This window comes from Streptomyces sp. NPDC033270 (genome assembly GCF_055576575.1).
In genome coordinates this window covers 21,174-75,432 of record NZ_JBVIRA010000015.1, presented here as the reverse complement: position 1 = coordinate 75,432, position 54,259 = coordinate 21,174, and the positions used below count along the sequence as shown (strand labels likewise).

Annotated in this window: 38 protein-coding genes; 11 read left to right on the top strand and 27 right to left on the bottom strand. The window is 73.5% G+C overall.

The window, feature by feature from the left end; translation table 11 throughout:
• Positions 1-131 precede the first annotated feature (131 nt).
• Complete coding sequence (locus ACZ5XZ_RS21455; RefSeq protein WP_468980303.1) at positions 132-2,156, bottom strand: FAD-dependent oxidoreductase; 2,025 nt, start codon at positions 2,154-2,156, stop codon at positions 132-134.
• A 250-nt stretch (positions 2,157-2,406) separates the two neighbouring features.
• Here ACZ5XZ_RS21455 and ACZ5XZ_RS21450 point away from each other — a divergent pair, with 250 nt between their 5' ends.
• Positions 2,407-4,590 (top strand): ATP-binding protein, encoded by a 2,184-nt coding sequence (locus ACZ5XZ_RS21450; protein WP_468980300.1) that lies wholly within the window; start codon positions 2,407-2,409, stop codon positions 4,588-4,590.
• Here the strand turns inward: ACZ5XZ_RS21450 and ACZ5XZ_RS21445 are convergent.
• Positions 4,509-5,141 carry a transcriptional regulator gene (locus ACZ5XZ_RS21445; RefSeq protein WP_468980298.1) on the bottom strand — a complete coding sequence of 211 codons (633 nt, stop codon included), beginning with the start codon at positions 5,139-5,141 and terminating at the stop codon, positions 4,509-4,511. The genes ACZ5XZ_RS21450 and ACZ5XZ_RS21445 overlap by 82 nt on opposite strands.
• Positions 5,138-6,409 (bottom strand): hypothetical protein, encoded by a 1,272-nt coding sequence (locus ACZ5XZ_RS21440; protein ID WP_468980296.1) that lies wholly within the window; start codon positions 6,407-6,409, stop codon positions 5,138-5,140. The genes ACZ5XZ_RS21445 and ACZ5XZ_RS21440 overlap by 4 nt, the downstream gene beginning before the upstream one ends.
• Positions 6,410-6,679: 270 nt before the next feature.
• Between ACZ5XZ_RS21440 and ACZ5XZ_RS21435 the strand changes: the two genes are divergently transcribed.
• Complete coding sequence (locus ACZ5XZ_RS21435) at positions 6,680-9,889, top strand: AfsR/SARP family transcriptional regulator (protein WP_468980294.1); 3,210 nt, start codon at positions 6,680-6,682, stop codon at positions 9,887-9,889.
• Positions 9,890-9,911: 22 nt separating this feature from the next.
• On the opposite strand, the gene ACZ5XZ_RS21430 is transcribed toward ACZ5XZ_RS21435, so the two are convergent.
• On the bottom strand, positions 9,912-10,061 hold the full coding sequence (locus ACZ5XZ_RS21430; RefSeq protein ID WP_468980291.1) for a hypothetical protein: 150 nt from the start codon (positions 10,059-10,061) through the stop codon (positions 9,912-9,914).
• Positions 10,062-10,481: 420 nt separating this feature from the next.
• Here ACZ5XZ_RS21430 and ACZ5XZ_RS21425 point away from each other — a divergent pair, with 420 nt between their 5' ends.
• Positions 10,482-11,357 carry a HalD/BesD family halogenase gene (locus ACZ5XZ_RS21425; protein WP_468980289.1) on the top strand — a complete coding sequence of 292 codons (876 nt, stop codon included), beginning with the start codon at positions 10,482-10,484 and terminating at the stop codon, positions 11,355-11,357.
• A gap of 316 nt (positions 11,358-11,673) precedes the next feature.
• Positions 11,674-13,476: a choline/carnitine O-acyltransferase gene (locus ACZ5XZ_RS21420; protein ID WP_468980542.1), complete on the top strand. Its 1,803-nt coding sequence runs from the start codon at positions 11,674-11,676 to the stop codon at positions 13,474-13,476.
• Positions 13,477-13,557: 81 nt separating this feature from the next.
• Here ACZ5XZ_RS21420 and ACZ5XZ_RS21415 read toward each other — a convergent pair whose 3' ends face one another.
• Positions 13,558-14,424: an Fpg/Nei family DNA glycosylase gene (locus ACZ5XZ_RS21415; RefSeq protein ID WP_468980287.1), complete on the bottom strand. Its 867-nt coding sequence runs from the start codon at positions 14,422-14,424 to the stop codon at positions 13,558-13,560.
• A 238-nt stretch (positions 14,425-14,662) separates the two neighbouring features.
• On the opposite strand from ACZ5XZ_RS21415, the gene ACZ5XZ_RS21410 reads away from it, so the two are divergent.
• Positions 14,663-16,105, top strand: coding sequence for an oxygenase MpaB family protein (locus ACZ5XZ_RS21410; RefSeq protein ID WP_468980284.1), 1,443 nt, complete (start codon positions 14,663-14,665; stop codon positions 16,103-16,105).
• A gap of 119 nt (positions 16,106-16,224) precedes the next feature.
• Here ACZ5XZ_RS21410 and glnA read toward each other — a convergent pair whose 3' ends face one another.
• Positions 16,225-17,634, bottom strand: coding sequence for a type I glutamate--ammonia ligase (gene glnA, locus ACZ5XZ_RS21405; RefSeq protein WP_384436590.1), 1,410 nt, complete (start codon positions 17,632-17,634; stop codon positions 16,225-16,227).
• 293 nt (positions 17,635-17,927) lie between these two features.
• Here glnA and ACZ5XZ_RS21400 point away from each other — a divergent pair, with 293 nt between their 5' ends.
• Positions 17,928-18,395 (top strand): RDD family protein, encoded by a 468-nt coding sequence (locus tag ACZ5XZ_RS21400; RefSeq protein WP_468980283.1) that lies wholly within the window; start codon positions 17,928-17,930, stop codon positions 18,393-18,395.
• 176 nt (positions 18,396-18,571) lie between these two features.
• On the opposite strand, the gene ACZ5XZ_RS21395 is transcribed toward ACZ5XZ_RS21400, so the two are convergent.
• The 4 genes from ACZ5XZ_RS21395 to lipB all read right to left on the bottom strand — a co-directional run bounded on the left by ACZ5XZ_RS21395 (position 18,572) and on the right by lipB (position 21,646).
• Positions 18,572-19,282 (bottom strand): DUF4191 domain-containing protein, encoded by a 711-nt coding sequence (locus ACZ5XZ_RS21395; RefSeq protein WP_468980281.1) that lies wholly within the window; start codon positions 19,280-19,282, stop codon positions 18,572-18,574.
• 10 nt (positions 19,283-19,292) lie between these two features.
• On the bottom strand, positions 19,293-19,511 hold the full coding sequence (locus tag ACZ5XZ_RS21390; protein ID WP_384436599.1) for an SCO2195 family GlnR-regulated protein: 219 nt from the start codon (positions 19,509-19,511) through the stop codon (positions 19,293-19,295).
• Between the two features lie 212 nt (positions 19,512-19,723).
• The gene (locus ACZ5XZ_RS21385; protein ID WP_468980279.1) at positions 19,724-20,689 is read right to left on the bottom strand and encodes a lipoyl synthase; all 966 of its coding nucleotides are present in this window, start codon (positions 20,687-20,689) and stop codon (positions 19,724-19,726) included.
• 141 nt (positions 20,690-20,830) lie between these two features.
• The gene (lipB, locus tag ACZ5XZ_RS21380; RefSeq protein ID WP_468980278.1) at positions 20,831-21,646 is read right to left on the bottom strand and encodes a lipoyl(octanoyl) transferase LipB; all 816 of its coding nucleotides are present in this window, start codon (positions 21,644-21,646) and stop codon (positions 20,831-20,833) included.
• 298 nt (positions 21,647-21,944) lie between these two features.
• Between lipB and ACZ5XZ_RS21375 the strand changes: the two genes are divergently transcribed.
• Positions 21,945-23,402 carry a regulator gene (locus ACZ5XZ_RS21375; RefSeq protein WP_468980276.1) on the top strand — a complete coding sequence of 486 codons (1,458 nt, stop codon included), beginning with the start codon at positions 21,945-21,947 and terminating at the stop codon, positions 23,400-23,402.
• Between the two features lie 33 nt (positions 23,403-23,435).
• On the opposite strand, the gene ACZ5XZ_RS21370 is transcribed toward ACZ5XZ_RS21375, so the two are convergent.
• From ACZ5XZ_RS21370 to ACZ5XZ_RS21360, 3 genes are all read right to left on the bottom strand, one after another.
• Positions 23,436-24,737 carry an NAD(P)/FAD-dependent oxidoreductase gene (locus ACZ5XZ_RS21370; RefSeq protein ID WP_468980274.1) on the bottom strand — a complete coding sequence of 434 codons (1,302 nt, stop codon included), beginning with the start codon at positions 24,735-24,737 and terminating at the stop codon, positions 23,436-23,438.
• Between the two features lie 230 nt (positions 24,738-24,967).
• The gene (locus tag ACZ5XZ_RS21365; RefSeq protein ID WP_468980273.1) at positions 24,968-25,852 is read right to left on the bottom strand and encodes a TIGR01777 family oxidoreductase; all 885 of its coding nucleotides are present in this window, start codon (positions 25,850-25,852) and stop codon (positions 24,968-24,970) included.
• Positions 25,853-25,937: 85 nt separating this feature from the next.
• Positions 25,938-26,456, bottom strand: a complete 519-nt coding sequence (locus ACZ5XZ_RS21360; RefSeq protein WP_468980272.1) for a DUF4240 domain-containing protein — start codon at positions 26,454-26,456, stop codon at positions 25,938-25,940.
• 263 nt (positions 26,457-26,719) lie between these two features.
• Between ACZ5XZ_RS21360 and ACZ5XZ_RS21355 the strand changes: the two genes are divergently transcribed.
• Complete coding sequence (locus ACZ5XZ_RS21355) at positions 26,720-28,633, top strand: hypothetical protein (protein ID WP_468980270.1); 1,914 nt, start codon at positions 26,720-26,722, stop codon at positions 28,631-28,633.
• A gap of 145 nt (positions 28,634-28,778) precedes the next feature.
• Complete coding sequence (locus tag ACZ5XZ_RS21350) at positions 28,779-29,735, top strand: SDR family oxidoreductase (RefSeq protein WP_468980269.1); 957 nt, start codon at positions 28,779-28,781, stop codon at positions 29,733-29,735.
• Positions 29,736-29,764: 29 nt separating this feature from the next.
• Here ACZ5XZ_RS21350 and ACZ5XZ_RS21345 read toward each other — a convergent pair whose 3' ends face one another.
• From ACZ5XZ_RS21345 to ACZ5XZ_RS21305, 9 genes are all read right to left on the bottom strand, one after another.
• Complete coding sequence (locus tag ACZ5XZ_RS21345) at positions 29,765-30,832, bottom strand: helix-turn-helix transcriptional regulator (RefSeq protein WP_468980268.1); 1,068 nt, start codon at positions 30,830-30,832, stop codon at positions 29,765-29,767.
• A gap of 201 nt (positions 30,833-31,033) precedes the next feature.
• Complete coding sequence (aceE, locus tag ACZ5XZ_RS21340) at positions 31,034-33,721, bottom strand: pyruvate dehydrogenase (acetyl-transferring), homodimeric type (RefSeq protein ID WP_468980265.1); 2,688 nt, start codon at positions 33,719-33,721, stop codon at positions 31,034-31,036.
• 275 nt (positions 33,722-33,996) lie between these two features.
• Positions 33,997-34,620: a GntR family transcriptional regulator gene (locus tag ACZ5XZ_RS21335; RefSeq protein ID WP_468980260.1), complete on the bottom strand. Its 624-nt coding sequence runs from the start codon at positions 34,618-34,620 to the stop codon at positions 33,997-33,999.
• Positions 34,621-34,631: 11 nt separating this feature from the next.
• The gene (locus tag ACZ5XZ_RS21330; protein ID WP_468980258.1) at positions 34,632-39,554 is read right to left on the bottom strand and encodes a tetratricopeptide repeat protein; all 4,923 of its coding nucleotides are present in this window, start codon (positions 39,552-39,554) and stop codon (positions 34,632-34,634) included.
• Positions 39,547-40,959, bottom strand: coding sequence for an esterase/lipase family protein (locus ACZ5XZ_RS21325; RefSeq protein WP_468980256.1), 1,413 nt, complete (start codon positions 40,957-40,959; stop codon positions 39,547-39,549). The genes ACZ5XZ_RS21330 and ACZ5XZ_RS21325 overlap by 8 nt, the downstream gene beginning before the upstream one ends.
• A 155-nt stretch (positions 40,960-41,114) precedes the next feature.
• Positions 41,115-42,845: a 2-oxoglutarate dehydrogenase, E2 component, dihydrolipoamide succinyltransferase gene (gene sucB, locus ACZ5XZ_RS21320; protein ID WP_468980254.1), complete on the bottom strand. Its 1,731-nt coding sequence runs from the start codon at positions 42,843-42,845 to the stop codon at positions 41,115-41,117.
• Positions 42,846-42,898: 53 nt separating this feature from the next.
• Positions 42,899-44,287 carry a dihydrolipoyl dehydrogenase gene (gene lpdA / locus ACZ5XZ_RS21315; RefSeq protein WP_384436643.1) on the bottom strand — a complete coding sequence of 463 codons (1,389 nt, stop codon included), beginning with the start codon at positions 44,285-44,287 and terminating at the stop codon, positions 42,899-42,901.
• 315 nt (positions 44,288-44,602) lie between these two features.
• Entirely contained in the window at positions 44,603-46,141 is a 1,539-nt protein-coding gene (locus ACZ5XZ_RS21310; protein WP_468980252.1) for a leucyl aminopeptidase, read from the bottom strand.
• Positions 46,142-46,350: 209 nt separating this feature from the next.
• Positions 46,351-47,145 (bottom strand): adenosylcobinamide-GDP ribazoletransferase, encoded by a 795-nt coding sequence (locus tag ACZ5XZ_RS21305; RefSeq protein WP_468980250.1) that lies wholly within the window; start codon positions 47,143-47,145, stop codon positions 46,351-46,353.
• Positions 47,146-47,233: 88 nt separating this feature from the next.
• Here ACZ5XZ_RS21305 and ACZ5XZ_RS21300 point away from each other — a divergent pair, with 88 nt between their 5' ends.
• A complete protein-coding gene (locus ACZ5XZ_RS21300; RefSeq protein ID WP_468980247.1) occupies positions 47,234-47,971 on the top strand; it encodes a hypothetical protein in 738 nt (245 codons plus the stop codon).
• On the opposite strand, the gene ACZ5XZ_RS21295 is transcribed toward ACZ5XZ_RS21300, so the two are convergent.
• The 5 genes from ACZ5XZ_RS21295 to ACZ5XZ_RS21275 form a co-directional block, all read right to left on the bottom strand.
• Entirely contained in the window at positions 47,946-48,674 is a 729-nt protein-coding gene (locus ACZ5XZ_RS21295) for a hypothetical protein (RefSeq protein ID WP_468980245.1), read from the bottom strand. The two genes, ACZ5XZ_RS21300 and ACZ5XZ_RS21295, sit on opposite strands and share 26 nt — an antisense overlap.
• A complete protein-coding gene (locus ACZ5XZ_RS21290; protein ID WP_468980243.1) occupies positions 48,671-50,437 on the bottom strand; it encodes a phosphatidylglycerol lysyltransferase domain-containing protein in 1,767 nt (588 codons plus the stop codon). Before ACZ5XZ_RS21290 ends, ACZ5XZ_RS21295 begins: the two co-directional genes overlap by 4 nt.
• 148 nt (positions 50,438-50,585) lie before the next feature.
• Complete coding sequence (cobT, locus tag ACZ5XZ_RS21285) at positions 50,586-51,632, bottom strand: nicotinate-nucleotide--dimethylbenzimidazole phosphoribosyltransferase (RefSeq protein WP_468980240.1); 1,047 nt, start codon at positions 51,630-51,632, stop codon at positions 50,586-50,588.
• A gap of 128 nt (positions 51,633-51,760) precedes the next feature.
• A complete protein-coding gene (locus ACZ5XZ_RS21280; RefSeq protein WP_468980239.1) occupies positions 51,761-52,285 on the bottom strand; it encodes a class I SAM-dependent methyltransferase in 525 nt (174 codons plus the stop codon).
• Between the two features lie 62 nt (positions 52,286-52,347).
• The gene (locus ACZ5XZ_RS21275) at positions 52,348-53,643 is read right to left on the bottom strand and encodes a bifunctional adenosylcobinamide kinase/adenosylcobinamide-phosphate guanylyltransferase (RefSeq protein ID WP_468980236.1); all 1,296 of its coding nucleotides are present in this window, start codon (positions 53,641-53,643) and stop codon (positions 52,348-52,350) included.
• Between the two features lie 291 nt (positions 53,644-53,934).
• Here ACZ5XZ_RS21275 and ACZ5XZ_RS21270 point away from each other — a divergent pair, with 291 nt between their 5' ends.
• Complete coding sequence (locus ACZ5XZ_RS21270; protein WP_468980235.1) at positions 53,935-54,153, top strand: hypothetical protein; 219 nt, start codon at positions 53,935-53,937, stop codon at positions 54,151-54,153.
• Positions 54,154-54,259 lie beyond the last annotated feature (106 nt).

Genomic DNA, 54,259 nt, shown 5'->3' with positions numbered 1-54,259 from the left:
TAACGGCTCGGAAAGGGGGAGGGGGAGGCTCGGGGGGGGGGGGGACGGGGGGGACTCCGGGGGTCTGGCCGATCGTCCCGGCCGGGGGGCGGCCCCGGTCCCCCCGCCCCCCCCCAGGACGCGGCGACAGCTCACAGCGCCGCCGCCAGCTCCGTCCCCTGCTTGATCGCGCGCTTGGCGTCCAGCTCGGCGGCGACGTCCGCCCCGCCGATCAGATGCACCGCCCGGCCCTGTGCCCGCAGCTCCTCGTACAGCTCCCGGCACGGCTCCTGCCCGGTGCACAGCACGACCGTGTCCACGGCGAGCGTGGCGGCCGCCCCGTCGACCGTGAGGTGCAGCCCCTCGTCGTCGATCCGCTCATACGTCGCCCCGGCGGTCATCGTCACGCCCCGGTGCCGCAGCTCCGTACGGTGGATCCAGCCCGTGGTCTTGCCCAGACCGGCGCCGACCTTGGAGGCCTTGCGCTGGAGCAGATGCACCTGGCGGGGCGCCTTGGTCCGCTCGGGCGCCCGCAGCCCGCCGCGCTCGCCGTACGCCGTGTCCACACCCCAGGCGCGGAAGTACGTCTCCGGGTCCTGGCTGGCCCCGTCCCCGGCGTCGGTCAGGAACTCCGCGACGTCGAAGCCGATGCCGCCCGCGCCGATGATCGCGACCCGCTCGCCCACCGGGGCGCCGTCGCGCAGCACGTCGAGGTAGCTGACGACGCTCGGGTGGTCGATCCCCTCGATCTCCGGGACGCGCGGGGCGACACCCGTGGCGACCACCACCTCGTCGTAGGCGTCGAGGTCGCCGGCCGCGACGGGGGAGTTCAGCCGCACCTGTACGCCCCGCAGCGCGAGCTGCGTACGGAAGTAGCGCAGCGTCTCGTCGAACTCCTCCTTGCCCGGCACCCGCTTGGCGATGTTCAGCTGCCCGCCGATCTCCGGCGCGGCGTCGAACAGCGTGACGTCATGGCCGCGTTCGGCGGCGGACACGGCGCAGGCCAGCCCCGCCGGGCCGGCGCCGACCACCGCGAGCCGCTTGCTCCGCCGGGTCGGCGCGAGCACCAGCTCGGTCTCGTGGCAGGCCCGCGGATTGACCAGGCAGGACGTGATCTTCCCGCTGAAGGTGTGGTCGAGGCAGGCCTGGTTGCAGCCGATGCAGGTGTTGATCTCCTCGGCCCGGCCCTCCTTCGCCTTGCCGACGAAGTCCGGATCGGCGAGGAACGGCCGGGCCAGCGAGACCATGTCGGCCCGCCCGTCGGCGAGCAGCTCCTCGGCCACCTCGGGGGTGTTGATCCGGTTGCTGGTCACCAGCGGAACCGAGACCGACCCCATCAGCCGCTTGGTCACCCAGGTGTAGGCCCCGCGCGGCACCGACGTCGCGATGGTCGGAATGCGGGCCTCGTGCCACCCGATCCCGGTGTTGATGATCGTCGCGCCCGCGGCCTCGATCTCCTTGGCGAGCGCGACCACCTCTTCCAGCGTCGAGCCGCCCGGGACCAGGTCCAGCATCGACAGCCGGTAGATCAGGATGAAGTCGGTCCCGACGCGCTCGCGGATGCGGCGCACGATCTCCAGCGGGAAGCGCACCCGGTTCTCGTACGAGCCGCCCCACCGGTCCGTGCGGTGGTTGGTGGCCCCGGCGATGAACTCGTTGATCAAATAGCCTTCCGAGCCCATGACCTCGACGCCGTCGTACCCGGCGGACTGGGCCAGCTCCGCCGCCCGGACGTAGTCCTCGACGGTCTGCTCGACCTCGTCGTCGGTGAGCGCGTGCGGGGTGAAGGGGCTGATCGGCGCCTGGATGGCGCTCGGGGCGACCAGGTCGGCGTGGTAGGCGTACCGCCCGAAGTGCAGGATCTGCATCGCGATCCGCCCGCCCGCGGCGTGCACCGCCTCGGTCACGGTCCGATGCTGTGCCGCCTCCTCCGGCGTGGTCAGCTTGGCCCCGCCCTCGTACGGCCGCCCCGCGTCGTTCGGTGCGATGCCGCCGGTCACCATCAGGCCGACGCCGCCCCGGGCGCGCGCGGCGTAGAAGGCGGCCATCCGCGCGAACCCGTTCTCGGCCTCCTCCAGGCCGATGTGCATCGATCCCATCAGCACCCGGTTGGGGAGCGTGGTGAACCCGAGGTCGAGCGGGCTCATCAGGTGCGGATACGGGGTCGTGGGGCTCATGGAGGGTCTCCTTGCGCGGTGGACGGTACGCACCGTTGTAGACCAGCCGTCCGCTGTTATGCAACAAGTTGCAAAAACTGTGAGCGAGGCGACTGGGCGCCGGCCCCCCGCCGTGTCCGGCTGCACAAAGCTGCATAAAGGGGCGGCGCCCGCCGTCCGGCGCCCTGGTTGCCCCCAGCCGGTGCGGAAATACTGCTCCTGGGGGAACCGGCCGGTCGCCGGCCGGCGGGGTGACGGCGGAGGGGGACGCGTGCGCGGGCATGACCGGGAGAGCCACAACGAGGTGAGCGGGGTCGTCCACGGCCCCAGCGTGCAGGCCGGAACCGTCCACGGCGGCATCCATATCCGCGCCGCGGCGCCGGCCGTACCGCAGGTGCTCTGGCAGCTTCCGCCGGCCGTCGCGCTCACCGACCGCACGGCCGAACTGACGCTCCTGGAGCGCCACCGCGCACAGGCCGCGCGGGAAGGGCACTCCTGTCTGGCCGCGGTCAGCGGACTGGGCGGGGTCGGCAAGACCGCCCTGGCGCTCGCCTGGCTGCACACCCTGCGCGCGGACTTCCCCGGCGGCCAGCTCCACGCCGACCTCGGTGCGCAGTCGCCGCACGGCCCGGCCGAGCCGGCGGAGGTGCTCAGCCGCTTTCTGCGCGCGCTGGGCGTGCCCCCGCAGGCGGTGCCGTCCGGCATCGCGGAACGCGCCGCGCTCTACCGCTCGTTGACCGCCGAGCTGCGAATAGTGGTGCTCCTCGACGACGCCGCGACCGCCGCCCAGGTGCGCCCGCTGCTGCCGGGCGGGCCGAGCGTCACCCTGGTCACCAGCCGGCAGCGGCTGTCCGGGCTGACCCTCGAAGGCTGCCACCAGGTCCATCTGCAGCCGCTCGGCCTGGAGGCGGCGGTCGAGCTGCTGGCGGACACCCTGGCCGACGACCGGGTGGCCGACCAGCCGGACGACGCCCGCACCCTGGCGGGCCTGTGCGCCGGTCTGCCGCTGGCGGTACGGGTCGTCGGCGCCCGGCTCGCGGCCCGGCCGCACCGGCCGATCACCACGATGGTCCGGGCGCTGACCGAGGAGCGGCGGCGCCTGGACGAGCTGGCCATCGACGGCGATCTCAGCGTGCGCGGTGTGCTGGACCTGTCGTACCGGGCCCTGCCGAGCGCGGCGGCCCGGCTCTACCGGCTGCTCGGCCTGCACCCGGGAAGGGAGTTCGGCGGCGCCGTGGCACAGGCGTTACTGGCCGGATCGGGCGGCCCGGAACCGGCTCCCGGCCCGGAGCCCGCCCCGGGCCCGGAGCCGGCCGACGCCCCGGAGCTGCTGGATGTGCTGCACGACGGGAATCTGCTGATCGACGTCGGCGAGGACCGCTACCGCTTCCACGACCTCGTGCGCCTACACGCCGCCGCGCAGGCCGCCGAGGAGGAGACCCCGGCGGAGCGCACCGCGGCGTTACGGCGCCTCGCGGACCACTACCTGGCCACCGCCGCACGCGTCGAGCAGATCACCGACCCGCGGCGGGACGGACTGCCGCGCACCTTCGGCCCGGACCCCGTGGTCACCGAGGAGCTGGGAGAGGGCGCCGAGGCGGCGCTGGACTGGCTGGAGCGGGAACTGGACAACCTGACGGCCGTGATCCGCCGCGCGCGGACCGCGGGCCTGGGGTCGGTCAGCTGGCAGCTCGCCGACGCCATGTGGCCGCTCTTCCCCCGGCGCAAGCACTACGACCACTGGCGCGCCGTCCACGCCGAAGGGCTCGCCGCGGCACGGGAGGCGGGGGACTTGGCGGCCGAGTGCCGGATGCTCACCTCCGGAGGCCTGGGGGAGCTGGGCAGCGGCGGCTTCGACCGCGCGCTGGAGATGTTCGAGCAGGCGGCGCGGACCTTCGCCGCCCGCGGTGACGCACTGGGCGGGGCCCGGACGCTGAACTACCGCGGGCTGGCCCATCAGCGGGCCGGCCGGCTCGCGCAGGCGGCCGACCTGTTCGCCCGGGCCGCCGTCGAGCTGCCCGCCTGCGGAGACGTCCGCGCCGGCGGGCTGGCCCGGCTGAACGCGGCCGATGTCGCCCTCGCCACCGGCCTGCTCGACCGGGCGGCCGCCGACGCCGACGCGGCGCGTACGACGCTGCTGGCAGCGGACGATCCGTACAACGCCGCGCGGGCGACCCTGCTGCTCGGCAGGGTCCTGCTCCGGCGCCGCGCGCCCGAGCAGGCGGAGCGTCGGCTGGCCGAGGCGCTGGCCGTGCTGCGCGGTGTCGCCGCCGGCTACGAGACGGCCCGCGCCCTGGAGTCCCTGGCCGAGGCCGCCGAGCAGCTCCGACGAGTGGACCTGGCCCGAAGGCGCTACCAAGAGGCGCTGGACCTCTACGTGTCCGTCGACCGCCCCGGGCCCGCCGCCGCGGTGCGCGAGCGGCTGGCGCTGCTGGGCGACACCGCCCCGGACTGAACCCACGGCACCGGGCGCCGGATCACGCGCACCGCGGCCGAGGCCAGGCCCGCCACCGAGAGCCCCGCCACCAGCCAGGCGTGCGCCAGCGAGGCCCAGGTCTCCCAGCAGATCCCGGCCGAGTGCCCGGCTCCCAGCGACAGCAGCGCACCGCCGGAGCCGTACGGCCCGCCGAGCCGCAGTCCGCACCGCTCGCCGTCGCGGTAGACGGCCACCACCGCGGCGCCCGGATGGCGCCCCGCCACGTCCCCGGCCGCCGCGGCGTCCGCGCCCGGCACGGCCAGTACGTCGGCCAGCCGCGGCCAGGGCCGTGGCGCCGGGGTGCGTACGCGCAGATGACGGTCCACGACCGGCCGCCCGGAGCCCGGCAGCAGCAGGCCGACCCGCACACGGTGCACGGCTCCGTGGGCCGCGCGGACGCACACCGCGTCGGCGGCGGGCGCGGAAACGGAGACGTCGACGGCGACGGTGTCGGCACCGGTGCCGGTGGCGGTGCATGCCCGGGAGCCCGCAAGCCCCGGCCCGGTCAGCGCCAGCCGCAGCGTGCTCATGACGCCACCATCCCGCCCGGCGTGCCGCCGTACCGCACCGTGACCGGCAGCGCCGCCGGCTCCTGCCACAGCCGGGCGGCCGGTGCCCGCAGCCGGAGCTTGCGGTAGATCAGCGCCCGCATCCGCCGTGCGAAGCGCCCCGGCTCCGAGGTGATCCGGGCCGCGAGGCGCGCATAGCGGTCGGCGCGGTGGGTGGCCGCGCCCCGGCGCAGCTGCCTGCGCAGCGGCCGGTCGGCGCGGAGCCGGGGGGCGAGGGAGTGCAGCTCCGCCATCGGCGAGCCGGGCGCCAGCTCCACCGCCGCGGCGCCGGCCGTGAGGATCCGCGCGCCGGTCATCGTCCCGTACAGCGACACCGAACCGTGGTCGCCGACGATGCAGTCGGCGGCGACGAGCGGACCGCACCAGTCGGCGTACTGGCTGATCAGGCTGACGCCGCGGCGCCCCAGCCCGGCGAACCAGCTGCGGATCTGCCACTCGCCATGGGCGTTCCAGACGTTCGGGTGCAGCAGGACCGCGATCCGGAACTCGTCCCCGGGAAGCTCGGTGACCAGCCGCTCCAGCAGCTCCCACTCCTGCCCCAGCAGGGAGTCGGGCCCCCAGGTGGAGCAGATGAGCACCAGCTCCTGGCGGGCGCCGGTGCCGAGCGCCTCCCGGTACAGGGCGCGGGAGGGCAGGCTCGCGGTGATGCGGTCGAAGCAGGGGTCCCCGACGACCTCCGCGGCGGGCAGCGCCTCCGGGCACTCCCGTCCCAGCCGGCCGAGCTCCTCCTCGTGGGCGAGCACGATCGCCGCGGGCACCACCACACCGTCCCTGACCAGGCGCTGACGGCTGAGCCCGTACACCCCGCGGTCGGCCGCGACCGCCGGGAGCCCGCGCCGGCCGGCGGGCGCGGAGACCAGCTTGTTGTACCCGGCGCCGTGCGGGAGCACGATCACCGGGGCGTGCAGCTCGTGCAGACCGCCGTGGCTGGCGGCCAGCGCGAGGTCGAACCGGGTCTGGACGGCCTGGCCCCAGGGCAGCACCAGGGCCCTGGTGTCCTCCAGGAAGGCGTCCACACCATGGCTGAAGACATCGGGCGCCGCGGTGAAGACCACCTGCACCCGGGGGTCGCCGTCGAAGAGCTGCACCGCCTCCAGCAGCCGCTGCCCGGCGGTGACCGTGTGCACCACCGCCAGCACGCTCCTGCGCACCCGGCGGGTGGCCCAGCGGTCGACATCCAGGCGCAGCGGCACATGCCGTCGGTCGATGTCCCCCCACGTCACACTCACGTGAACTCCCCCGTTCCCTGCCTGAGTTGATCGGATCCTGGTGAGGTGACTGCCCGCGGTTCCTTGCAGCCGGGGTTGCAAAAACCTTGCAGGCGCACTGCAAGCCGCCGCTGACAGCTGCACGGGGCATGTGCGCCCCTCGCGCGACAGTGCGCCCCGGCCCGCACCCTCCGGCCGATCCGGCCCTGCCGCAACAGTGAATCGGGTGCACCGTGCACCTGCGCGGGAACTGCCGGGGCGGCAGGAAGCAGGAGAACCATCCGGGGGGCGATGGTGGAACTTCTGACGCTGGGACCTCTGGAGCTGTGGCACCAGGGCCGTCAGCACACACTCGGTTCACCCAAGGAGCGCTGTGTGCTGGCCACCCTGCTGTACGCGCAGGGGGACCCGGTCGCCGTCGACACCCTCGTCGCCCACGTCTGGGAGGACGACGCCCTCCCGGGCACCCCCGTGGAGACACTGCACAGCTATCTGTCGCGACTGCGCTCCCGGTTGCGCCGCGCCGTCGGCGACCTGGCGCGGGTGGAGCGCCCCTCCCCGCGCCGCTACCGGCTGCGCGTCCACCACGCCGACGACGTGGACCTCACCCGGCTCAAGCGGCTCCGTACGGACGCCCGTGCCGCGGCCCGGCGCGGCGAGCGGGAACTCGCCGTCGGGCTGCTGCACACCGCCGAGGCCCTGTGGCGCGGGGAGCCCTTCGCGGAGTTCGGCGGCGACTGGGCGCTCGCCGCCCGCACCCGGCTGACCGAGGACCACCGGCGGGTGCGCGAGGAACGCATCCGGCTGGAACTGGAGTTGGGCCGGCACGCCGACCTCATCGGCGAGCTGCACGAACTGGTCTCCCGCAGCCCGCTCGCCCAGCAGGCCGTCGCGGCCCTGATGCTGGCCCTGTACCGCTCCGGCCGGGAGGGCGAGGCGCTGGCCCTCTACCGCGGCACCAGCCGGCGGCTGCGCGAGGAGCTGGGCATCGATCCCGGAGCGGAACTGCGGGAGCTGCAGCGCCGGATCCTCGCGCAGGACCCCACCCTCCTCTTGGCCGGCCCTGCCGCGCCCCCCGGGCTCGCCCCGGCACCCGCCGAGGGGCCGGACGGCCCGGGCAGTCCCGCGGCCGCCAGGGGAGGGGGGAGCACCCTCCCGCGCGACACCAGGGACTTCACCGGCCGCGGCAGCGAGCTGCGCCTGCTGCTCGGCGGCCCGTCCCAGGACGCCCACGACACGGCCCTGCCCCTGACCGTCGTCCACGGCATGCCGGGTGTCGGCAAGTCGACACTGATCGTCCATGCCGCGCACCGGATGCGCCCGGACTACCCCGACGGGGGGTTCTATCTGGACCTGCGTGCCTACAGCGACCAGCCGCCGTACGAACCGGCCGAGGCGCTGGCGTCCCTGCTGCGCAGCGCCGGCGTGGCCGAGCCGCTGCCCGCCACCCTCGACGAGCGGACCGCCCGCTGGCGGGAGTGGACCGCGCACCGCCGGGTGCTCGTCGTCCTCGACAACGCCCGGGACGCGGAGCAGGTGCTCCCGCTCCTCCCGGGGGCCGCGACCTGCCGCGCGATCGTGGCCAGCCGCAACCGCCTCACCGAGCTGGACGGCGCGATCCCCCTGCACCTGGACGTGCTGCCGGTCTCGGAGGCCTGCGCGCTCTTCGCCCGGATCGTGGGCGGCACCCGCGCCTCCGACACCGCCGCGCTGCGCCGCGTCGTCCAACTGTGCGGCTGCCACCCGCTGACGGTCCAGCTCCTCGCCAGCCGCTTCCGGCACCGGGACACCTGGGACCTGGAGTACGTCGCCCACCGCCTGGCCCACGCGACCGACCGCCTGGAGGAGTTCGACGAGCGGGTGGCGGCCGTCTTCCGGCTCAGCTACGCCGATCTCGACGCCCCCGCACAGCGGCTCTTCCGGCACCTGGCGCTGCACCCCGGCCCCGACCTCACCCTCGCGGCGGCGACCGCGCTGTGCGCCGCGCACCCGGCCGAGGTCCGCCAGGCGGCCGACCGGCTGCTGGACCGCCATCTGCTCGACGAACCCGTCCGGGACCGCTATCAACTGCACGACCTGGCACGGGCGTTCGGCCGCCGGCTGGCCTGCCGCGAGGACTCCGGGCCGGCCCGCCGCGACGCGCTGCGCCGCCTCATGGCGTACTACCTGACCACCGCCGACCGCGCCGACCGCCTCGCCCACCCGCGCCGCCGCCGGCGCCCCATCGGCCCCGAACAGGTCTCGCCGTACGCCTCGGACTTCACCGACACCGGCGCCGGCGCCCCGGCCGACGCGGCGTCGGTGTGGCTCAGCGTGGAGTGCGCCAACCTCCTGGCCGTGGCCCGCACGGCGGCCGGCGAGTTCCCGGACTTCGCCGTCCTCTTCCCCCATGTGCTGGCCTACTCCCTGCGGCTGTGGGGGGCACGGGACACCACCGCCGAACTCGCCGCCGCCGCGGAGCGCGCCCTGCGCAGCGGGGGCGACCGCCTGGCGCTCGCCCAGACCCTGGTGGAACGCGCGGGCGTACTGGCCCAGGAGAACCACGGCGAGGCACTGCGCTGCGCGTCCGAGGCCCGGCGGCTCTTCGAGGAACTGCACGACACCCACGGCCGCGCCGACGCCCTCTTCGAAACCGCCCGCGCCCATCTCGCCGCGGGCCGGGGCGAGAGGTGCTTACGGGAGATGGACCGGGCCCTGGACCTCTACCGCCGGGCGGGCGACCGCTACGGCGTGGCCGAGAGCCTCAACGTGCAGGGCGCCGCGCTCATCTTCGGCGCCGAGTACACCGAGGCGATGCGGCGCTTCGAGGAGATGCTGGCCATCCACCGGGGCCTCGACGACGCCCACGGCCAGGCGAAGGCGCTCAACAACATCGGCGAGATCTACTTCGCGGAGGGCATGTACGACGAGGCCCGCCGCCATTACGAGCAGTCCCTCGTCCAGGTGCGCCGCTTCGGCGGGCGACAGGAGTTCGCCATCCTCGACACCAACCTGGGCACGGTCTACCGCGTCACCGGACAGCCGGGCCCGGCCCGGGTCTGCTTCCGGCGCGCCCTGGCCAGCCACCGGGCCCGGGGCGACGCGGTCGGCGAGGTGAACGCCCTGACCAGCCTGGGCGCCGCCTTCGTGGAGTCCGGTCGCACGGACGAGGCCCTGGCGCACTTCCGCGCCGCCGAGGAGGTCTCGCGCCGTATCGACAGCCCCTACGAGCGGCACCGCGCCCTGATCGGCATCGCCGACACCCTGCGCTCCGCCGGGCAGCCCGGCCCCGCCCTGGAGACCTACCGCAGCGGCCTGCACATCGCCCAGACCTTCGGCTTTCCCCTCGGCTCCGCCCACGCCCTGGCGGGCATCGCCCGCACCCTCCTGCGCGTACAGGACATCAACGCGGCCCGCCCGTACGCCGAACGCGCGCTGGCCCTCTACCGCAGGCTCGGCGCGACCACGGAGGCCGCGGACCTCGACCGGCTGCTGACCCTCCCGACCGCCATCGGGTCCTGACCGGGAACCGCCGTCCCCCGCCTCACCACATCACCTGCTTGCCGGTGACCGCGCCGCCCGCCAACTGCTGACGGGGGGCCGGTGTCGTCTGCGCGCCGGCGGCCGCCGTGATGATCGCGGCCAGGAGGGACAGCGCCGCGAGGGTGGTGAAGGTGAAGCGCAGCTTGCTCAATGTCTTTATGCAACTTCCGCTGTGTCGCTGACAATTGCAGTGCCCGCTGCTAAGCGGGTGCGCCTGAAGTTACACGTGGGACGCCCACATGGCGGAACCCTTCACTCGAAAGTGGAGGTGTGGATCTTGTGGAGATGCCCGACCGAAGGTCGTTGAAGGCTCCGCGAGGCGGCGGCGAAGGACTCTCGCGGCCTTCGAAGGCGCCTCACGGCCCTTCGTCAGGCCCCCCGCGCGGCGCGCCGTCATCCCACCACGGCTATGCGGCACCCGATCGTGTGACTTGTCACAGACAACACCGCAGGTGATATGGCAGCTTCAACTGCGCTCAACTCAGCTTCTTGGCACGGCAGTTACCGCACGAGCCGACCGAACGGCCGGATATCCGACCGAGGTTGGCCGGTGAGCACGTGAGAGGAACCCATGAGCACCTTGCACGCCATGACCCTGACGCTGGACCAGGTGGTCGACACCGCGCGCTACCCGCTGTCGGAACCGGAGAGCGACGAGGGGCGGGCCCTGGTGTCCCGTGCCCGGCGCGACCTGGAGACCCTCGGCTGCACCGTGCTGCCGGACTTCATCCACCCGGCGCTGCGCGAGGTGCTGCGCGAGGAGTGCTCCGCCCTCGCCCCCCGGGCGCACTTCGACGTGGAAACGGTCAACGTCTACAACATCGCCGTCGACACCGAGCTGCCGGCCGACCACCCGGGCCGGATGGCCTTCGAGCGGGGCAACGCCTTCGTGGCCCGGGACCGCATCCCCGCGGGCTCGCTCGTCAGCCGGCTCTACTCCGACCCGGCGTTCCAGCGGTTCGTCGCCCGCTGCTTCCGGCTGCCGCAGCTGCACGAGCTGGCCGACCCGCTCTCCGGGCTCGTCCTCAACGTCGTCGAGCCCGGCAAGGAGCACCCCTGGCACTTCGACACCAACGAGTTCACCGTCAGCATGCTCACCCAGGACGCGCAGTCCGGCGGCGTCTTCGAGTACTGCCCGAACATCCGGTCCGCGCAGGACGAGCACTTCGACGACGTACGGGAGGTCCTGCACGGCCGCGGCGAGCGGCTGATACACCGCCTCCCCCTCCGGCCCGGCGACCTGCAGCTGTTCAAGGGCCGCTACGCACTGCACCGGGTCAGCCCCGTCCACGGCGAGGTCGCCCGCCACTCGGCGATCTTCGCCTACAGCGAGCGCCCCGGCGTCATCGGGAGCGTGGCCCGCACCCGGCAGCTCTTCGGCCGGGTGTGCCCCGAGCACCTGGCAGCCGAGGACCGGGCGGTGCGCAGCGACCGCCTGCTGGACTAGGGCCTGTCCGATGGGTCATGGCCGGGTCCGCGGCCCTCTCGCCGACCCCGAGGAGCGGTTCCGCCTCGCCCGTCCGCCGCGACGTGCCAAAAGCAGTTCAAACGGCGCCGCTTCGCCTCCCCCGAGGAGCAGGCTCTGTCAGGTCCCTTGGGGCGCACCCTCAACACGCCTCAGTCCCAGTCCCAGTCCCAGCCCCCGCACCCACCGACAACCCGAATCGAGACCGTACGTGACCAACAGTCAGGGCGCCGCACCCACCCCGACCACGCCCCCCGCTCCGCCCGCCCCCGCCACCGGCTCCACGCCCACCTTCGCGCTGGAGGACAGCCTCCCGCGGGTGCCGCTGCCCTCCCTGGAGGAGAGCTGCGAGCGGTTTCTCGCCTGGTGCGCGCCACTGCTGACCGCCGACGAACTGGCGGCGACCGAGGCCGAAGTGGCCGCCTACCTCCGCCCCGGCGGCCCCGGCCGGGTGCTCCAGGCGGCGCTGGAGGAGTACGACGCCACCGAGGGCGTCCACAGCTGGCTCGACACCTTCTGGCCGTACCGCTATCTGGGCCGCCGGGACCGCATCGCGCTCAACGCCAACTTCTTCTTCCTCTTCCAGGACGCCGCGCCGGCGCAGCCGCCGGCAGATCCGCAGGTGGAGCGGGCCGCCGGCCTGATCGCCGCCGCCCTGCACTACAAGCGCCGGCTCGACCAGGAGCTCCTCCCTCCCGTGCTCCAGCGCGGCGTGCCGCAGACCATGGAGCAGAACAAGTACCTGTTCTCCACCACCCGCATCCCCGGCGCGGAACAGGACACCGTCCGCGCCCCGTACACCCCGCAGTGGCCGGGCCCGTCCGACGCCCGCCACATCGTGGTCTTCTTCCGGGGCGGCATGGTCAAGCTGGACGTACTCGGTGCGGACGGCACGCCGTACGGCCTGGACGACCTGCGGGCGGGACTGCGCGCCGTACTCGACGGCGGCGAGCCGGCCGGCGCCGACGCGCCGGTCGGCCACCTCACCACCATGGCCCGCGCCGAGTGGGCCGCCGCCCGCGCGTCCCTGCTCGCGCACCACCCCGGCAACGCCGACGCCCTGGACGACATCGAGACCGCCCTCTTCTGCGTCTGCCTGGAGGACTTCGCCCCCGCCGACACCCAGCAGACCTGCGACGAACTGCTCTACGGCGACCGCGGCAACCGCTGGTTCGACAAGGCCGTCTCCTTCGTCGTCTTCGCCGACGGCCGCGCGGGCATCAACGTCGAACACTGCGAGCTGGACGGCACCACCATCCTCAGCTTCGTCGACGCCCTGCTGTCCACCCCGGCCGAGGAGCACTCCCAGGCTTCCGGCGCCCGCTCCCAGGGCGTGCCCGCCCGCCGGCCGATCACCTTCCACCTGGACGACGCTCTGCGCGCCCAGGTGCGCTCCGCCGCCGAGGCGTTCGCGCAGTACGGCGCGGACACCGCCACCCGCACCGTCTCCTTCGACGACTTCGGCGCCCGGACCGCCAAATCCCTCGGCGTCTCCCCGGACGCCTTCGTCCAGCTCGCCTACCAACTCGCCCACCAGCGAGCCAAGGGACGCCTGGGCGCCACCTACGAGTCGATCGCCACCCGGCAGTGGCGCCGCGGCCGCACCGAGGCGATGCGCGTCGTCACGCCCGAGATCGTGGATTTCGTGGCCGCTATGCAGGACCCGGCGACGGACCCGGACGCCCGCCGCGCCGCACTGCACACCGCCGCCCACGCACACGTCACCCGCGCCAAGGAGTGCCAGGCCGGCGACGCACCCGAACAGCACCTGTGGGAACTGGAACTCATCCAGCGCCGCCGCGGCCCGGAACTCGGCCTCGCCGAGCAGCCCGCCCTCTACCGCACCCCCGGCTGGCTGACCCTGCGCGACGACTACCTCAGCACCAGCTCCGCCCCCTCCACCCACATCCAGTACTTCGGCTTCGGCTCCACCAGCAGCCGCTGCATCGGCGTCGCCTACGTCCTGCTCCCCGAACGCTTCCACCTCTACCTGAGCACGCCCCTGCCGGTCGCCGACCAGATGCACCGCTTCGCCGACCACCTCCGCCAGGCGATCGACGAACTGCGCGACCTGCTGGCCTCCGACCGGTCCGGGAACTGACCCCGCCGCCTGGCACCCCGCACGGAGCCGACGGGCCGCCGCCACCCCGCACCGGGGCCGGCGGCGGCCCCGCCGGTCCGGTCACTTCAGCAGCCGGGACAGCCGCCGGTCCGCGAGGACCCTGCCCCCGGTCTGGCAGGTGGGGCAGTACTGCAGCGCCGAGTCGCTGAAGGACACCTCGCGGACCGTGTCGCCGCAGACCGGGCAGGGCTGCCCCGCCCGCCCGTGGACCCGAAGACCGCTCTGCTTCGCCGCCTTGAGTTCCCCCGGCGCCAGTCCGCGGCACCGTTCGACCGCGTCGGTGAGCGTCGCGCCGATCACCTCGTACAGCCGGGCCACCTCCTCCTCGCAGAGCCCGGAGGCCGGCTTGAACGGGGACATCCGCGCCGCGTGCAGGATCTCGTCGGAGTAGGCGTTCCCGATACCGGCCAGCACGCTCTGATCACGCAGCACGCCCTTGATCTGGCGGCGTTCCCCCTTCAGCGCGCCGGCGAACGACGCCAGGGTGAAGGTCCCGGAAAGGGGGTCGGGGCCGAGCCGCGCGATCCCGGGGACCTCCCGCGGATCGGTGACGACGTACACCGCGAGGTGCTTCTGGCTCCCGGCCTCGGTCACGTCGAAGCCCGCACCGGCGGGTTCGGCGAGCCGCACCCGAAGCGCCAGCGGTCCCTTGCCGGGGCGCGGCACCGCCGTCGGCACCCGGTCGCTCCAGCGCACCCAGCCCGCCCTGGCCAGGTGGACGACCAGGTGCAGTTCCCCCGCCCGAAGATCCAGGAACTTGCCGTGCCGCCCCACACCGTCGAACGTCCGGCCCTCAAAGGCGCCGAGGGGCGGATCGTAGGTCTTGAGCGCATGGACGGAGACCGGGTGGACACGGTCCACGGTCCGCCCGGCCAGGTGAGCGTCGAGAAACCGGCCGAGCGCCTCGACCTCCGGCGATTCGGGCATAACGCCATTGTGCCCCGCACCGAGCCACCTGCCCGGAAACCCACCCCACCGGCCCCGCGCGCCGCCGCCGACTCCCGGCGAGCCGGCCGCCGCGTCCCCGCCCACCCCGGTGCCGCTCCGCCCTGACGAGTGGTTTCGCGGCCGAAAGCGTCTCCACGGGCCCGCCCGCACGTTACTTGTACCGCGATGCGCCTATCCGATCATGCGCACGGACGCCTCACACCCCCAGGAGACGCCAGTGACCCGTACTGCCCACACCGGCCCCGAATCCCTGCTGCGCCGCACCCTCGCGGAGAAGCGCATCGCCCTGGTGGCGTGGCGGCTGCTGGTGCTGCAGAACGCGGACCCGGCCGTCGCCGCCGGCGCCGCGCGGTTCTCGACCTACCGGGCGCATCCCTGGCGGCGGATGGAGCACACCATGGACAGCGGCGAGCGGCTGTTCTTCTCCGACCGCGAGGGCCTGCGCCGGGAGATCGCCCGGCTGGAGCGTACGCACCGCCGCATCCAGGGCACCGACGACCAGGGCCGCCCGTTCACGGCGCTGGACCCGGCCGTGCGGGTATGGGTGCTGGTGACGCTGTACGAGTCGATGACGGCGATGCGCGAGCTGTCCGGCGACCCCATGAGCCCCGCCGAACTCGACCGGCTGTACGCCGAGTTCCGCGCCGTGTGCGCCGAGTTCGGCCTGCCGGACGAGCTGTTCCCGAAGGCCGCCGCGGACGTGCCCGCCTACATGGACCGCATCATCCGCGAACGCCTGGAGTACAGCGACGCCGTGCACGACCTGCTGTTCACGATGCTGCGCCAGGCCCCGGCGCCCCGCCGTCTGGGACGCCTCGGGCCCGCCTGGCCGCTGCTGCGCCGCCTCATCGCCCGCTTCCTGGCGGCCCTGACCCTCGCCGACCTGCCCCCCGCCTTCCGTGAGCGCTTCGACCTGCCCCGCACCCGCAGCGCCGCCGCGCTGTCCTGGGCACTGCACCGCGGCATGCGCCAGGCCATGACGCGCCTGCCCGACCGGCTGCGCTACCGCATCCCCCCGACCGGCGTCCCCGCCGCCCGCCCGGCCGCCGCCCCCTCCGCCGACGGCGGCGCGGACACCCCGGCGACCGGCCGGGTGCCGCGGCCCCGGCGCAACCGCGGCGGCGGCTCGCCGCGGGCGCGCGCGGAGGCGTTCTTCCGGCAGGTCCTGGACCAGACCGGCGACGGGTACCTCACCTCCGCCGACCTGCAGGCCATGGCGCACAACGTCTGCTGGCAGCTCGAACTCGACGAAGCGGCCGAGGCCGAGGTGTACACCGGCTTCGACACCTGGTGGCAGCACATCCGCGCCACCATGGACACCGACGGCGACGGCCGCGTCAGCCGGGCCGAGTTCACCGCCGCCATGGTCGCCGGTGCCGACCGCGACCCCGACTACCTGCACAAGGGCCTGCACACGGCGCTGCGCGCCCTCTTCCGCGCCGCGGACACCGACGGCAGCGGCCATGTGGGAGCCGACGAATACCGCGTCCTCTTCGGCGGCTCCCGCGTCCACCCCGCCGAACTCAACCACGGCTTCCGCCAGCTCGACGCCGACGGCGACGGCCGAATCACCGAGGACGAGTTCCTCCACGCCTTCACCGACTACTTCACCGCCCGCACCGACACCACCGCCGGCACCCAGCTCCTGGGCCGCCCCTGAGGCCCACGGCACCCGCGTCCACGAAAACGGCCGCCGGCCGCGGCTTCCAAGCGGGAAGAACGCGGCCGACGGCCTACAGACTGCCCAGGCGAGCGAGATGCCGCTCTGGCCTGGGGGTCTTAGATGTCGAAGTAAAGCTCGAACTCGTGCGGGTGCGGACGCAGCTGGATCGGGGCGATCTCGTTGGTGCGCTTGTAGTCGATCCAGGTCTCGATCAGGTCGGAGGTGAAGACGCCGCCCTGCTGGAGGTACTCGTTGTCGGCCTCGAGGGCGTCGAGGACCGCCGGGAGGGAGGTGGGGACCTGGGGGACGCCCGCGTGCTCTTCGGGGGCGAGCTCGTAGAGGTCCTTGTCGATCGGCTCGGCGGGCTCGATCTTGTTCTTGACGCCGTCCAGGCCCGCGAGGAGCAGGGCGGAGAAGGCGAGGTACGGGTTCGAGGACGGGTCCGGTGCGCGGAACTCGACGCGCTTGGCCTTCGGGTTGGAGCCCGTGATCGGGATGCGCATGGCCGCGGAGCGGTTGCGCTGGGAGTAGACCAGGTTGACCGGGGCCTCGAAGCCGGGGACCAGGCGGTGGTAGGAGTTCACCGTCGGGTTGGTGAAGGCCAGCAGCGACGGGGCGTGCTTGAGGATGCCGCCGATGTAGTAGCGGGCGGTGTCCGAGAGGCCCGCGTAGCCCTGCTCGTCGTAGAAGAGGGGCGCGCCGCCCTGCCACAGGGACTGGTGGACGTGCATGCCGGAGCCGTTGTCGCCGAAGATCGGCTTGGGCATAAAGGTCGCGGTCTTGCCGTTGCGCCAGGCGACGTTCTTCACGATGTACTTGAAGAGCATCAGGTCGTCGGCGGCGGCGAGCAGCGTGTTGAACTTGTAGTTGATCTCGGCCTGGCCGGCGGTGCCGACCTCGTGGTGCTGGCGCTCGACCTGCAGGCCGGCGGCGTCCAGCTCCAGGGAGATCTCGGCGCGCAGGTCGGCGAAGTGGTCGACCGGCGGGGCCGGGAAGTAGCCGCCCTTGTAGCGGACCTTGTAGCCGCGGTTGTCCTCGACCGCGCCGGTGTTCCAGGCGCCGGCCTCGGAGTCGATGTGGTAGAAGCCCTCGTTCGACGTGGTGTTGAAGCGCACCGAGTCGAAGACGTAGAACTCGGCCTCGGGGCCGAAGTACGCGGTGTCCGCGATGCCGGTGGAGGCGAGGTAGGCCTCGGCCTTCTTGGCGATGTTGCGCGGGTCGCGGCTGTACTGCTCGCCCGTGATCGGGTCGTGGATGAAGAAGTTGATGTTGACGGTCTTGTCGCGGCGGAACGGGTCCACGCGGGCCGTCGACAGGTCGGCGCGCAGCGCCATGTCGGACTCGTGGATGGCCTGGAAGCCGCGGATCGAGGAGCCGTCGAAGGCGAGTTCCTCGGCCGGGTCGAACGCCTTCGCCGGGATCGTGAAGTGCTGCATCACACCGGGCAGGTCGCAGAAGCGGACGTCGATGAACTTGACGTCCTCGTCCGCGATGAACTTCTTGGCCTCGTCGGCGTTCTGGAACATCCAACTCCTCCTAGCCCGGTCACCGGTCGGCGGACGCGGGATTGCTACTCGGAACGCGACCCTCTGCAGAGGCGCGCTCGCCCGACCATAGGCAGGCGGGATTTCCCAAGCATGACCCATTTGTTTCGCCGAGGTTAACCGCCGCGCGGTGGCTCATACCACCCAGTGTGCGCCAAACTGGCACATTACGGATAGGGTGCTGTCGGCCGCCGTCCGTGCTCCCCGCGGCCCTTCCACCGGCCGGTGCCCGCCCTCCGCGAAGCGAACGTATGCGGTCGCAGTACCGTGGACGGGTGGACAACAGGCAAGCAATCGGATCGTGGATCTCCGGGCCCCGCGCGGCAGCCGAGGACATGGGTGTCGAGTTCGGATACCGCGGGCAGCGGCTCGGGCTGCCGGAGGAGGGGCCGGGGTCCCTCGCGCGCCCCGGGCGCCGCTTCGCCGCGCTCTTCATCGACTGGGCGCTGTGCATGCTCATCGCCTACGGACTGCTCAGCGGCGGCAAGGCGCAGTCGGCCAGCAACTGGGCCCTGGTGGTCTTCGCGGTGCTCAGTGTGCTGACGGTCGGCACGGTCGGCTTCACGCCGGGTAAGCGGCTGCTGGGCCTGCGGGTGGTCGCCGAGGGCGGTGGCCGGATCTCGCTGCCGTGGGTGGTGCTGCGCACGGCCCTGCTGGTCGTGGTCATCCCGGCGGTGGTGTGGGACCGGGACGGGCGGGGGCTGCATGACCGTCTCGCGCGCGCCGTACAGGTGCGGATCTAGCCACCTAGCCATCTAGTCGCCTCGGCAGGTACGGCTCTGGCGGCCTGGGAGAGTGGAACGGAGCGCCTCCCCGAGCACGAGCGCCCCGAGACCTCCCAGATGCGTGTGAAAGCGGGTGGGCCCGGGACCTTCGCGGTCCCGGGCCCACCCGTTTCGATGTATACGAGTCGCGCGGCTCAGCGCGTCTTGCCGCCGCCCCGGGGCATCCGCATGCCCTTCGGCATCGGGCCCTTCGGCACCGGCATGTTGCTCATCAGGTCGCCGAGCGCACGCAGCCGGTCGTTGACGGCCGTGACCTGGGCGCCGGGCAGGACGCGCGGGAGCTTCAGCAGGGTCGTACGGAGCTTCTTCAGCGGCACCTGGCCCTCGCCGTCGCCCACCACGATGTCGTGGACCGGGGCGTCCGCGACGGTGCGCGCCATCCGCTTCTTCTCGGCGGCCAGCAGGCCGCGGAGACGGTTCGGGTTGCCCTCGCCGACCAGCACGATGCCGGCCTTGCCTACGGCGCGGTGCACCACGTCCTGGCTGCGGTTCATCGCCACCGCGGGGGTGACCGTCCAGCCGCGCCCGACGTTCTCCAGCACGGCTGCCGCCGCACCGGGCTGGCCCTCCATCTGCCCGAAGGCAGCTCGCTCGGCGCGCCGTCCGAAGACGATCGCCATCGCGAGGAAGGCCAGTACGAAGCCCAGGATGCCCGCGTAGATGGGGTGGCCGATCAGGAAGCCGATGGCAAGGAGAACGCCGAATACGACGATGCCTACACCAGCGACGACAAGACCGACCTTGGAGTCGACCCGACGGGTCATCTTGTAGGTCAGGGCGATCTGCTTGAGCCGCCCGGTGTTCTCAGCGCCGGCAGCGCCGTCTGAGTTTGCCTTCCTCGCCATACAGCGAAGTTTACGTGGCGTGCGGGCGACGGGTCGCCGCGGCCTCCAGTACGTACTCGGCCTCGTACCGGTCCTTGGCGCGGCGGCGGTCCTCAAGGACCGACGTCCAGGCGTTGCGGCGGGCGGTGCGCTGCCCGCCGCGCATCAGTACGGCCTCGACGGCACGCAGTGCACCGGTGACGGAAGGACGGGGGAGGGCTGGTGTGGCGCGGAGCGGCGCGGCCTGCATGGTGGGTGACTCCTTCTGGCGTTCGCAGGAGCAGGAGAGGGTGCGTGAACGGTGCGTGCATCCATCGTCACGGAAAGGTGTTACCAACGGATGACCTGCCGGTCAAACACCATGAAACATTGACGCGGCCCGCCACGCCCCCCGTCCTGGGGGAGTGCGGGCCGCGTCCTCAAGCATGTGCCACGTTTCACAAGACGGCGCGCCGGGGGAACTCAAACCGCCTGACTGGACGCCTCGACCTCGCGCCGTTCGATGGCCTGCTGGTAAAGGCGGCCGGCGCGGTAGGAGGAGCGGACCAGCGGGCCGGACATCACGCCGGAGAAGCCGATCTCCTCGGCCTCCTCCTTCAGCTCCACGAACTCGGCCGGCTTCACCCAGCGCTCGACGGGGTGGTGGCGCGGCGTGGGGCGCAGGTACTGGGTGATGGTGACGAGCTCGGTGCCCGCCTCGTGCAGCTGGCGCAGCGCCTCGCTGACCTCTTCGCGGGTCTCGCCCATGCCCAGGATGAGGTTGGACTTGGTGACCAGGCCGGCCTCGCGGGCCTTGGTGATGACGTCGAGGGAGCGCTCGTACCGGAAGCCGGGACGGATCCGCTTGAAGATCCGCGGCACCGTCTCGACGTTGTGCCCGAGTACCTCGGGGCGGGACGAGAAGACCTCGGCCAGCTGGTCCGGGTCGGCGTTGAAGTCGGGGATGAGCAGCTCGACCTTGGTGTAGCCCTCGGCGCGCTCCGCCGTCATCGCGTGGATCTGGCGCACCGTCTCGGCGTACAGCCAGGCGCCGCCGTCCTCGAGGTCGTCGCGGGCGACGCCGGTGATCGTGGCGTAGTTCAGGTCCATCGTGACGACGGACTCGCCGACGCGGCGCGGCTCGTCGCGGTCGAGGGCCTGCGGCTTGCCGGTGTCGATCTGGCAGAAGTCGCAGCGCCGGGTGCACTGGTCGCCGCCGATGAGGAACGTGGCCTCGCGGTCCTCCCAGCACTCGTAGATGTTCGGGCAGCCCGCTTCCTGGCAGACGGTGTGCAGGCCCTCGCTCTTCACGAGCTTTTGCAGGGCGTTGTACTCGGGACCCATTTTCGCCCGCGTCTTGATCCACTCGGGCTTGCGCTCGATGGGGGTCTGGCTGTTCCGGACCTCCAGGCGCAACATCTTGCGTCCGTCGGGTGCGACTGCGGACACGACCGGCTCCCTACGACTTCGTTTCCTTGGCGTACACCAGGGTACGCCCGTCAATTCGCACGTCTTTACGTGCGGGGCAACCCCATGGGGCGGGGTCGCATTCCCGGTGGTCGCCGGGGGTTCTCGCGGGTGGCCGTACGGTCAGACCGCCCGCGGCAGCAGCTCGGCGCCCTCCAGGACGTCCCGCAGGTGCTTCTCGACGACGGGCAGCACCTCGGCGATGGTGATCTCGCGGCCCAGCTCGCCCGCGAGCGAGGCGACGCCCGCGTCCCGGATGCCGCACGGCACGATCTTGTCGAACGAGGTGTTGTCCGGGTTCACGTTCAGCGCGAAGCCGTGCATCGTGACGCCCTTGGCGACGCGGATGCCGATCGCGGCGAGCTTGCGGTCCTCGCGGCGCTGACCGGCGTTGGACGGCGCGTACTCGGGGCCGTTCAGCCGCGGGTCGAACAGCTCGTCCGTCACCCGCGGATCGAAGTCCAGCTGCAGCCCGCCGAGCCCCGCCCGCTCCTGGACCGGGTCGCCCAGCACCCACACCCCGCTGCGCCCCTCGACCCGGCTGGCCTCGACGCCGAATGCGGCGCAGGTGCGGATCAGCGCGTCCTCGAGCCGGCGGACGTGGGCGACCACGTCGACCGGGCGCGGGAGCTTCTGGATGGGGTAGCCCACCAGCTGGCCGGGCCCGTGCCAGGTGATCTTCCCGCCGCGGTCCACGTCGATGACCGGGGTCCCGTCCAGGGGGCGCTCGTCGTCGGTGGTGCGCCGGCCGGCGGTGTACACCGGCGGATGCTCCAGCAGCAGACAGGTGTCGGGCACCTCGTCGGCGAATCGGGCGGCGTGTACCCGGCGCTGTTCCTGCCAGGCCGACTCGTAGTCCACGGCGTCCGCTCCGAAGCCCAGATGCACAAAGCGCAGCCCCTCGGGTGCGGGGGTCTCCCCCCGAGAGATCGCAGTCACGGCAGCTCCTCTTCGAACCTTTGTTGCACTCTTGCTGCAACGCTGATTGCACTTCCGATGGTTTCGCGCCCATGCCACTGTACGGCGACCGATTCCGGTCCCTTCAGGCGGTCCGGTGTACCTGCCACCCTTCGGACCCCGCCCCTGCTCACACGATCGGATGAACGCGTGGCGCAGGCGGCGAGAAAGGCTCCGAAGGCCGTTACATTCACGCCGTTCCACAAGGGCGATGAGCATGCCGGACAGGGTCCGCCGAACCCGGCTGCCCGGCCCGGAAGGCAGGAGACCGGTAAAGCTGATGACGGACCGACCCCCGCACCACACACCCAACCGCCAGCTCGCCGCGCTCATCGCCGAGGCGGGGTTTTCCAATGCCGGACTGGCCAGACGGGTTGATCAGCTCGGCATCGAGCACGGCCTCGACCTCCGGTACGACAAGACCTCGGTGACGCGCTGGCTGCGCGGCCAGCAGCCGCGCGGCACCACCCCCGCGCTGATCGCCGAGGTGTTCACCCGCCGGCTGGGGCGCCGGCTGTCCGCCCAGGACCTCGGGCTGGACGCCTGTGCGCCGGTGTACGCCGGGCTGGAATTCGCCTCGACCCCCAGCGAGGCGGTGGACATCGTCAGCGGCCTGTGGCGCAAGGACTCCGGCAGCCACGCCGAGCTCCGCAAGATCGCCTTCACCCCGGCCGGGCTCGTGGTGCCGAGCCGGGACTGGCTGATCGGCCGCCCCGACGACCGCGTCGCTCGCGGCGAGCCCGCCGGCGAGGGGTCGGGCCGGGTGCCGGTCCAGGGCGGCCGGGCCTCGGTGCCGCGCCAGCGCCGTACCGACCGCGTCGACCGCACCGAGGGCTCGCGGGTCACCTCCGGCGACATCGCCGCGCTGCGCTCGGTCGGCGAGCTGTTCCGGGCGCTGGACCACGCCTACGGCGGCGGCCACGCCCGGCAGGCCCTGGTGCGCTATCTGGAGCACGAGACCGAGCCGATGCTGCGCGGCACCTACGGGGAGGCCACCGGCCGCCGGCTGTTCGCGGCCGCCGCCGATCTGACCCGGCTGGCGGGCTGGACCTCGTACGACATCGCCGCGCACGGCCTGGCGCAGCGGTACTTCGTGCAGGCACTGCGGTTGGCGCAGGCCGCCGGCGACCGGGCGTACGGCTCCTACGTCCTGGTGACGATGAGCCGGCAGGCCGTCTATCTGGGGCACGGCAGGGAGGCCGTCCAGCTGGCGCGCGTCGCCCAGCAGGGCATCGGCTCCAGCGCGCCGCCCGCCGTCCAGGCGCTGCTGCACTCCGCGGAGGCGCGCGGCCATGGCGTCATGGGCGAGGTGCGGGCCTGTACGGCGGCGCTGGCCCGCGCGGAGCGGGCGCTGGAGACCGCCCGCCCCGGCGACGAAACCCCGTACTGGGCCCGCTTCTTCGACGAGGCGCAGCTCGCCGACGAGCTGGCGCACTGCCATCGCGATCTCCAGCAGTACCGCGCGGCCTCCCAGCACGCCGAGCGCTCCCTGCAGCTGCGCGCCGCCGGGTTCGCCCGCAGCCGGCTGTTCTGCCGGGTGGTGCTGGCGACCGCGCGGCTGGGCCTGGGCGAGCTGGAGCAGGCCTGCACGCTGGGTGCCGAGGCGGCGCTCCAGGCCTCCGAGATGCGGTCGGTGCGGGCCCATGAGTACGTCAGGGAGTTCGAGCGCCGCCTGGAGCCGTACCGGGACGCGGCGGCGGTGCGCGGGTACCGGGAACGGGTGGCGGCGCTCGGGTGAGCCGGGCGGTGCGCGGCGGTCCGGTCGAGCCGGTCAGGCCGCCGCGCGCAGCGTGTCCGGCTCCGTCGTGAGCGCCGGCAGTCCGAAGTCCTGGAGCACGGCGCGGGCGGCCCGGCGGCCCGAGTTCAGCGCGCCCTGGAGAGTGCTGGTGTCGCGGTGGTCGCCGCACACATAGAGGCCGGACAGCACGCGCACGGTGCGCTCCGGGTCGTAGGGGGCCGTCATCGCCGGGACGGCGTACGGGTCCTGATGGGCGGTCAGCAGCTGCCAGTCGTCGGTCCGCGCCCCGTGGACGCGCTCCAGCTGGGGCCGGACCGTCTTGTCGAGGACGGACAGCGGCAGCGCCGCCGCGGCGCCGAGCACGGTCGTGGTGATCAGGGACCGGCCGGGCGGTGTACGGGACGGATCGATCGCGCCGGCGAGGTAGGTGTAACCGACCGGGCCGTCCGTCGGCAGGATCAGCGCCGTGTCGCGGGACGGCGCGGCGCGGCCCGCCGATCCCGCCCCCGCGGTGTGGTGCAGGACGGCCACCGGATGGAAGGCGGGCACCCGCAGCCCCGGCAGCAGCTTGGCCGCGTCCCGCGCGCCGGTCGCCACCAGCACCGCCCGGCAGGGGATACGGCCGTGCCCGGCGGTGCCGACGCCCGTGGTGGAGACCGAGGTGACCCGCACCGACGTACGGACCGTGCCGGGCGGAAGCCCGGCGGCGAGCAGCTCGGGCACGGCGCAGGCGCCGCCGGCCGGCAGCCACAGCCGCCCGTGCGCGAAGGCGCGCAGCGCGGCGGCGGCGCCACGGCTGGAGCCACGCAGCTGCGGATCGCACAGCAGGGCGCCCAGCAGGGGCCGCAGGAACGCGTCATGGGTGCGGGGCGGGAAGGCGGGGCGGCCCGCGAGGGCGTCGCGGATGGGGCGGTCCGGGGGCGGGGCGGCGGGGGTGGTGCGGTCGGTGCGGTGCTCGGTGTGCTGCGGAGGACATCGGTCGGCGCGCAAGAGGGCGCGCGCCGCGGAGAGTGCGCCCCTTGTGCTCCGGGGTGCGCCGATGCGTTGCTTGCGCTGGCCGTTGTGGACACTCAGACCGGACGCGAACGGACGCAGCGTCAGATCGCCGAGGCCCGGGGTGCGGCGCAGCTCGGCGCTGGAGATGGCCAGCGGGCGGCCGCAGCGGTCCAGCCGGAAGCCGTCGAGCCGGTCGGTGGCGGACCGGCCGCCGATCCGGTCCGCGGCCTCCAGCACGGTGACCGACACTCCCGCGCCGGTCAGATGGCGGGCGGCGGCAAGACCGGCCGGCCCGGCTCCCACGATGACGACGTCCACGGTCGATGCGATGCGCGGCACATGCCCCTCCCGGAGGTCGGTCCCAGCGGCGGCGCACCGATGTCATGCCCATTGCCGCCGCGCGGGATGCCGATGGTGTGTGCGAGGACGGTAGGGAGGCGGCGGCCCGTACGGCAGGGGGCGTCCGGGGCGCGTCGGAGCGCCCTTGGCCACGGCCTCCGGGGGGCCCGGGCGTCTACCCCGCCTGGACACCCCTAGGGCCTGCCGGAGGGGTCAGGGTCGGACAGGCCCTAGGCGGCCCGGACCGCTTCCAGGATGCGCGGATGATCGAAGGCGAACCCGGATTCCAGCAGCCGCCGCGGCACCACCCGCTGGCTGCCGAGCACATCCTCGGCGAAGTCCCCCAGGGCGATCCGCAGCACCGGCGCCGGGACGGTGAACAGCGTCGGCCGGTTCAGCGCGCGGCCCATCACGGCGGTCACCTCGCGGTTGGTGACCGGTTCCGGGGCGGTGAGGTTGACCGGACCGCTCAGCTCCTCGGTGTCGACGAGGTGGCGCAGCGCCCGGATCTGGTCGTGCAGGGAGATGAAGCTCCAGTACTGGCTGCCGTCGCCGAGCCGCCCGCCCAGGCCGAGCCGGAAGATCGGGAAGAGCCGGCCCCAGGCGCCGCCGGAACGGGCCACGACCAGACCGGTGCGGGCGAAGACGGTGCGGATGCCCGCGTCCTGCGCCGGCTTCGCGGCGTCCTCCCAGGCCACGCACACCTCCGGCAGGAATCCCGCGCCGGCCGGTGCGCTCTCGTCCGTACGCCGGTCGCCGGTGTCGCCGTAGTAGCCGATCGCGCTGCCGCACACGAAGACCCGGGGCGGGGTGTCCATCGAGGCGAGCGCCTGGGCGAGGGCGCGGGTGCCCAGTACCCGGCTGTCGCGGATCTCCTGCTTGTACGCCGCCGTCCAGCGGTGGTCGCCGACCCCGGCGCCGGCGAGATGGACGACCGCCTCGCAGCCGGTGAGCCCGGCGGTGTCGACCTGCCCGCCCGCGGGGTTCCAGCGCACCTCGTCGGCGGCCGTGGGCTCGCGCCGTACGAGCCGGACGACTTCATGGCCGTCCGTGCGCAGGGAGCGTACGAGCGCCGTGCCGATGAGCCCGGTCGAGCCGGTGATCGCGATCCGCATGGGGCCATACTGCCCGCAGTGCACCGCCGGCGACGACATCTGCGGTCCGTCCGCCGTGCTGACGGGGACCGGCGCCGGCCGCGCCCTACGGCTTGAAGCGGTCCCACAGCAGGGGGAAGCGCTCCGCCAGGCTCTGGTCGTCGTCGAAGTCGAGGTAGCCGCCGAGCGGTTCGCGGGGCGGCGGCGGAAGCGCCAGGTCCGGCATCACCCCGCCGGTCATCCGCTCGTACGCCTCGTCGGCCGCGTACCCCAGCTCCTCGGCGTCGCCGTCCACCGCCTCGTCGAAGTCGTCCAGCAGCTCGGCGAGCTGGTCCGGGTCGTGCAGCGCGCCCTCGAAGACCTCCCGGCCCTGGCCGATCAGCCAGCAGCGGAAGTAGTCGAAGGCGTCGTCGCTGGCGCCGCCGAGCAGAATCGAGGCCGCGGCCCACAGGTCCCACGTGTACGCCCGGTTGTAGCGGGACTCGAAGTGGCGGGCGAAGTCCACAACGGTGTCCGGGTCGAGCCCGAGCAGCCGCTCGACCAGTGCGTCGGCCTGCTCCTCCGGGTCGCCCTCCGCTGCCGCGCGGGAGTGGTCGATCAGCTCCCAGAACTCCGTCTCTTCCATCACCGCTCCAGCATCCGCCTTGGCGCCGTGCCACGCATGCGGACTACCCCAGATGCGACGGTGTCGTTATCCGGATCGGTGAACGGCGGCACGCTGTGCTGACGCCCGTCCGGACCGGTGTGCGTCCGCCCCGCTTCGTGCCCGTACGGGCGAACCGTCGTGTGACCGTCCCAAGAATCACTCGTTGGAAGGCGTGCAACGACCAAACGACGGCATAGACGGCAAATCCGCCACTTCTCGAAGGGCTGTTTCACGCCATGCCCATGGACGAACGCACCCGGGCCGACGTCGAACGGGCCGAGGCGGCCATCGTCGAGCACTACCCACGACTCGTCCGCCTCGCCTACCTCGTGCTGCCCCCCTCGATGGGCCGCCACCGCCGGGTCCTGACCGCCCACGGACTGGTCCAGCGGGCCCTGCCGCGGGCCGGCCGCCGCCGCCCGGTGCGCGGGCTGCCGGCCCAGCGCGGCCCGGCGCCCGAGTCCGGCTACGACCTCGTACGGCTGCGGATCCTGCGGCTGGCCCTGGCGCAGGAGGGCCGGCCCGGCCGGGGGCTGCCGGCCGTGCCCGTCGTCTGGGGGCTGCGGCTCTTCCCACGGGCCGGCGGCGCCGACGAACTCGCCCTGGACCAGGCGCTGTCCGCCGTCCCGGCGCCGGTGCGGGCCGCCATCGGGCTGGGGCACCTGGAGGGCCTGGACGAGGACACGGCGCGGGCCGTACTGGAGCGGGCCGGCGTCGAGGAGGCGGCGGCGGCGCAGCGGGCGGCCGGGCTGCTGGAGCGGGAGACCGGGGCCGATGCCGCCGCCCTGCTGAACTCCGGGGAGTTCGACCCGTGCACGGTGCAGACCCGGCCGACGGACCTGCTGCGCCGCCGCCAGCGGGTGCGGGCCTCGCTCGCGCTGGCGGCCGTGCTGGCGCTCGGCGCGGGGGTGGCGGCGGCGGTGCCGGGCGGCGACGGCGACCCCTCCGGCCGCGCCCCGACCGAGGCCCAGCAGGCGCTGGACCCGGCCCGGCTGCTGCGCACCCCCAACGAGCAGTGGGCCGGCACCTCCCGGGTGGACTTCACCGCCTGGCCCGCCCGCGGCCGGGAGACCGGTGACAAGGAGCTGCTGGCGCGGGCGCTGCGGGTCTGGGCGGCGCCGCCCGAGGACGCCCGGATCACGGCGACCGCCGGCACCTCCACCCGCCCGCCCGGCCGTCCACCGCAGCTGCTCTACGCGGGCCTGATCGACAACGTCATGGTCGTGGTCTTCCACGACGGCGAGCGGCTGGTCCGCTACGCCGAGCCCGAGGACGCCACCCCCACCCTGCACTTCGCGCGCGTCGACGACGCGGATCCGACCACCAGCGCCGGGCTGGTGATCGGCCGCGGCAACGGTTGGATGCGCTACCTCCTCGCGCCCTGGATCTCCGACGTCGCCGTCCGCGACCTGCTGGTGCCCGGAGCCCCGCCGCACGGGCTGCATGTCGCCCCGGACGGGGTCACCGACCGGATCGCCACGCCGCCCGGGGCGGGCGCCGGCTGCGGACGCTGGCCGGTGGCGCAATTCCGACCCTCGACGCGGCTCGGAGCGGCCCTGCCCGCCTTCCTCCTCGCCGACCTCGACGATCTCGTGCCCGTCCATCTGACCTATACGCCGCCGTCGCCCGCCGTCGGGCCGAGCACCGTCGGCGGGCCGCGCGAGGCGACCGACCCGCCGGCGCTGCAGAACTGGGCCCGTACGGCCTGCCGGCTGGGCTCCCTGCGCGGCGCCGGGGTGCGCTCCGTCGACAACTGGGCGTTCGCCGAGCAGCCCCTTCCCGAGGGCGGCGGCAGGGCGACCTGGGTCTGCACCCGCGCCGACACCTGGCGTGGCCCCGGCACCGTGGCCGTGCAGTTCCTGCCGCCCGCGATCCGCCCCGCCGACCCGGGGCGGATCGCCGGACGCGCCGTCAACACCGCGGCCTGCAGCCGCTTCGGGCCGCATGTCGTCGCGGACGTCCACTGGCAGGCGAAGTCGGGGAAGTGGTACCTGCTCGCGGCCGGCAGCCGGGAGGTGGTCGGCCTCGACGCCACGGGCGGCGTACGGGCCACCGGCAAGGCCGGCACCCTCGCCGCGCCGGCGGGGCGGGAGGCTAGGGCCGAGGTCGTCGGGCGGCTGCGGGACGGGCGGAGCGTACGGGCGGTCCAGCCGTAGGTGCCGCCGGAGGGCCGCCGGACGGCACGTCGTGCGGGGGATCTGAATCCCGACAGTAGGTGTCGGGATTCGCTGTCAGGGTCGCGATATGCGGTGGCGACACCGAGCCACCGGCATCCGGCATCCGACAGCGAGGAGCGAGAACGTGACGGGCCATGAGGAACGAGCAGGGCGTGCGGACCGGGCCGTGGCGGCCGACCTGACCGGCCGGGTGGCGCTGGTCGCGGGGGCGACCCGGGGCGCGGGCCGGGCGATGGCGGTGGAGCTGGGCCGGGCCGGCGCGGTGGTGTATGTGACCGGGCGGACGACCCGGGAGCACGTCAGCGAGGTCGGCCGCCCCATGGAGACGATCGAGCAGACCGCGGAGCTGGTGACCGCGGCCGGCGGCACCGGGATCGCGGTACCGACCGACCACCTGGAGCCGTCGCAGGTCGAGGCGCTGGTGACGCGCATCGGCCAGGAGCAGGGGCGACTGGATGTGCTGGTCAACAGCCTGTGGGGCGGCGACCGGCTGATCGAGTTCGACACCAGGCTGTGGGACCTCGATCTGGACAAGGGCCTGCGGATGTTCCGCCTCGGCATCGACTCCCACGTCATCACCAGCCATTACGCGCTGCCGCTGCTGATCGGGCGGCCCGGCGGGCTGGTCGTCGAGATCACCGACGGCACCGAGGCCTCCAACCGCACCTACCGCGACAACCTCTGCTTCGACCTCACCAAGTGCGCCCCGCACCGCATCGCCTTCGGCCTCGCCGCCGAGCTGAAGGAGTACGGCGGCACGGCGGTCTCGCTCACCCCCGGCTTCCTGCGGTCCGAGGAGATGCTGGACTACTTCGGGGTGACGGAGGAGACCTGGCGCGACGCGGTCGCCCAGGAGCCGCACTTCGCCGTCGCCGAGTCGCCGGCGCTGATCGCCCGCGCTGTACGGGCGCTGGCCGCCGACCCGGACAAGCAGCGCTGGAGCGGTCAGTCACTCTCCAGCGGCCAACTGGCGAAGGAGTACGACTTCACCGACACGGACGGCTCCCGGCCGGACTGCTCCGGCTACTTCGAGGACGTGGTCTTCGGCGGGAAGGACGGCAGCGCGGCGGACTACCGCTAGGGCGTGTCCGATGGGCCAGGGTCGGAAACCTAGGCACCCCCGCCGGCGCGCTGCCCGCTGGGCTCCACGCCGCCCTGTCCGCCCGGCTCCGTGTACAGGGCCGCCATCCGGCGGGCGGCCGCCGCCAGGCGCTCGCGCAGCCCGGCGGGCGCCAGTACCTCGCCCTCCGGGCCGAGCGCCAGCAGCTGGGCGTAGGCGACCTCGTCGGACTCCACGGGCAGGGTGACGGTCAGCCGCCCCTGCGGGTCGGGACCGCCGGCCGCCCGCGCCGTGTCGATCGCCTCGCGGGCCGCCGCGCGTGCGGTGACGTACGGCAGTTGCCGCACACCGCGCTCGGAGAGCCGCAGCACCACCTCCTCGCGCAGGATCGAACGCGCGAACTGCGCGGCCCGCTCCGCCCAGAACGCGGGCAGGTCGAAGGAGGCGTCGCGGGTGAACCGGGCCGCGCCGCTCCCGCCGCTCCGGTCACCCTCGTCGTCCCCGGTGGTCTCGACGGCGGTGAACCGGTCCACCCGATACACCCGGAAGTCCCCCTGGGACCGCGCCGCCAAATACCACACCCCCGCCTTCAGCACGAGGCCGTACGGCTCCAACTCCCGCTCCACCTCGGTGTCCTTGCGGAGGTAGCGGGCGCGGACGCGGCGGTCGTCCCAGACCGCGTCGGCGATCACGGGCAGCAGGGTGGGGGTCTCGGGCTCCTGATACCAGGCGGGTGCGTCGAGGTGGAAGCGCTGGGCGGCGCCCGTCGCGGCGTCCCGCAACTCGGGCAGCAGCGCGGCGGAGACCTTCAGACGGGCGGCGGACGCGGCGTCGGCGAGGCCCATCTCCCGCAGGGCGCAGGGCACTCCGGACAGGAAGAGGGCCTCCGCCTCGCTGCGGCCCAGGCCCGTGAGGCGGGTGCGGTAGCCGCCTATGAGGCGGTAGCCGCCGGCCCGGCCCCGGTCCGCGTAGACGGGCACCCCGGCCTCGGAGAGGGAGAGGACATCGCGCACGACCGTACGCTCGGAGACCTCCAGCTCCCGCGCCAGCTCCGCGCCCGTCATCGACGGCCGCGCCTGGAGCAGCAGCACCATCTTGATCAGCCGTGCAGCACGCATGCCCCCATGATGCCGGGGGGTACTGACAACGCCGGGCGGGGGCGAGAGCGGGCCGCCCGGCCGTGGTCAGGGGTGGGGAAGGCCCGGCCGTAATCAGGGCATGACCGGCCGGGCCAGTGGAATCCCGTGCGGAGGCTCCGGGCGCGGGAAGGTCGCCTCCGCACGGGAGATGGGGGGTGTCCTCCAGGGTCTCGGAGGGCCTCAGAACCCGTAGCGCTCCCGGGCCTCCTTGACCGCGGAGGCCGGTACCTCGCCGCGGCGGGCGAGCCGGGCCAGTGCGGCGATCACGATCGACTCGGCGTCGACGCCGAAGTGGCGGCGGGCCGCGTCACGGGTGTCGGACAGGCCGAAGCCGTCCGCGCCGAGCGAGGTGTAGTCCTGCTCGACCCACTGCGCGATCTGGTCCGGGACCTGGCGCATGTAGTCGCTGACGGCCAGCACCGGGCCCTCGGCACCGCTGAGCGCCTCGCGGACGTACGGCGTGCGGTCCTCGCCGTTCAGGGCGGCCGCGTCGGCCTCCATGGCGTCGCGCCGCAGCTCGGTCCAGGAGGTCGCGGACCACACGTCGGCGGCCACGCCCCACTCCTCGGCGAGCATCCGCTGGGCACCCAGCGCCCAGTGGATCGCCGTGCCGGAGGCCAGCAGCTGGATCGCCGGGGCGCCCGCGGGTGCCGCGACTCCCGCCGTGGCCGCGGTGTTGAAGCGGTACAGGCCGCGGACGATGCCCTCGTCGACGCCCTCGGGCTTGGACGGCTGGGGCATCGGCTCGTTGTAGACGGTCAGGTAGTAGAAGACGTTCGGGTCCTCGCCGGGGGCGCTCTCCCCGTACATCCTGCGCAGACCGTCCTTGACGATCGCCGCGACCTCGTACGCGAACGCCGGGTCGTACGTCAGTGCCGCCGGGTTCGTCGCCGCGATCATCGGCGAGTGGCCGTCCGCGTGCTGCAGGCCCTCACCGGTCAGCGTCGTACGGCCGGCCGTGGCGCCGACGAGGAAGCCCTTGCCGAGCTGGTCGCCGAGCTGCCACATCTGGTCGGCGGTGCGCTGCCAGCCGAACATCGAGTAGAAGATGTAGAAGGGGATCATCGTCTCGCCGTGCGTGGAGTACGCGGTGGCGGCGGCGATGAAGTCCGCCATCGAACCGGCCTCGGTGATCCCCTCGTTGAGGATCTGGCCGTCCTTGGCTTCCTTGTAGTACATCAGCTGGTCGCGGTCGACCGGCTCGTACGTCTGGCCCTTGGGGGAGTAGATGCCCAGGGACGGGAAGAGCGACTCCATGCCGAAGGTGCGCGCCTCGTCGGGGACGATCGGCACCCAGCGCTTGCCGGTCTCCTTGTCGCGGATGAGGTCCTTGACCAGGCGGACGAAGGCCATGGTCGTGGCCACGGACTGGTTGCCGGAGCCCTTGTCGAAGGCGGCGAAGGCCTTGTCGGCCGGGGCGGGCAGCGGCGCGAGGGGGTGGACGCGGCGGGCCGGGGCCGGGCCGCCGAGCGCCGCGCGGCGCTCCTGGAGGTAGCGGACCTCGGGGGAGTCGGCGCCGGGGTGGCCGTAGGGCACCTGGCCGTCGGCGAAGTCGCTGTCGGAGATGGGGAGTTCGAGCAGGTCCCGCATGACCTTGAACTCGTCCACGGTCAGCTTCTTCATCTGGTGGTTGGCGTTCTTGGACTCGAAGCCCTTGCCGAGGGTGAAGCCCTTGACCGTCTGCGCGAGGATCACGGTCGGGGCGCCCTTGTGCTCCACGGCGGCCCGGTACGCCGCGTACACCTTGCGTGCCTCGTGGCCGCCGCGCGAGAAGTGGAAGCACTCCAGGATCTTGTCGTCGCCGAGCAGCCGGCCCATCTCGGAGAGGGCGGGCTCGGCGCCGAAGAAGTGGTCGCGTATGTAGGCCGCGTCGCGGGTCGCGTAGGTCTGGAACTGGGCGTCGGGCACCTCGCGCAGACGGCGGGCCAGCGCGCCGGTGGTGTCGAGCCGGAAGAGCTCGTCCCAGGCGGTGCCCCACAGGGTCTTGACGACGTTCCAGCCGGCGCCGCGGAACTGGGCCTCCAGCTCCTGCACGATCTTGAAGTTGGCGCGGACCGGGCCGTCCAGGCGCTGCAGGTTGCAGTTGATGACGAAGGTGAGGTTGTCCAGGCCCTCGCGGCTCGCCAGCGCGAGTGCCGCCGTCGACTCGGGCTCGTCCATCTCGCCGTCGCCCAGGAACGCCCAGACGTGGGAGTCGGAGACGTCCTTGATGCCGCGGTTGGTCAGGTAGCGGTTGAAGCGCGCCTGGTAGATGGCGGAGAGCGGGCCCAGACCCATGGAGACGGTCGGGAACTCCCACAGCCAGGGCAGCCGCCGCGGGTGGGGGTAGGACGGGATGCCCTTGCCGCCGGCCTCGCGGCGGAAGTTGTCGAGGTGCTCCTCGGTGAGGCGGCCGTCGAGGAAGGCGCGGGCGTAGATGCCGGGCGCGGCGTGGCCCTGGATGTAGAGCTGGTCGCCGCTGCCGTCGCCTTCCTTGCCGCGGAAGAAGTGGTTGAAGCCCGTCTCGTAGAGCCAGGCCGCGGAGGCGAAGGTGGCGATGTGTCCGCCGACGCCGTACTTGGAGCCACGGGAGACCATCGCGGCCGCGTTCCAGCGGTTCCAGGCGGCGATCCGGGCCTCCATCGCCTCGTCACCCGGAATGGCGGGTTCGGCGGCGGTGGGGATGGTGTTCAGGTAGTCGCTCTCCAGGAGCTGGGGCAGTGCCAGCCCCGAGTTCTCCAGGGTGCGGCGCATCAGATAGGCGGCGCGGTGCGGACCGGCCGCCTCGGTGACGGCGTCCAGGGACTGGCGCCACTCGGCCGTCTCCTCGGGGTCACGGTCCGGGAACTGGTCGAGCTGGCTGTACGGCAGGCGCACGGGTTCGGGCATGGGTGGCCCCTTTCCGGACGGGAGGCTCGGGGGTGTCGTCGAGTCCGGGCCGCGTGCCCGGAGGGGTGTTACGGCGGGATCTCGACGACACCGATGTGCGAGTTCGGCAGTTTCGGCAGGCAGGGTGTCGCGCCCCGGCAGATGACGATACGCCTCTGATCGATGATCGATCAACGCTCAACGAGCGAATCGCTGCAGGTCGGCACGGGGTGCCGCATTTTGGGGCACGCCGTGCCAGCGAGGAAAGGGGGGCGCGGGGCCCGGTCCGAAGGCCCTCAGACCCTCGGAGCGCAGCTCAGCACATGACTCTTGAGCAGGATCCCGATCTTCGGGTCGCGCCGCCGGAACGCGTCCACGATCTCCTGATGGTCCTGCGCGTGCGCCCGCGGCTCGGGGCTGAACCAGCGGATCGACAGCGTCGTCCAGACCTCGATGCCCAGCGACTCCCAGGTGTGCAGCAGCACGGCGTTGCCGGCCGCCCGCACGATCTCCCGGTGGAAGGCCACCGTGTGCCGCACCTGCGCCTCGCCGTCACCGGCCCGATCCGCCTCGCGCAGCGCCGCCACCTCCCGCTCCAGCGCCGCGGTGTCCTCGGCCAGCCGCCCGGCCGCCAGCTCCGCGGCCACCTGCTCCAGCCCGGCCCGCACCGGGTAGCTCTCCTTGAGGTCGTCCGCGGTCAGATTCCGCACCCGTACGCCCTTGTTCGGCGCCGACTCGATCAGCTGCAGCGACTCCAGCTCCCGCAGCGCCTCCCGTACGGGCGTCTGGCTGACCTCCAGCTCCACCGCGATCCGCCGCTCCACGATCCGCTCGCCCGGCTGCCAGCGGCCGCTGACGATCCCCTCGAGGATGTGCTCGCGGATCTGCTCGCGCAGCGAATGGACGACGGGCGGGGTCATGACGTGCTCCTTCAAGGGCCGAGCGGTCGGACGTCATTATCCAGGTCACGGGCGAGGACGGAGGTGAGCAGACCGCGCAGGGGGACCGCGTGGCCGGGCTGCCGCGTCATGATCTCGACGAGGTCCTCGATCGCGCGGTCCCTTGCGGCCTCGTCCGGCGCGGACGGGATCGCCGCGGCGGGCGCTGCCGTGCCGACGAGGATGTCCGCGACGGCGAGGTGGACCCGCGCCGTGTAGTGATCTCCCAGGAAAGCACGTTCCACGACGGCGCAGTGCCGCAGGGTCACGGCATCGAGCGCGACGCCGGCCTGCCGGGCCCGCCGCGCGAGGTCCGCTGGCCGCTCCAGGTAGCACCCTGCCGCGTCGGCGCCGTCGTGCCGGGCGAGGTGCAGCACGGCGTCGTGGACCTCGGTGCGGGGCTCGTCGAGGACCCAGGCGCCCAGGCGGTCGGAGAGCACGAACGGCAGGAACGCGGCGTCCGCGCCGGCCCCGGGTATCCGCCGCATGAGGTGCAGCAGGTGTCCGGCGTCCTGCTCGGCCCACTCGACCATCGACAGCTCCGCCATGGCGGCGGTGGCCTCCGGGGTGGTGAGGCGCTCCTCGTGCCGCTCCCAGAAGTGGCGGGCCGCGGTCCAGTCCGGGCAGCCGAGCCAGCCGTAGGCGAGCGAGAAGGCCCAGTCGGGCAGGGCCAGCCAGGCCGGCGGGGCGCTCCCCGTGGCGTCGACCCAGGCGGCGCGGACCCGGTCGTGGTCGTCGTCCGGAGGATTGCGCAGGAAGTCCCGTGCGTCGAAGGTGACCTCGTCGCGCACCTCGGGGGCCTCGGTCAGGAACCGGATCAGCTCGTCGGTCCCGGGACCGATGTCCTCGTCGTACAGCAGCAGCGTCGTGCGCTCGTACCGCAGTCGGCGGACGACGGCCGGATGGTCGGCCAGCACGTCGACGGCGGTGTCGTAGAAGGGCCGGACAGCGGCGATCTGCTCGATGATGGACAGGTGGTCGGTCAACTCCGACAGCGCGGTCAGCACGTCGTCGACGTGGGGGCCGGGGGAGAGCCGCGCGAGTTCGAGGAAGCCTTCGACGGCTTCCCGGGCCGAGGCCGCCGCGGCCGAGGGGTCCTTGGCCCGCGCCTGACAGCGGGCCAGATTCAGCAGCGAGCCGGCGACGGAGCGACGGCGGGTGCCGACGCCGTCCCGGACCAGCGCGCGATGGGTGTCGACGGCCTCCTGGGCGGCGGCCAGCGCCTCCTGGGCGTTGTCGCACATCGACTCGGCCCGGGCGAGCGTACCGAGCGCGTTGGCCAGGGACAGCCGGTAGGCCGTGGAGTGCGGCCCGCACAGCGGACGTAGGAGGGCCACGGCCTCCCGGGCCGGGCCCAGGGCGCCTCGGGGGTCCGCCGACTCGGCCAGCTGGTTCGCATGCTGCCACAGGGCGTTGGCGAGCGCGGGGACATGGGCGGCGGGGTCGGCCTCGGCGAGCCGGCGGCGGACACCGAGCGCCTCCGTCGCCGCGTCGTGGGCGGCCTCCGCGCCGCCGCAGGCCGCCTCGCACTCCGCGAGGGATTCGAGCGCGCCCGCGAGTGAGGACAGGCGCGGGGGCAGCGGCGCGGGCCGGGCGAGCGCGCGCCGCAGGTCCACCGCCTCGCGGGCCAGGGGCCGGGCCGTCGCGGTCTCCCCGTGCTCGGTCAGCCGGAGAGCGAGGGTCTCGCAGCAGGTGGCGAGCTCGTGCCGGTACCTGCCGGGGCTCTCCTCCTCCAGGGCGCGGTAGAGATCGGTGGCCTCCTGGCAGGACGCGCGCGCGGCGGCGTCCTGTCGGACCGCGGCCAGCCGGAGGGAGAGATGGTGCAGCGCGGAGGCCAGCGCCGGGAGGTGGGTCTCGCGGCTCAGCTCCACCAGTTCACGGCAGATCTCCGTGGAGCGCTGGGCGAGGGCCAGCGCCTCCTCGTCGCGGCCGCAGTCGGCGGCACGGTCGCCGAGGTTGCCGAGCGCGACCGCGTACTGGGGCAGGTGCTCGACGGCATCGGCCACGGCCAGTTCGCGGGCGGTCTCGGCCGCCTCGTTCGCCGCCGAGAGGGCCGCTTCCGGCTCTCCCGCGCGGCTGAGGCACAGCGACAGGTTGTGCAGGCAGATGGTGAGCCCGGGAAGTGTGGTGGCACGGTCCTTCCCGGCGAGTTCGCGATGGGCTTCGACGGCCGCCACCGCCGGTCGCAGCGCGGCCCGGTAGGCGCCGGTCCGGGCGAGGGAGATGGCGAGGGTGTTGAGGAACATCGCGAATCCCTCGAGGTAGACCGCCGGATCGGCCTCGGCGAAGGGCCGGCTGACCTCGACCGCCTCCCTGGCCGCGGCCAGCGCGGGCTCGAACTCACCGGCCCCGGCGAGCCGGTTGGCCAGGACGTGGAGCGCGTTGGCCAGATCGGGGAGGTAGGCGGCACCGCCGGTGGTGGACAGCTCCCGGTAGGCCTCGGCGGCCTCGTGCGCCGCCGCCAGCGCGCCCGTGCGGTCTCCGGCGTCCCTGAGGCAGCGCGCGAGGAGGTGCAGGGATCCGGCGAGGCCGGGCAGGTAGTCGGCGGCGCTCGCCCTGACGAGTTCCCGATAGGCGTCCGTGGCCTCCCGGGCCGTCGCCAACGCGCCCTCCCGGTCCCCCGTACCCGAACGGCACCGGGCGAGCTGCAGCAGGGAGCCGGCGAAGAACAGCCGATGGGTCTCCGGGGCGGCGGGCATCAGCGCTCTGCGGATGGCGACGGCCTCTTCGGCCTCGGCGAGGGCGGCCCGGGGACCGTCCGAGGCGGTCACGATCAGCGCGTGGTCGTTGAGCGCGACCGCGAGGGCGGGAAGGAAGGTCCGCTCGTCGAGCGGGACCAGCTCCCGCAGCAGGGCGATCCCCAGGTCGCCGGCCATCAGCGCATGGCTGACCAGGGCGTAGAACAGGTAGGGCGGCAGCTGGTCCTTCGGGACGCCCTGCTCGTAGCCGTCCCGGAGCCGCGCGACCATCGCCCGGCAGATCGCCTCCCCGCCGTCGGTCTCCCGCAGCGAGGCGTACCTCAGATGGTTCGTCAGCTCGCGGTGGTAGAGGCGGTAGACGGCCTGCAGACCGTCGGTGTCCTCCACGATGTACTGGCCGTAGGCGGTCAGGACCCAGTCCAGATCGGCCGCCTGGTAGGTCCAGCCGTCGTGGCTGCAGGCCGACGCGGCCATCTCCCAGACGCCCCCGGCGGGCATGCCGTTGTCGGCGCTCCAGGCGAGCGCGGTCAGCAACTCACGGGCCGCGGCGGGGCGTTGCGCGCCGAGCGAGGGGTGCGGCGGGCCGTTGTCCAGGTCCTCCTCGAAGGCCGCCGCGATCGAGGCGGGCAGCGCCGTGTTCCACGCCTCCTCGCCGTGCTCGTGCCACCTGCGGATCAGGGACGTGGTGACCAGGCGGGCGAAGAGGAAGCCGCCGGCGCTCGCCACGGCCCGCTCGGCCAGCCGAGGGGACACTTCGCGGATGCGGTGCTCGGCGACGCCCTCCGACCGCAGCCGCAGTCCCACATACGCCGCCACGTCCTCGGCGGTGTCCGGCTCCTCGTCGAGGGCGACCAGCTCCGTGGTGCTGACGAACCGGGTGAGCGCGTCGTCCAGTGTGGGCCGGTGGGCGCCGTGCGGACGAAACGGCCGGTCGCGGGACCCGAGCAGCACCGACGCCACCCGGCTCAGCGGTGCCAGCAGCTGCTCGACGATGGCTTCGGACTGCTCCGGGGCGGCCTCGTCCAGTCCGTCCAGGACGATCAGCGGCGGCCGCTCCCCGGCGGCGTCGGGATCCTCCAGCTCCTTGATCAGCGCCGACGGGGTCCGCGGCACCGGCAGGCCCAGTTTGTCCGCGAGGGCCGTCGCGATCTGCTGGGCGTTCAGCCCGCGCAGATGCAGTGCCGCGTCGACGCTGCCCTCGCCGGGGTCGGGGAGGTCGCCGAGCGCCCCGTGCGCGAGCGTGGCGGCGCGCTGCCGGGGGTCGGAGAGGGTGGCGATCCGGCCGAGCACCGCCGACTTGCCGGACCCGGCGCTGCCGGTCACCTGGAACAGGCCCGGCCGGGCGGCCCGCATCCACGACACGATGGAACCCAGCACGCGGCGGCGTCCCGTGAAGAACCAGCCCTCCTCCGCGCCGGAGGCTCCGCGCGCGGCCAGGACCAGATGCTCCACCAGCTCCTCTCCGGCCTCCCGGCGCCACCGGGGGTTGCGGAAGATCGGCCGTGCGCTGCCCGAGCTGACGAACAACGGCCGCTGGCTGTCCTGCGGCCACTGGGCCAGGGCGGCCTCGACCACCGTCGCGCCGGTCACCCCTCGGTTGCGTACGCTCCACTCGTGCCGGTAGGCGGACCCGCCGGGCCCTTCGCGCAGCACCCGGGTGAGGGTGTCCAGCAGCACGCCCCGGCCGTGGGCCCGTTCCTCGGGCTGACAGCTCGCCACCACCCCGAGCCAGGCGGACCGGCCCTCGGGCAGGGTCCGCTCCGCCCAGGTCTGCAGGGCCTTGCGCAGCGCGGGCAGTACGCCGGCACCCGAGTGGCAGGTGTCGACCACGAGCAGGATCTGGTCGGCGCCGCACCGCAGGGCGGCCGACGCCAGCAGTTCGGTGGAGTAGGTCTGTTCCTCGTCCCCGGCGTCGGCGGTGTCGCGGGTGATGAGCCGTAACGCGCCGTGGGACAGCTCGGCGTGCCCGGACCACAGCACCACCGCGGGCCCGTGGCGGCCGTCCTCCCGCCACCGCCCCGACCAGGACCGCACCGCGTCGCGCACCTCGTCCCGCCCCGGGTCCGCAAGGAGCCGGGGGGCGTAGCCGTACTCCTGGAGGAGGGCGCACAGCTCGCTCAGCTGCCGCCGCGCGCCGGGCAGGACGGGGAAGGCCGGCCGGTCGTACGACTCGACGACGACGCCCAGCGCGGTGCCGTGGACGCCGCGCTCACCCATCGCCCTCGCCCACCAGCAGCAGCGCCGTCACCGACGAGTCCTGACGGCCGGTCACGCCCACCGCCACGCGATAGGGCCCGGGGGCCGGGGCGGGGAAGGAGGTCGAGTAGCGGCCGGTGCCGCGATTGCCGAGCGTGTGCCGCAGCGGGCGCCCCGACTCCACGGGGTGGAGCGTCGCGCTGATCGCGAGTTCGTCCCCGCCCGGCACCTCGGGCGGGACCGTGACCGTCAGGTCGTAGGGTGCGCCCGCCGGCAGCAGCTCCGGGGCGTGCACGCTCAAGGGGACCGGATCGTGCAGCGGTGTCCGGTGGTAGGGGGGCTCGGCCGCGAGCCAGCCCCACAGGGCATCGCGTACGCCGCGCCCGTTCTGCAGCGAACCGTGCTGCTCACAGGGGGTGTATCCGGTCGGCGTGCCGGCCGGTGCCGCCGAGAGCCGGGGTACCCGGCCGTCTCCGCCTTCGTCGAGGCCGTCGATGGTGTCCTGCGGCCGAAGCCGTTCACCGGTGATCTCGGCCGTCGTGGGGGTGGGCTGACGCACCCCCACGACCGGCAGCAGCTCGGCCCCGGCACCGGGGCGGGTGGCCGCCGCCCGCCGGATCCCCGCGTGGAACGCGCTCGCGTCGCGCAGCAGCTTGTCGTCCACGCCCCTCAGCCCCGCGGCCTCCCGCGGGTGGCGAAGGCCGCCCGGCTGGACGAGACAGGCGTAGTCGGGGGTGATCTGGTGCAGGGAGGGCAGGCTGCGGGCGAAGTCGGTGAGGTGGACGGCCCACGGTCCCCAGCCCACGCGGAGCCCGTTGACGAGGTGGACGAGTGCGCTGAGCGAACCGCGGTGCGGTGTCCCGAGGGTGACCACCCGCCTGGTGATCTCGAAGCCCCCCAGGCACTCGACGTAGTGGCGGGCCACCAGCCCGCCCATGGAGTGGCAGAGGAAGACCACCCGGGCCGCACGGCGCCGCGGTGCCGAGGCGCGCCACTGCGCCAGTGCCCGCTCCACCCGTTCCTTGAGGCGCTCGGCGTTGTACCGGCACGACAGGCGCCAGTCGTAGGCGAACGCCAGGAGGTTCGCCGGGACGTCGTCCCCCTCGCCGGGGCGGCGACGGCGCAGCGTGAAGAGCCCTTCGAGCCAGTCCAGCAGCCCGGTGTACCCGTCGACGACCGGGCCCACTCCGGGCAGCGCGTGCAGGGTGGGCATGACGCCGTGTGCGCGCACCCCGTCGCCGGGGTGGTCGTCCCCGAGGTCGGACGGCAGGGTGAGGGCTTTCACGGAGCGCCCGAAGGTGTGGATGGCCCGCCATACCGCTCCGCCGGATGGCCCCCACACCTCCTGGTCGTCGGCGTCCAGGAGCCGGCTGCCCAGGATGCCCGGCAGCACCACCACCAAGTCGTCCACTCGTTCGCGTGCCATCGGCTCCCCCCGGATCGCGGTGACGACACAGTAGCGGGCCGGGGCGGGTACGACGGTGCCCCCGTCCGGAGCTCCGGACGGGGGCACGCGCGTGGCCGTTGAGCCTTACCGACCGACCTCGGTCTCGTGGAGACCCGCGGTCGTCCGAGCGACCGTCAGAGACCGATCTCGGTCTCGAACTCGGCGGCCTCCAGGATCTGCTTGACCGTGGTCAGGTAGCGGGCGGCGTCCGCGCCGTCCACCAGACGGTGGTCGTAGGAGAGCGCGAGGTAGGTCATGTCGCGCACCGCGATGGTCTCGCCGAGGTCCGGGTGGTTGATGACCACCGGGCGCTTGACGGTCGCACCGATGCCCAGGATGCCGACCTGGTTCGGGGGCACGATGACGGTGTCGAACAGGGCGCCGCGCGAACCGGTGTTGCTGATGGTGAAGGTCGCACCGGACAGCTCGTCCGGCGTGATCTTGTTCGCGCGGACCTTGCCCGCCAGGTCCGCCGTCTTGCGGGCGATACCGGCGATGTTGAGGTCACCGGCGCCCTTGATGACCGGGGTCATCAGGCCCTTCTCCGCGTCCACCGCGATACCGACGTTCTCGGTGTCGAAGTAGGTGATGGTGCCCTCGTCCTCGTTGATCCGGGCGTTGACGACCGGGTGGGCCTTCAGCGCCTGGACGGCGGCCTTGACGAAGAACGGCATCGGGGAGAGCTTGACGCCCTCACGCTGCGCGAAGGCGTCCTTGGCCTTGTTGCGCATCCGCATGATCGAGGTGATGTCCACCTCGACCACGGAGGTCAGCTGCGCCTGGCCGTGCAGGGCCTTCATCATGTTGTCGCCGATGACCTTGCGCATCCGCGGCATCTTGACGGTCTGACCGCGCAGCGGGGACGCCTCGATGGCCGGGGCCTTCGACACCGCTGCGGGGGCGGCGGCCGGCGCGGCGGCCTTGGCGGCCTCGGCGGCGGCGATGACGTCCTGCTTGCGGATCCGGCCACCGACGCCGGTGCCCTTGACCGTGGCGAGGTTGACGCCGCTCTCCGCGGCGAGCTTGCGCACCAGCGGGGTGACGTACGCGCCCTCGCCCTCACCGGCGGCCGGGGCCGGAGCCGGGGCGGCGGCCGGAGCCGGAGCCGGAGCCGGCGCGGGGGCCGGAGCCGGAGCGGCCGGGGCAGCCGGAGCCGGAGCCGGAGCGGCCGGGGCGGGGGCCGGAGCCGGCGCGGGGGCCGGAGCCGGAGCCGGAGCGGCGGCGGGGGCCGGCGCGGCCGGGGCGGGCGCGGCGGCCGGAGCGGCACCCGCGGCACCGATCACGGCGAGCTTGGCGCCGACCTCGGCGGTCTCGTCCTCGCCGACGACGATCTGCAGCAGGGTGCCGGAGACCGGGGCCGGGATCTCGGTGTCGACCTTGTCGGTCGAGACCTCCAGCAGCGGCTCGTCGGCCTGGACCTCCTCGCCGACCTCCTTCAGCCAGCGGGTGACGGTGCCCTCGGTCACGCTCTCGCCGAGCGCGGGGAGGACGACGTCGGTGCCCTCGGCACCACCCGCGGGGGCGGCGGGGGCGGCAGCGGCGGCCGGAGCCGGGGTGGGCTCGGGCTGCGGCTGGGCCGCGGGGGCCTCGGCAGCGGCGGGGGCCGGAGCCGCCGCCGGCGCGCCGGTGCCGTCGTCGATGATGGCCAGCTCGGCGCCGACCTCGACCGTCTCGTCCTCGGCCACCTTGATGGCGGACAGGACGCCGGCGGCCGGGGCCGGGATCTCGGTGTCGACCTTGTCGGTCGAGACCTCGAGCAGTGGCTCGTCGGCCTCGACGCGCTCACCCTCGGCCTTCAGCCAGCGAGTGACGGTGCCCTCGGTGACGCTCTCGCCGAGCGCCGGCAGGGTTACGGAAACCGCCATGGTTTCGGTTGCTCCTTACGAATTGCGGGATGTGGTCGCGCCCGGGACTGGGGTCAGTCGTGGGAGTGGAGGGGCTTGCCGGCCAAGGCCAGGTGGGCCTCGCCGAGAGCCTCGTTCTGCGTCGGGTGCGCGTGAATCAGCTGCGCCACCTCGGCCGGCAGGGCCTCCCAGTTGTAGACCAGCTGGGCCTCACCGACCTGCTCGCCCATACGGTCACCGACCATGTGGACGCCGACCACGGCACCGTCCTTGACCTGGACGAGCTTGATCTCGCCCGTGGTCTTGAGGATCTTGCTCTTGCCGTTGCCCGCGAGGTTGTACTTCAGAGCGACGACCTTGTCGGCGCCGTACAGCTCCTTGGCCTTGGCCTCGGTGATACCCACCGAAGCGACCTCGGGGTGGCAGTACGTCACGCGCGGCACGCCGTCGTAGTCGATCGGGACGACCTTCTGGCCGGCCAGCCGCTCCGCCACCAGCATGCCCTCGGCGAAGCCGACGTGCGCGAGCTGGAGGGTGGGAACGAGGTCACCGACGGCGGAGATCGTCGGCACGTTGGTCTGCATGTACTCGTCGACCAGGACGTAGCCGCGGTCCATCGCGACGCCCTGCTCCTCGTAGCCCAGGCCCGCCGAGACCGGCCCGCGGCCGATCGCGACCAGCAGCACCTCGGCCTCGAAGGTCTTGCCGTCGGCGAGGGTGACCTTGACGCCGTCGGCGGTGTACTCGGCCTTGTCGAAGAAGGTGCCGAGGTTGAACTTGATGCCCCGCTTGCGGAAGGCCCGCTCCAGCAGCTTGGAGCTGTTCTCGTCCTCGACCGGGACGAGGTGCTTGAGGCCCTCGATGACGGTGACGTCGGTGCCGAAGGACTTCCACGCCGAGGCGAACTCGACGCCGATGACGCCGCCGCCCAGGATGATCGCGGACTCCGGGACGCGGTCCAGCGTCAGCGCGTGGTCCGAGGAGATGATGCGGTTGCCGTCGATGTCCAGGCCCGGCAGCGACTTCGGCACGGAGCCGGTCGCCAGCAGGATGTGGCGGCCCTGGACCTGCTGGCCGTTGACCGCGACGGAGGTCGGGGAGGACAGCCGGCCCTCGCCCTCGATGTAGGTCACCTTGCGGGAGGCGACCAGACCCTGCAGGCCCTTGTACAGGCCCGAGATCACATCGTCCTTGTACTTGTGGACGCCCGCGATGTCGATGCCCTCGTACGAGGTCTTGACACCGAACTGGGCGGCCTCACGAGCCTGATCCGCGATCTCACCGGCGTGCAGCAGCGCCTTGGTGGGGATACAGCCGTTGTGCAGGCAGGTGCCGCCGAGCTTGTTCTTCTCGATCAGGGCGACGTCCAGGCCCAGCTGCGCCCCGCGCAGGGCAGCCGCGTAACCGCCGCTACCGCCTCCGAGGATCACTAGGTCGAAAACGGTGCTGGCGTCGTTCGCCACGTCACGTCCTCCATGCATGGGTGCGCCGGAGCCGGTCGTCGATGACCGGGCTGCGGCTGTTGTTCGGCCGCTTTTACTTCGGCCCTGGGTAAGGGGGGCCCTGTCCTGCCGAGAACCCATCTTCGCACTTGTTCAACGAAGCCGGGACGGCGGGCCGGGCTCTGGGCGGCCGATCGGCCGCCTCGAAGGGGTTACTGGTGCGTAAGCACGTGCGGATTTCGTTGAGGGCGAACATGTACACAAACGCACACACCGACGGCCCCGGGCGGTGAGCTCGGGGCCGTACGGACATATCAGGTGCGGCGGCGCCGGGCGTCAGCCGAGGTCGCCCGCGGCGGTGCGCTCGGCGAGCCGGACCAGGGTGCGCACCGCGGAGCCGGTGCCGCCCTTGGGGGTGTAGCCCCAGGCCGAGCCCTCGTGGAAGGCCGGGCCCGCGATGTCCAGGTGCGCCCAGGCGATGCCCTCGCCGACGAACTCCTTCAGGAAGAGGCCGGCGACCAGGCCGCCGCCCATCCGGTCACCCATGTTGGCGAGGTCGGCGACCGGGGAGTCCATGCCCTTGCGCAGGTGGTCGGGCAGCGGCATCGGCCAGGACTGCTCGCCGACCTCCTCCGCGATCTCGAAGATCGAGGTGCGGAAGGCGTCGTCGTTCGACATGATCCCGAAGTGGCGGTGGCCCAGCGCCAGCACCATCGCGCCGGTCAGCGTGGCGACGTCCACGATGGCGTCCGGCGACTCCTCCGAGGCCCGGGTCAGCGCGTCGGCCAGGACCAGGCGGCCCTCGGCGTCGGTGTTCAGCACCTCGACGGTCTTGCCGCTGTACATGGTCAGCACGTCACCGGGGCGGGTGGCGGAGCCGGACGGCATGTTCTCGGCGAGCGCCAGCCAGCCGGTGACGTTGACCTGAAGCCCCAGCCGGGCGGCGGCCACGACCGCGGCGAACACGGCGGCCGCACCGCTCATGTCGCACTTCATGGTCTCGTTGTGGCCGGCCGGCTTGAGCGAGATGCCGCCCGAGTCGTACGTGATGCCCTTGCCGACCAGGGCCAGGGTCCTGGTCGCCTTGGCGTGCGTGTGCGCGATCCGCACCAGCCGCGGCGGGGCCTCGGACCCCTGGCCGACGCCCATCAGGCCGCCGTAGCCGCCCTTCTTGAGCGCCTTCTCGTCCAGCACCTCGACCTTGAGGCCGAACTCCTTGGCCGCGGCCTGCGCCTGGGCGGCGAAGGACTTCGGGTCCAGGTCGTTGGAGGGGGTGTTGATCAGGTCGCGGGCGCGGTTGACCTCCGCGGCCAGCGCCTGGGAGCGCTCGGCGGCGGCCTTGAACTCCTTGTCGCGCGGCTTGCCGCCGAGGATCGCGACCTCGCCCAGGGGCGCCGACTTGCCGTCGTTCTTCTTGCCGCCCTTGGCACCGTTGCCGTTGGAGCGGTACGCGGTGAAGGTGTACGCGCCGAGCAGCGCGCCCTCACCGACCGCGGCGGCCGCCTCGGCGTCCTCGACCGGGAGGGCGAAGCCGGCCTTCTTGCTGCCGGACAGCGCGCGGGCGGCGCTGCCCGCGGCGCGCCGCAGCGCCTCGTTGTCGAAGGCCTCGCCCTTGGCCGGGGCGTCGCCCAGGCCGACCGCCAGCACGACCGGCGCCTTGAGACCGTCGGCGGCGGGCAGCTTGGTCACCTCGCCCTCGGCACCACTCGCGCCGAGGGTCTCCAGCACGGTGGCGAGCTTGCCACCGAAGGCCGCCTCCACGGCCTCCGCGCCGGGGGCGACCACGACGCCCTTGGCGCCCTTGGCGACGCCGACGACGACGGCATCCGCGCGCACCGTTGCGGCGGACGAAGTACTGAGGGTCAGTGCAGTCACGGTGATGAGAGTCCTGTTCCTGTCCGGGAATCCGTTGTGCGCCTTGGGCGCTGCTGCGGCCGAGCCTACGCTCGGCGGCGCCGCGAGGCCCGGTGTGCTGCCGCACCCGATGCCACGCGGGTGCATAACGGTCACGGCGGTAGGTGCGCCCCCGGACCTCGCGTTCGGTGAACTATCCAGTAATGAAAGGGAGTTGATGCAGGCGCCGGTCACCCGAGCGCGAGTACGACCAGCGCCGCCAACCCCGCGCTCTCCGCGAGCGCGCCGAACACGTCCCCGGTCACCCCGCCGAAGCGCCGCCGGCAGTGCCCCAGCAGCAGCTCGCCGAGCCCCAGCCCGAGCAGCGCCGCGAGCCCGGCGTGCAGCGCGCCGTACCCGCCGAAGGCGGCACCCGCCCCCGCGCACCCGGCGGCCACCAGCGCGGCACACAGCAGCGCCGCGCGGACGGGAACGGCGCCCGCGACCGCCGCGCCGAGCCCCTCGGGGCGGGCGGGGGGCACCCCCGTACGGGAGGCGAGGGTCAGTGCGCCGCGCGCGACCACCGCCGCGACCACCGCCGCCAGCGCACCGTGCGCCCAGCCCGTCGCGTACAGCTCGCTCAGTGCGGCCACTTGGGCCAGCAGGGTGAACAGCAGCGTGAGGACCCCGAACGGGCCGATGTCGGACTGCTTCATGATGCGCAGCGCGTCCTCGGCGGGCCTGGCGCTGCCCAGGCCGTCGGCGGTGTCGGCGAGCCCGTCCAGATGCAGGCCGCGGGTGAGTACGGCAGGCACCGCGGCGGTGGCGACCGCGGCGAGCAGCGCCCCGCCGCCGAGCAGCAGCAGCGCCCCGCCGAGCGCGGCCGCGCACAGCCCGACGACCAGCCCGGCCAGCGGTGCGCAGAGCATCCCGCCGCGCGCCGCGGCCCGGTCGAAGCGGGTGACGCGCACCGGCAGCACGGTCAGCGTCCCGAACGCGAAGCGCAGGGCGTCGGCGGCGGTCGGGGGAGCGGGGGTCTCGTTCACCGCGGCAGGCTATCCGGCCGACCCCGGCGGGGAACTGTCGCCAACTGGCCGTTAAATGGCCTTACGCGACAATTGGGGAGCGTGTGGGATGGGCCACTGGTGGTACCGCAACATCGTCGAGCCGGGGAAGCTCCCGCTGCTGCTCGCCCTGGCCTCGTTCGTGCTGACCTTCCTGGTGACCCGGGTCATCACCCGTCTCATCCGCGCGGGCCGGGGCCCGTTCCGCGACATCTCACCCGGCGGCCTGCACGTCCACCACGTCGTGCCCGGAGTGATCCTGATGGTCGTCGGCGGCTTCATCGCGCTGGCCGGCGGCCGGCGCGGCTTCGGCGCCGGAGCGGCGGCGGTGCTCTTCGGCATCGGCGTCGGACTCGTCCTGGACGAGTTCGCGCTGATCCTCCACCTGGACGACGTCTACTGGAGCGAGGAGGGGACCAAGAGCGTCGAGATCGTCATCCTCACCGCCGCGCTGGTCGCTCTGGTCCTCGGCGGCTTCCTGCCCTTCGGCGTCAACGAACTGAGCCCGGACGAGACCACCGACCGCCTCACGGTCGTACGGACCGTTGCCGGCAACTTCCTCCTCGCCGTCGTCGCGCTCGTCAAGGGCAAGGCCCGGATCGCCGTCATCGGGGTCTTCGTCCCGTTCGTCGCGCTCTTCGGCGCGCTCCGGCTGGCCCGGCCCAACTCGCCCTGGGCCAGACGCTTCTACCGCAAACGGCCCAAGGCGCGGGCCCGCGCACAGGTCCGCGCCTACCGTCACGACCGCCGCTGGTCGGGCCTGCGCCGCAAGGTCGAGCACCTCATCGGCGGCGCCCCGAGCCGCTGACCCGCGCCGCGTCCCGCGGCTTCCTGGGCCGCGTGGCCTCCCACAGCCCGCACACCACCAGCACCGCCAGAATCGCCGCGACGTGCTCCTTGCCGGCCAGGTTGTTCTTGACGAACACCACCTCGAAGAGCATCGCCAGCACCACCAGCGAACCGGTGAACCACGCCCGGTAGCGCCAGCAGACGAACACCGCCAGCCCCACCACGGCCGCCGACGGCCCGGTGTCGATGACGTACTTGTCCGAATCGGGCAGCCCGATGGGGCTCTGCGGGCCGATCCAGATGCCGATCCGCGCGTACATCGTCCCGGCGAGCGTGGCGAGGTAGGCGACCAGCAGCGTCTGCCGCCAGCCCACACAGATCTCCGCGATCCCGAAGACCACCAGGATCTGCGCCAGCGCGCCCCACACCGGAAGGTCCAGCGCGGGCACGAACAGCGACAGCGGGGTGCGCAGCAGCGCCACCCACAGGTGCTCCCAGGCCTGTACGGACCCGATGTCCTGGACCGTCCGATAGCCCCAGGGCTGGTTCTGCACGTACTGGAAGACCAGGGTCAGGCACACCGCGGCGAGCGTCACCGGAATCGCCCGCAGCTTTGATGCGGCCAGCGCGGACCGGACCGTCCCCAGCAGCGGGCCCCACTCGGCACGCGCGGCGCGGCGCAGGGCGGAGACCTCCGACCGCCCCACCCCAGCCTCGGTCATCTCACATTCTCCAGGTGCTTGCGGTTCAGCCACTTGGGCAGACCCGGTGCTTCCAGGAAGCCCTCCGCCCGGCCTGCGGCGATGCCGATGCGCAGCAGGTCGGTGCTCTTTTCGAAGAGCATGTACCGCGGCTCCCAGATCGGCCGGTATTTCGCATTGGCGCGATAGAGCGATTCGATCTGCCACCACCTGGAGAAGAAGCTGAGCAGCGAGCGCCACAGGCGCAGCACCGGGCCCGCGCCGAGCCGCGATCCGCGTTCGAAGACGGAGCGGAACATCGCGAAGTTCAGCGAGAGCTGAGTGATCTCCACCTCTTTCGCCCGCTGGATCAGCTCCAGGACCATGAACTCCATCAGGCCGTTCTCGGAGTCGCGGTCACGCCGCATCAGATCCAGCGAAAGGCCCTTCTCGCCCCACGGCACAAAGCTCAGCAGCGCCCGCAGCTCGCCGTTCGCGTCGGAGCACTCCAGCATCACGCAGCGCCCGTCGCCCGGGTCGCCGAGCCGGCCCAGCGCCATCGAGAAGCCGCGCTCGGTCTCCCCGTCGCGCCAGTCGTCCGCCAGCCGCAGCAGCCGGTCCATCTCCTCGGCCGGAATGTCCTCGTGCCGGCGGATGCGGACGGTGTAGCCGGCCCGCTCGATGCGGTTGTACGCCTGCCGGACGGTGCGCATCGCCCGGCCGCCGAGGGTGAACTCCGCGGTCTCCACGATCGCTTCGTCGCCGAGCTCCAGCGCGTCCAGCCCGTGCCGGGCGTAGATCGTGCCGCCCTCCTCGCTCGCGCCCATCACCGCCGGCGCCCAGCCGTGCTCCCTGGCCTCGGCCAGCCACACCTCGATCGCCCCGGGCCAGGCCTCGGGGTCGCCCAGCGGATCGCCGGAGGCCAGCGAGACCCCGCCCACCACGCGGTAGGTGACCGCGGCCTTGCCGCTGGGGGAGAACAGCACGCTCTTGTCGCGGCGCAACGCGAAGTAGCCCAGCGAGTCGCGGGCGCCGTGCCGCGCGAGCAGGGCGCGCAGCCGCTCCTCGTCGTCCTCGGTGATCGCCTCGGTGCTGCGCACGGACCGGAACGCCGCCCACAGGACGGCCACCAGCAGCAGCGCGCTGAGCACGTTGATTGCGACATCGACCCAGCCCGGCGTGGTGATGCCGGGGAAGTGCCGGTCGTCGGGGGCCAGCGACACCAGCCGCATCAGCCCGTAGCGCCAGCGCTGGACAAACGTCGACGAGGCGGCGGCGTCCTGCGCGGTGTTGGTGACGGTCACCAGCAACGCCGCCAGCAGCGAGGTGACCAGCAGCCCGCCGACCGCGGTGAGGGCCGCCAGCTTCGGGTTCGCGCGGTCGCCCTTGGCGTAGAACTCCCGGCGCCCGACCACCAGCGCGGCGGTGAACAGCAGCGTCAGCAGCAGCGACACCCAGTTCTGCGGATGCCCGCGGAACTCCGGGGCGGCCGCCAGCGCGAAGCCGAACAGCAGCGACAGCAACCCGGACAGCACCAGGTTCAAGATCCACGCCGCCCGCTTGCGCCGCCGCAGCGTCACCGACAGGAACAGCGAGAAGGCGCCGGACGCGAAGCCCGCCGTGAGCAGATACGGGGTGAAGTACTCCTCGATGTTGTGCCGGCGGATGTCGTTGCCGAACGACACCCACACCGCGCTCAACAGGTTGATGAACGTGACGGTACGCAGGTACCAGATGCCGAACCCGGCACCCCGCTGTGACCAGCGACCGCGGTGGCGGTCCTCGTGGCCTTCATCCGGACGCAAGCGATGTCTCCCATAAAAAACGTGTAAAGCGCGATCTTATGGGGCGCCGCCGGTGGTCCGGTGCGGGCGTGACGTCACGAGCGCCCCTGCGCGGGACGCCCGTCCGATCGCTCGGCACGGCGGCCGGCCGCTGCCGGCCGGCGCCGCGTCAGTCGCGTACGGGCAATTCTGCCGCCAGGGCCGCGGCCGCCTGCACCAATGGCAGAGCCAGCAACGCCCCCGTCCCCTCACCCGCACTGACGCCGTGGTCGAGCAGAGGGTTGAGTGCGATCCGGTCCAGCGCCTTGGCCTGCGCCGGCTCACCGCTCGCCTGACCGGCCAGCCACCAGTCCGGGGCCCGGAAGGCCACCCGCTGCGCCACCAGCGCACAGGCCGCCGAGACCACCCCGTCCAGGATCACCGGCGTCCGCCGCACCGCGCTCTGCAGCAGGAAGCCGGTCATCGCGGTCAGATCCGCGCCGCCGACCGCGGCCAGCAGCTCCAGCTGGTCGCCGAGCACCGGCCGGGCCCGACGCAGCGCGTCGCGGATCGCCGCGCACTTGCGCATCCAGGCCAGGTCGTCGATCGGGGCCCCGCCCCGCCCGGTGACCACCGAGGCGTCCGTGCCGCACAGCGCGGCGATCAGCGTGCCGGCGGCCGTCGTGCCGCCGACGCTCAGATCGCCCAGCACCACCAGGTCGGTGCCGGCGTCCGCCTCCTCGTCCGCGATCGCCATCCCGGCCCGGAACGCCGCCTCGGCCTCCTCGGCGCTCAGCGCGTCCTCGATGTCGATCCGGCCGCTGGAGCGCCGCACCCGATGGCGGGTCACCTCCTCGGGCAGCTCCTGCGGATCGCAGTCCACCGCCATGTCGACCACCCGCAGCGGCGCCCCCAGCCGGCGGGCCAGCACCGCGGCCGGGCTCGCACCGTCCAGCACGGCCCGTACGAGATCCCGGGTGCCGCCGGCCGGCCGGGCCGACACCCCCAGCTCCGCCACCCCGTGGTCCCCGGCGAACAGCAGCACCCGCGGCCGCTCGACGGGCCGCACCGGCACCCGCTGCTGCGCGGCGGCCAGCCACTCGCCCAGCTCGTCGAGCCGGCCGAGCACCCCCGGCGGCACGGCCAGCCGCGCCCGCCGCTCCTCGGCGTCACGGCGCGCCCCACCGTCGGGGCGCTCGATCAGTTCGGCGAAGTCATCGAGGTTCAGGCTGCTCATTGGCCGCAGATTACCGGTCACCTTCTTCCGGCGGGGGCTGGGGCGGGGCCGTGGGGGCTGGGCTGTTGTTCACGCATCGTGAAGTGCGGTCGGTCACGTTCTTCCGGCGGGGGCCGGGGCGGCTTTGCTCACCGCGCCGCGAAGTGCAGCTCGCACACCGTCGGCGTGCCCGCCCGCAACCCCGCCAGCCGGTGCCGCAGCCCCGCCGGCCGCCGCTCCCGTACGGCGACGATGCCCGGGTGCGCGCCCGCCAGCCGCGGCAGATCCCGCCGCGGCAGCGCGTCGAAGACCAGCGCACCGCCGGGAAACCGCTCCGCGCACGCCGCGAGCAGCGCGCGCACCCCGGGCGGCGAGCGCCGCAGCAGCCCGCCCGGCGCCGTGACGATGACCCCGCGCTGCGGCTCGCGCACCGCGTCCAGCCAGCGGTGATCGGCCATCGCGCCGGCGACCGTACGCCGCCGGGCGCCGTCCGGCAGCAGCATCCGGCGCAGCGCGGCGGACTCCGCCGGCTGCACCGTCAGCCAGTTCAGCCGCCCGTTGTCCAGCCGCCAGAAACCGGTGCCCAGCCCCTCGCCGAGGGCGACCACGGTCGCCTCGGGGTGTCGCGCGAGGTAGGCACGAACGGCCGCGTCGGTCAGCTCGGTTACGGTCACAGGTCAACAGCACCCGCCCCCGCGCTCTCGGGCAAGCGGACACGGGCCCCTCGGGGCAACCGTCATCCGCGCAGCGCAAGCGCCTGGCCCGCGACGACCAGCAGCACCTGCTCGCACTCCGCGCCGAACGCCGCGTTCAGCCGCCCCAGTTCGTCGCGGAACCGGCGGCCGGCCGCGGTCGCCGGCACCACCCCCGAGCCGACCTCGTTGCTGACCGCCACCACCGGCCGACGGGACTCCCGCAGCGCCGCCACCAGCGCGTCGGCCCGCTCCCGCAGCGCCCGCCGGCCACCGGCCTCCCAGGTCGCGTCGTCCCACGCCCCGACCTCGTCCATCACCTGCGTCAGCCACAGCGCAAGGCAGTCGATCAGCAGCGGCGAGGCGTCGGCCGGCCGGCCGTTGCCGGGGTCCGGGCCGGGACCGGCGGCCTCCCCGCCCGGCTCGGCCGCCTCCAGCAGCGGTACCAGATCGCAGGTCTCGACGGTGCGCCAGCTGCTCGGCCGTCGCTCGCGGTGCAGCGAGATCCGCTCCGCCCACTCCTCGTCGCCGTCCCGAGTGCCGCCGGTCGCCACGTACACCACGTCGGGGAAGGCCGCGAGCCGCCGCTCGGCCTCCAGCGACTTCCCGCTGCGCGCCCCGCCCAGCACCAGGGTGCGCCGCGGCAGATCCGGCACCGCGTGGTACTCGCCGACCACCAGCGAGCCGCCGTCGGCCACCGCCCGGGCGCCCACCGCCGCCAGCCGGCGGTGCAGTTCGGGCCCCGGCGGCACACCGTGGTCGATGTGCACCGCCACCACGTCGGTCGCCGCGTCCACCGCCCCGCTCGCCCGCAGCCGGGCCAGCGCGTCCGGCCGCTCCAGTACGTCGAGCAGCACCAGGTCGTACGGACCGCTGCCGCCCACGCCCTCCTGGCCGGCGCCCACGCCGTTGACGTCGCCCAGCCCGGCCGGCGCCGCGCCCGGCGGCAGATACAGCAGCCGCTCACCGTCGGGGCCGGAGATCTCGTACCCGGTCCCCGGGATGTCCACCGCCAGGGCCCGCACCCGGTGCCCGTCGAGCAGCGCCAGCTCCCGCCCGTCGGCGACCCGGCCCGGTGTGGGCAGTCCGGCCGGCACCTCCATCACCGGCCCGTCGTGCGGATGCGACAGCAGCACCTGCCGCACGCCGGCCAGCGACTTGCCGGCCCGGGCCGCCGCGAAGGCCGGGCCCGGCGTCAGATCGATCAGCAGCGCGCCGTCGACGAGCAGGGCGGTCGCCGCCCGTGCCTCGTCGCCGACGGCGGTCGCACAGCGGGCACAGGGGCAGCCGGGGCGCGGCAGGCCTCGCGGGGCCCCGGTGCCGAGGAGAGTCACATCCACATCGCCGAGTTTCTCGCGTCCCGCCCCGCCGGGCGCGGCGGGGGCACCTCTCGACACGGCCAATCCGGTACGGCATGTTCCCGTACGGCGGGGTGGGGCATGGCCGTGGCCGGAGCGAAACCACCAGGACCGGGACCGCAACCACCAACGGCTCCTGCCCCGGCTCACCACCACGCACGGCAACAGGGCCGTTAGGCTGCCGATCAGCACGGAAGCACGACATGGCGGAGTGCGTCGAGGCGCGGTCCGCGGTGGCACAGACACGTACTCGGTGGGATTCAGGAGGCGCACATGGTGTGGACGTGGCGGTTCGAGAAGGCCGACGGTACGGAGACGGCGCCGCCCGTGGAACCGGAGGAGTTCACCACGCAGGGCGACGCGGAGTCCTGGATCGGCGAGGAGTGGAAGGCCCTCCTCGACGGCGGCGTCGACCAGGTCCGCCTCTTCGAGGACGGCACGGAGATCTACGCGGCGCCGATGAGCCTGCACGCCGCCGCCGAAGAGGGCTGACCGCCGAACGGGTGCGGGGGGGGGGGGGGGGGGGGGGGGGGGGGGGGGGGGGGGGAGAAAAAAAAAAGAGCAAAGAGAGAACCTACGCCTCTCTGTCAGTTTGGGG

Bases quoted from the DNA above. Each gene is read 5' to 3' on its own strand.
- ACZ5XZ_RS21365 (WP_468980273.1), bottom strand. From the start codon at position 25,852: ATGCGGATCGCGATCACCGGCTCGACCGGGCTCATCGGCACGGCGCTC.
- ACZ5XZ_RS21295 (WP_468980245.1), bottom strand. From the start codon at position 48,674: ATGACCGAGGCTGGGGTGGGGCGGTCGGAGGTCTCCGCCCTGCGCCGC.
- ACZ5XZ_RS21395 (WP_468980281.1), bottom strand. From the start codon at position 19,282: ATGGCGAGGAAGGCAAACTCAGACGGCGCTGCCGGCGCTGAGAACACC.
- ACZ5XZ_RS21435 (WP_468980294.1), top strand. From the start codon at position 6,680: ATGGTGGAACTTCTGACGCTGGGACCTCTGGAGCTGTGGCACCAGGGC.
- cobT (WP_468980240.1), bottom strand. From the start codon at position 51,632: ATGAGCAGCCTGAACCTCGATGACTTCGCCGAACTGATCGAGCGCCCC.
- ACZ5XZ_RS21415 (WP_468980287.1), bottom strand. From the start codon at position 14,424: ATGCCCGAATCGCCGGAGGTCGAGGCGCTCGGCCGGTTTCTCGACGCT.
- ACZ5XZ_RS21345 (WP_468980268.1), bottom strand. From the start codon at position 30,832: ATGCGTGCTGCACGGCTGATCAAGATGGTGCTGCTGCTCCAGGCGCGG.
- ACZ5XZ_RS21335 (WP_468980260.1), bottom strand. From the start codon at position 34,620: ATGACCCCGCCCGTCGTCCATTCGCTGCGCGAGCAGATCCGCGAGCAC.
- ACZ5XZ_RS21355 (WP_468980270.1), top strand. From the start codon at position 26,720: ATGGACGAACGCACCCGGGCCGACGTCGAACGGGCCGAGGCGGCCATC.
- ACZ5XZ_RS21330 (WP_468980258.1), bottom strand. From the start codon at position 39,554: ATGGGTGAGCGCGGCGTCCACGGCACCGCGCTGGGCGTCGTCGTCGAG.
- ACZ5XZ_RS21300 (WP_468980247.1), top strand. From the start codon at position 47,234: ATGGGCCACTGGTGGTACCGCAACATCGTCGAGCCGGGGAAGCTCCCG.
- sucB (WP_468980254.1), bottom strand. From the start codon at position 42,845: ATGGCGGTTTCCGTAACCCTGCCGGCGCTCGGCGAGAGCGTCACCGAG.
- ACZ5XZ_RS21445 (WP_468980298.1), bottom strand. From the start codon at position 5,141: ATGAGCACGCTGCGGCTGGCGCTGACCGGGCCGGGGCTTGCGGGCTCC.
- ACZ5XZ_RS21360 (WP_468980272.1), bottom strand. From the start codon at position 26,456: ATGGAAGAGACGGAGTTCTGGGAGCTGATCGACCACTCCCGCGCGGCA.
- glnA (WP_384436590.1), bottom strand. From the start codon at position 17,634: ATGTTCCAGAACGCCGACGAGGCCAAGAAGTTCATCGCGGACGAGGAC.
- ACZ5XZ_RS21325 (WP_468980256.1), bottom strand. From the start codon at position 40,959: ATGGCACGCGAACGAGTGGACGACTTGGTGGTGGTGCTGCCGGGCATC.
- aceE (WP_468980265.1), bottom strand. From the start codon at position 33,721: ATGCCCGAACCCGTGCGCCTGCCGTACAGCCAGCTCGACCAGTTCCCG.
- ACZ5XZ_RS21375 (WP_468980276.1), top strand. From the start codon at position 21,945: ATGACGGACCGACCCCCGCACCACACACCCAACCGCCAGCTCGCCGCG.
- ACZ5XZ_RS21390 (WP_384436599.1), bottom strand. From the start codon at position 19,511: ATGCAGGCCGCGCCGCTCCGCGCCACACCAGCCCTCCCCCGTCCTTCC.
- ACZ5XZ_RS21425 (WP_468980289.1), top strand. From the start codon at position 10,482: ATGAGCACCTTGCACGCCATGACCCTGACGCTGGACCAGGTGGTCGAC.
- ACZ5XZ_RS21270 (WP_468980235.1), top strand. From the start codon at position 53,935: ATGGTGTGGACGTGGCGGTTCGAGAAGGCCGACGGTACGGAGACGGCG.
- ACZ5XZ_RS21455 (WP_468980303.1), bottom strand. From the start codon at position 2,156: ATGAGCCCCACGACCCCGTATCCGCACCTGATGAGCCCGCTCGACCTC.